Raw genomic sequence first — 55860 nt, 5'->3', positions numbered from 1 at the left:
GAGGCTGGGTCAGCGGTGTGCCAGACAGGGCGCAAACGCAGCCTCGCCAAGGCTCGACAGCTGCGGCGTGATAAAAATGTCGAGACCTGTATAAATCCCAGGCAAAAAAAAGCCAGCACACGGCTGGCTTCGGCTTTCAGTGGCGGATCAATTGGCTTCTGCGGCCGCCTCGACGTCGTGCGCGATAAGCGAGACGAGGGCATTTTGCTGGCGGTGGGAGAGCTGACGAAAACGCTGCAGCAGTTCGCGTTCGTGCAGCGACAGCTCAGGGCTGTCCAGGCGCATGCTCAGTTCGTCACCCAGCGCACCTTCCTGAATAAGGCTCTGCTCCAGGCGCGCGATGATTTCGGAGTTCATGCTGCGGTGATGATTGCGAGCCACCTCGGCAATGCGTTCCCGCATTCCGTCTGGCAGACGTACGACGAACTTGTCAGCCGTACGGCTGGAATAAATTGCCTGTTTCAATGGGCGCATATATTTAACCGGTTAGTTCAGGGGAGCGGTTATTGGAATTGGCCGCAAGATGAGTGTTAAGACAAGACTCACGACCAAAGTTCAACCCGAATTGCAAAGAGGCCGCATCATGCCTCAGATTTGCCAGTTCCTTGGCGTCAATTCTGTGACAAATATTGAACTGCCTAAAGGCTTTATGCCAGCACTCATTTGCATTTTTGCGGACTGGTTGGAAAACTTTTCCATGGGTGATTCCGCAACGGAACTTTCCGTAAGTCCAGGCCAGCACAGGGTTTGAGGCCGCACATCCTATAGCAAAGTGGCCTTTTGCCCTTAGTTTTAAGACTAGTGGCAATTTGCCGATTTACTAGGGTGAGGCGACATAAGGTAGGGGGAGGGCAGAGTAGAGAAGGGACGGGTCAGCGTAAAACCGGGTCAAATTTGATTCGGCGACCCACGACGAGCGTCAACAGAAGCAGGCTTGCGAAAACGCCGGCAGCGACGAATGCGCTGGTTTGCCCATCCTGGGAGCTTGCACTCAGTCCCATAAGGCCAGTGGCGATGGTGAGGCACAGAAACAGCCAGGCAAATTTGCTCATCATCAGTGTCCTTAAAAAACCCAGTGTTCAGATGCGGGCGCGGCCTGGGCGCCTTGAGTCAGGCGTACTGGCGCTTGTGCATTCGGTGTCATCACGGCCAGTTGCGGACGTTGTTGCAAGTGGTGGGGGACTGCCTGCTGGCTAATCTGAGCGGGGTCGTTGCTGCCCGTCGATTGAAAGTGGAACATCACCAGTGCAGCCAAGGCCACGGTGTTGAGAGCTAACAGAATGGCACTGTTCATGGTCGTGTTCTCCGTTTAATGCCTTGGCTGAATGGGGCTTGCAGGAGAACTGTTGCAGGTGTCGTGCCAAAATATAAATTCATTAAAATCAATGGCTTGAGTTTACTTTAGCAGGGTGCGGGGTTGCAATTTGCAATGCTGGCATTTTGGAGGAGTGCATTTTGCACGATCAGGCCAAGTGCCCGTATTTGCGGGGCGAAACCGCCATCGTTGCGGTAAGGCTCGGCCTACACTCAAAAAGCCCACGGACGACATGACAAAACCCAGTTCGGCCGTTAACATGCACGCCGTCTGTCGCAGTGCCCTTGGCCTGATGGCTGTCATTTGTCCCAGTAGCTCAATTGGATAGAGCATCCCCCTCCTAAGGGGAAGGTTGGCCGTTCGAACCGGCCCTGGGACACCAGATTCGAAGTCCGTCGAGAAAGCCCCGCACAGAACCTCCTGGCGGGGCTTTTTTGTGGGCGCTCGATCTTTTTACACGCAGGTCGAACCTTGTCGCCGATCAAGGTTCACAGCAGGTGCTGTGATGTATTTGTCGCAACCATGTACCTTGCGCCCCATCCGACAGCGTCTGAGCTGTAAGCAAAATAATCCCCGGAACAGCGCATGTTGCCTGTCCGGACCCTGTCACCCCGGACTATCATGCCGATAGCCCTGTCTCTCACCGCAAGGAGCCGCTCGGAACGCCGATGCGCCAGATCTGGAAATCTTTTCGAGCCCTTTATTTCGCCTCCTTGATGATGCTGATTGGCTCTGGCCTGCTCAGTACCTACCTGGCCTTGCGCCTGGCGGCCGACCACGTCGACAGCCTATGGGTGGGCGCGCTGATGGCGGCCAACTACTTTGGCCTGGTGCTGGGCGGCAAGATCGGGCATCGCCTGATTGCCCGGGTCGGGCATATTCGTGCCTACGCCACCTGTGCCGGGATTGTCGGTGCGGCGGTGCTGGGCCATGGCCTGGTCGATTGGCTGCCGGCCTGGATTGTGCTGCGGGTAATCGTGGGCCTGGGGATGATGTGCCAGTACATGGTCATCGAGAGCTGGCTCAATGAGCAGGCCGATGCCAAGCAGCGTGGCGTGGTGTTCAGCGGTTATATGATCGCTTCCTACCTGGGTCTGGTATTGGGCCAGTTGATACTGGTGATGCATCCCCAGCTTGGCCTGGAGTTGCTGATGCTGGTGGCGCTGTGCTTCGCCTTGTGCCTGGTGCCGGTGGCCATGACCCGACGCATTCACCCGGCGGCCTTGCATCCTGCGCCGATGGAGCCGCGTTTCTTTATCAAGCGTGTGCCGCAGTCGCTGAGTACGGTGTTGGGGGCGGGGTTGATCGTCGGTTCGTTCTACGGCCTGGCGCCGCTGTATGCCTCCCAGCAAGGGTTGAGTACTGAACAGGTGGGCCTGTTCATGGGTAGCTGCATTTTTGCCGGGTTGCTGGTGCAGTGGCCGTTGGGCTGGCTGTCGGATCGTTATGATCGCGCGCTGCTGATCCGCTGCTTCGCCTTGTGCCTGGCGGTGGCGGCACTGCCGTTGGCAATCATGACCCAAGTGCCGCTGGAAGTGCTGTTTGTGGCGGGCTTCCTGTGTTCTCTCGTGCAGTTTTGCCTGTATCCATTGGCGGTGGCGTTTTCCAACGACCATGTAGAGGGGGATCGCCGGGTCTCGCTGACGGCCATGCTGCTGGTGACCTACGGTATCGGCGCCAGTGTCGGGCCGTTGCTGGCGGGTGTGGTGATGAAGCTGTTCGGCAGCCAGATGCTGTATGCGTTTTTCAGTCTGTGCGCGCTGATCCTGGTGTGGCGAATCCGGCCTAAGGCGGTGACCAACCTGCACCAGGTGGAAGATGCCCCCCTGCATCACGTGGCAATGCCCGACAGTATGTCGAGTTCACCGCTGGTGGCAGCGCTGGACCCGCGGGTCGACGAGCAGGTGGTGCAGGAGCAGATGCAGACTGTCCCTGATCCCGAGCCGCAGGCCGATCCGGAGCCGCCGGTGGATGAGCCCGTCTTCGAAGGGCCACCTGAGCCCCTGGGGCCGGACGAGCATCCTCACGAATTGAGCAGGGCGCGCCCCTGAAAGCAAAAACGGGCAGATCCCAAAGGGTCTGCCCGTATTTTTTGCTGCGATGGTTAAGGATCAAAAATCGTCGTCTTTGTCGAACCGTCGTGCTTCACGCTGCAACTGGTACACAAAGCGCTCGACTTGGCGTTGCACCAAACCACTCATGTTGTGGAAGCGCACACCGGCAAAGGTCGTGTTGATCCTTTCCTCGAAGTGCAGGTATCGCAGTTCGACGGCGGTGGTCATGCTGCCAAACGGCAGGGCCGCGATAAAACGGTCGTAGACCTGGCCCAGTTGCAGGCGCTCGGAAATATCGCCTTCAAAACGCAACTTGCAGCCGGTGGCGGAAATATCCAGCAGTTTGCCGTTGATCGGCAGCTGAAGCTTCTCGCCGCCCAGCTCAATATTCACCAGTTGCGCCAGCTTCAACGCGGCGCGGAAGGCATTGCGGCGCTGATGGTAGACCACCTCGCCCGGCAGGCTGCCGGTGTAGATACGGTGGCCGTCTTTTTCGCTGATGGTCAAGGTGCCATTGCTTTCCCAGGCGACGCGTACGCCATCATGGAAACCTTCGATGCGAAAGGGTTCGCCGTTTTCGAGGTGGCGCTCGCCGTCGCGGGGGATCATTTCGTCCAGCGCCAGCGTGTTGCTGTCGCGGTTGACGTCCACCAGGTAGCTCTGGAAGCGCTGGCTGCGTTCGTGGAAAGTGATGATCAGCGGGTCATGGCTGTCTTGCAGCATCCGCAAGGTGCCGGCGATTTCCAGAGGCGTGGTGAGGACCTTGGGTGGCTGCGGGGCATCTTCCGCATTAAGGGCGTTGAACACGGTTCTTCCATCTCCAGACAAAATACGACTACACGCAAGAACCGGCATTTTGCCAGCATGTGGCGGGCCTTGGATAGGGCGCGCTGTAAACCGGTGTCAGGCTTGGCTGCGAGTGCTTGGCTTGACCAGGCGCGAGGTGGAGCCCTGGGCGTTATAGAGTGCCGGAGGCTCTCCGCCGTGGAGTATACGCAACTGGTTGGCGGTCGTAGCTTGCTGAAGCTGGATCGACTGACCGTTAAGCAGGTTGGCTTCCTGGCACTGGGCGAGCAATTGGTTGAGTTCTTTGCTCTGGCTCAGCAGTTGATCGCCGACCGAGGAGTGGCTGGCCAACTGCGCCAGGCCGTCGTGGTCTGCCGGCAGGCCGAGGCTGATGAGGATCTGGCTGCGTTTTTTGCCGTGCTGTTCCAGCAGGACGATCAACGACTGCTTGCGTGCCAGAATTTCTTCCAGCAGCGGCATGTCCCGGCCATAGAGGGCCAGTGATTCTTCTTTGAGCAGCTCGAGCAATTGTTGCGTCGGCGCTAGATCATCAATGATCAGTTGAAGCAAATGTTCGTCGTGATGCATGGCTGGCCTTGGGTTTTAAGCGTCCAAAAGCCCTGCGCAGGCCTTTGCCTAGCGCTCGGCTTCGAAGTTAAGCAGCTTGCTGGCTACACGGTTGCTGTCGACTTTATAGCTGCCATCGGCGATCGCCTGTTTCAATTCGGCCACGCGGGCTTTATTGACTACCGGTTGGTCGCGCAGCGAGTCAGTGACCTTCTGCAACTGTTGAGCCTCATTGCTCAGGTGTACGGATTCCCCGCTTTGGCTGGCACTGGCCTGTTCTGCCTTGGCGGGCAGTGCAGGGGCCTTGGCTTCTACGTTGTCCTTGGGACTGGTAGTGCGCGTAGTGCCTGACGTCGTCGGGGTGTTATTCAAACGGCTGAAATCGATGACCATGATAAAAAAACCTCTGGGTATTTGGACGCTTGCCATGTTTTCGGCCATACCCGGACAAACTTTAGGCGCGAATGACAATAAATCTCCGCACGGGGCCTCTCGTGCACAGTGTAGGAAAACCCAGCGTCCTGTACCAGTAATCTATAACGCGACCTCGACTTGCCCTGGGGCTGTCACCCGCGCCTTGATCACGCGGTTGGAGTTGAGGTTCTTGACGCGAATCTGTTCGCTCATGCCGCCGTTGGACAGCGCTTCGCCCGGCATTTTTACATTCAAGCCGCCGCTGCTCGCGGAAATCACCACCTGGTCGCCCTTGCGGATGACCTCCGCCTGTTCCAGGTGCACCAGGGTAATGACCTGATCGGTGACCACTGGTCGGGTTAATCTCTGCCCGATGGCCTGGTCCAGGGATGTCAGGTAGCCCTGGCTGATCTGGCTGATGTCGCGCTCACGCAGTACAACGTCTTCGAAATCGATGATGCCCGTTCGTTTCAGCGGGCGGGCAACCACCACCACATCACGGAACAATTTGACCTGGGCCGGTACGAACACGGTCCAGGGCGAGGCACCTTCGCAGCGTACCTTTACCGTTACGCGCCCGATCGGTTGGGCGGGACTTTCCAGGGTCGCTGTCAATTCCTTGTCGCACATCGGCATGCGCAGACGCGGGTCCAACTGGTTGACCTGGATTTCATAACGCCCCGGCGTCTGTGTGGTTGCCAGATAATCTTCTACAGTGAACTCAAGAAAGCCTTGGGTGACGCCGATAAGTAGATCAGGCAAGGTGACGTTCTCTGCACGGGCCGTGGTGCCCAGGCTGAAGGCAAGCAGCGCCAGCGGTACGCAGAGCAATCTGCAAAACCGTGTCAGGTGAAGGCGTCGGGAAACTGTCGTTTTAATGTCCATAATTCAACAAATAGCAAAGCTCGTGCCGTTTTAGTGTTGGGGGCGCGCCGCCCTTGTAGGTATAGCCAAAGGTTTTAGCGTAGGAGTCATGGCATGGCAGGAGTAATGGATTCAGTAAACCAGCGCACACAGCTGGTAGGGCAGAATCGCCTGGAGTTGCTGCTGTTTCGCCTGGATGGCAAGCAGCTGTATGGCATCAACGTATTCAAGGTGCGGGAAGTGCTGCAATGTCCCAAGCTGACGATCATGCCCAAGTCCAGTCCGGTGGTGTGCGGTGTGGCGAATATTCGTGGTGCGACTATCCCGATTCTTGACCTGGCCCTGGCCACCGGCTCGGCCGGCCTGCAGGATCGCGAGAACCCGTTCGTGATCATTACCGAGTACAACACCAAGACCCAGGGTTTCCTGGTGCGCTCGGTGGAGCGCATCGTCAACATGAACTGGGAAGAGATCCATCCGCCGCCCAAGGGCACCGGTCGCGATCACTACCTCACGGCGGTGACGCGGGTCGATAACCAGTTGGTGGAGATCATCGACGTGGAGAAGATCCTCGCCGAAGTGGCGCCCACCTCGGAGTCGATTTCCGTGGGTGTGGTCGACGCCGAGACGGCGCACAAGGCGGTCTCGCTGCGTGTACTGACGGTGGATGACTCCTCGGTGGCGCGTAAACAGGTGACTCGCTGCCTGCAAACCGTCGGCGTGGACGTTGTCGCCCTCAATGACGGGCGCCAGGCGTTGGATTACCTGCGCAAGCTGGTGGATGAAGGCAAGAAGCCGGAAGAAGAATTCTTGATGATGATCTCTGACATCGAGATGCCGGAAATGGACGGCTATACCCTCACCGCTGAGATACGCAGCGATCCACGCATGCAAAAACTGCATATCATCCTGCATACTTCGTTGTCGGGCGTATTCAATCAGGCGATGGTCAAGAAAGTCGGTGCCGATGACTTCCTGGCCAAATTCCGCCCTGATGACCTGGCATCCCGGGTAGTCGACCGGATCAAGGCAGCAGATCACGGCTAGGGTTTTCCCCTGGCGGTCATACGATTTTAGAGGCGGTATCAGTGTCTACGGGTAATTTGGATTTTGAACAGTTCCGGGTCTTCCTGGAAAAAGCCTGTGGCATATTGCTCGGTGAAAACAAGCAATACCTGGTATCCAGCCGTCTTAACAAACTGATGGAGCAGCAGGGCATCAAATCCCTGGGCGAGTTGGTTCAACGGATCCAGGGCCAGCCGCGCAGTGGCCTCAAGGAGATGGTGGTCGATGCCATGACCACCAACGAAACCCTGTGGTTTCGCGATACCTACCCCTTTGAAGTGCTCAAGAGCAAAGTGCTGCCGGAGGCCATCAAGGCCAGCCCGGGCCAGCGCCTGCGTATCTGGTCGGCCGCCTGCTCTTCGGGTCAGGAACCGTACTCGATTTCGATGTCCATCGATGAGTTCGAGCGGACCAACATGGGCCAACTGAAAGCCGGGGCGCAGATCGTCGCCACCGACCTGTCCGGCACCATGCTCACCAACTGCAAGACCGGCGAGTACGACAGCCTGGCCCTGGGCCGTGGCTTGTCCCAGGAACGTTTGCAACGCTACTTCGACCCGAAAGGGGCAGGGCGTTGGGCGGTCAAGGCGCCGATCAAGAACCGTGTGGAGTTTCGCTCGTTCAACCTGCTCGACAGCTACGCCAGCCTGGGCAAGTTCGACATGGTGTTCTGCCGCAACGTGCTGATCTACTTCTCGGCAGAGGTGAAGAAAGACATCCTGTTGCGCATCCACGGCACCCTCAAGCGTGGCGGCTACCTGTTCCTCGGTGCATCCGAGGCGCTCAATGGTTTGCCGGATCACTTCCAGATGGTGCAATGCAGCCCTGGGATCATCTACCAGGCCAAATAATCAGGCCAAATAATATGTGGGAGGGGGCTTGCTCCCGATAGCGGTGTATCAGTGATAGAGACATCAACTGATCAAACGCTATCGGGGCAAGCCCCCTCCCACATTTGTTTCTGCGGCAAAGTTGACGAAAGCGGCAACTCCCCATTGCCGCTTTACTGGCGCCACGCGGAAACCCGTTGCCGCTTTTCTGGCATTGCCGCCGGCAAGCTCCTCGCAACCCCTTGATTTACGGGGGTATCAGATATTGGCATGCGCCTTGCTATAACCCTGTTAACGAACAGCAGGTCAGCCTAAAGGTTTCCGCCATGAGCATCAGCTTCGATAAAGCGCTCGGTATCCACGAACAAGCCCTGGGCTTCCGCGCCCAGCGTGCCGAAGTCCTGGCCAACAACATTGCCAACGCCGACACCCCGAACTACAAGGCTCGGGACCTGGATTTCTCTGCCGTGCTCGCCGCACAGCAGGACAAGACCAAGAACGGCACCTTCGCCTTGAATATGACCAACAGCCGTCATATCGAAGCGCAAGGCCTGAGCAGTGGGGACGAGTCGCTGCTGTATCGCACGCCGATGCAGCCGTCGATCGACCAGAACACCGTCGACGCCCAGCTGGAGCAATCGGCCTATGCCGAGAACTCGGTGAACTTTCAGGCCAGCTTTACCCTGCTCAACAGTAAATTCAAAGGGCTGATGTCAGCCCTGCGTGGAGAGTAAGCCATGTCCCTGTCCAGTGTTTTCAATATTGCCGGCAGTGGCATGAGCGCGCAGACCACGCGCTTGAACACCGTCGCCAGTAACATCGCCAACGCCGAGACCGTGTCTTCGAGCATCGATCAGACCTACCGTGCCCGTCACCCGGTGTTCGCCACCATGTTCCAGGGTGGCCAGAGCGGTGGCAGCGATTCGCTGTTCCAGAACCAGGATGCTGCCGGCCAGGGCGTGCAGGTCCTCGGTGTGGTCGAAGACCAGAGCAATCTCGAGGCCCGTTACGAGCCGAACCATCCTGCCGCGAACGAAAAGGGTTATGTCTATTACCCCAACGTCAACGTGGTCGAGGAAATGGCAGACATGATCTCCGCCAGCCGCTCGTTCCAGACCAACGCGGAAATGATGAACACCGCCAAAACCATGATGCAGAAGGTCCTGACCCTGGGTCAGTGATAAGGGGCGCCAAATAATGGCCATCGTTGATACCACGACCAACACGGCAGTCCAGGACCTTTTCAACTCCAAGGTCAAGACCGCCACCGACAACACCACCGTCGCCGATGCTACCAAGACGGCGACGGGCAGCCAGTCACTGGGCAAGGACGCGTTCCTGCAACTGCTGGTGACCCAACTGAAAAACCAGAACCCGCTGTCGCCTCAGGACAACGGTGCGTTCGTGGCCCAGCTGGCGCAATTCAGCAGCCTGGAAGGCATCAACACCCTGAACGACTCGGTCAATGCGATCTCCAGCAACTTCAGTTCGTCGCAGGCGCTGCAGGCTTCGTCGCTGGTGGGGCGCTCGATCATCACCCAGACCAACAAGGCCTTGGTGGACACGAGCAAGAGCATGACCGGTTCGGTGGCGGTGACTGCGGCGACAGGCAACGTCTCGATCAAGATCTCCGATAAAGACGGCAACGTGGTGCGCACTATCGATATGGGTGCCCAAAGCGCGGGTTCGTCCGACTTCATCTGGGATGGCAAGAACGACAAGGGCGAGGTCGCCCCAGCCGGCACCTACACCTTCGCGGCGACGACCAAGAACGACAAGGGTGAATCGGTGGCCATGGCGACTTCGTTGCCGGCAACGGTGACCAGTGTGACGTTGAGCAAGACCGGCGGCGAAATGCTGCTGAACCTTGCAGGTGGCATGGGCAGCGTCAAGCTGTCGCAAATTCAGACTATCGGTACATAGAGCCGGCTAAATACGGCAGAGGGAGAGAAACATGTCTTTTAATATCGGCCTTAGCGGCCTCTATGCGGCCAACAAACAACTGGACGTAACCGGCAACAACATCGCCAACGTTGCGACCACTGGCTTCAAGTCGTCCCGTGCGGAATTCGCGGATATCTACGCCGCGTCCAAACTGGGCACCGGCCAGAACAGCATCGGCAACGGTGTGAACCTGGCAGCGGTGTCCCAGCAGTTCACCCAGGGTGACGTCAACAACAGCGGCGGCGTGCTGGACATGGCGATCCAGGGCGGTGGCTTCTTCGTGCAGAAGGGCAGCGATGGCTCGCTGGAGTACACCCGTAGCGGTGCCTTCCGTGCCGACAAAGACGGCTACATCACCAACAACACCGGTACTTCGCGCTTGCAGGGCTACGCAGCGGACGCGGACGGCAAGATCGTCAAGGGCGGCCTGACCGACCTGCAACTGAACCTGTCGTACCTGCCACCCAAAGCGTCCACTAAAGTCGACTCCACCAGTAACCTGAACTCGTCGGCGCCGGTGATCAATCAGACCACTAATCCGTTTGACCCAAGCGAATCCAGTTCCTTCACCACCCAGAACAGCACCACCTTGTTCGATGCCCAGGGCAACTCCCACGAGATGGTGCAGTACATGGTGAAAACAGACGCCAACGAGTGGAAGGCCTACACGTTGATCGATGGCCGTAACCTGGATGGCTCCAAGCCTACAACCACTGGCGCCACTGCGCCCGTGCCGGCAACCTTCAACTTTGACGGTGCCGGTAAGTTGCTGAGTATCGCCGGTGCGGGTGTGACCGGTACCACCCTGACGCTCACCGGCTGGATACCGGGTTCGGTGACCAACGGTGTATGGACGCCTAACGACGCGACAGCGCCGAATATTGCCGTCAACCTGGGCGACGTGACCCAATACAACTCGGCCAGCTACCGCAATCCGCCGACCACCGACGGTTACGCCACTGGCCAGATCACCGGCCTGAAAATCGACGGCAGCGGTGTAATGTTCGCCACGTTCAGCAACCAGCAGAGCAAGGCCATCGGCCAGATCTCCCTGGCCAGCTTCAACAACGAGCAAGGCTTGCAGCCATCGGGCGGCACCACCTGGAGAGAGACCTTCGCTTCGGGCCAGCCGGGTTATGACTCCCCGCAATCCGGTACCCTGGGTTCGATCGTGGCCAACTCCCTGGAGAACTCCAACGTCAACCTGACCAACGAGCTGGTGGACCTGATCAAGGCCCAGAGCAACTACCAGGCGAACGCCAAGACCATCTCGACCCAGAGTACTATCATGCAGACCATCATTCAGATGACCTGATGCCGTAGGCTCCACACCAAGCCCCTCGTAAGAGGGGCTTTTTTGTGGGTGTAAGAAAAAACCATAAAAAAATTAAGGTTACTTGTCGAAATGCTTGGGGAGGAACACTCCATTCCTGCCTTGCCACTGATTGGTCCAGAGCCTTGCGGGCTTACCAATCAATGGGAGCACCAAAGATGTGGAGTTCAGAAGTTTCTGCGTCAAGTACGGGTCGCATACCTTTTTTGTCGGGCGTTGCGCGAGGTGATTCGCCGCCTGTTGAACCTGCTGCTGAAGTATCTACGGTTAAGTCGTTGCTCAACCAGTTGCTCGATGCAGATAAAGATGGCAAGACCCAAACGGTTCAGGACCTGCGCAACAAGTTGAATGAGTTGCGCGAGAAATTGGGTGACGAGAAATTCAAGGAAATCCTTAAGAAACTGGCCGAAGAAGCTGATGGCAGGCTGCTTGAACTTCTCAAGCGGCTGCTTCGGGAGTGGTTTCCTGATAACGATGATGTAACGCCACCGGCTCCGCCACCGCGAGGAGGGGGCCGGGGGGGCGGTGCAGGGGTGAATCCGCAGGATTTTGGCCCCTCTGAATCAATGAGTAACAAGCCCTATACCAGCGGGCAAAACTATTTCAACTACAAGCCTGATAACAGTAACCCTGGGCAAAAGCCGGGAACTGGCCGAGAGCCGGGCAATATCTGGAGTGGTTTCAAGCAAGGACCCGACGGCAACTGTGTGACTGTTTCCGCAATAAAGGCTGCCATGATGCGGTATGGCAAGGAACCGACAGATGTGTTCAAGGAGGTAAAAGAGTCGGGTGATGGCTATGACGTAACGATGCGCGATGGATTCAAGCTTCACGTGTCCAAGGGCGAACTGAAAGAGGCGGCAAAGGAGGCCCGCTTCGAGGGGGATGACCCTTCGATGATAACGTCTGCAAACTTCATGTATGCCGCGAGCGCCAAGCGGGCGCAGATGGAAAACAACGATGGCACGGCAGGGTACAGTTTCAGGTCTGCCATGGAGAGCCTCAACAATGGAGAGTACTCCCGCGAAGGTCTGGATCGCTTGGGATTGAAGGGGCTTTACAGGCAGGCGACCGATGCCGACTTGAGAAGCAGCAGAGTCGGAACGGTGGAGTATGGCGGTCATTCGATGGCGGTGATTAACGGCCGTATTGAGTTATGGGGGCAGCGAGGCGGTGTACCTAAAATGGGTATAGCGACCGTGTTGATCTAGTCCTCTGCGCGGGTTTTTCCGGGCAAAAGAAAACCCCCGATACACCGTAGGCATATCGGGGGCTATTCAACCCGGGGGGTTACACCCAGGGTGGGCTCAGCTTACTGGCAAGCTTCGCAATCCGGCTCGTCGATTGCACAGGCCTTTGGCACTGGTGCCGGGCCGGCCGGGGCGGCGAGCACCGAATCATCACCGTGGTTACCGCTGGACACAGCGTTCAGCTTGCCGGTGTTGATGGTCGACTTTTCGGTGCTGGTCGCTGCCAGGGCACGGAGGTAGTAAGTGGTTTTCAGGCCACGGTACCAGGCCATGCGGTAGGTCACGTCGAGCTTCTTGCCCGATGCGCCGGCGATGTACAGGTTCAGGGACTGAGCCTGGTCGATCCACTTCTGGCGGCGGCTGGCGGCGTCGACGATCCACTTGGTGTCCACTTCGAAGGCCGTCGCGTAGAGCTCTTTGAGTTCCTGCGGGATGCGTTCGATCTGCTGCACGGAACCGTCGTAGTACTTCAGGTCGTTGATCATGACCGAGTCCCACAGGCCGCGGGCTTTCAGGTCGCGAACCAGGTACGGGTTGATCACGGTGAATTCGCCCGACAGGTTCGATTTCACATACAGGTTCTGGTAGGTCGGTTCGATCGACTGCGATACGCCAGTGATGTTGGCGATGGTCGCGGTCGGTGCGATGGCCATGATGTTGGAGTTACGAATACCTTTCTGCACACGGGCACGTACCGGTGCCCAGTCCAGGGTCTCGTTCAGGTCAACATCGATGTACTTCTGGCCACGGGCTTCGATCAGGATCTGTTGCGAATCCAGCGGCAGGATGCCCTTGGACCACAGCGAACCCTGGAACGTCTCGTAGGCGCCGCGCTCGTCGGCCAGGTCGCAGGAAGCCTGGATCGCGTAGTAGCTGACCGCTTCCATGGACTTGTCGGCGAACTCAACCGCAGCGTCCGAACCGTAGGGAATGTGCTGCAGGTACAGCGCGTCCTGGAAGCCCATGATGCCGAGGCCGACCGGACGGTGCTTGAAGTTGGAGTTCTGCGCCTGTGGCACCGAGTAGTAGTTGATGTCGATCACGTTATCGAGCATGCGTACGGCGGTGTTGACGGTGCGTTCCAGCTTGGCGGTGTCCAGCTTGCCGTTGACGATGTGGTTCGGCAGGTTGATCGAGCCCAGGTTGCAAACGGCGATCTCGTCCTTGTTGGTGTTCAAGGTGATCTCGGTGCACAGGTTCGAGCTGTGGACCACGCCCACGTGTTGCTGCGGGCTGCGCAGGTTGCATGGGTCCTTGAAGGTCAGCCATGGGTGGCCGGTTTCGAACAGCATCGACAGCATCTTGCGCCACAGGTCTTTGGCCTGGATGGTCTTGAACAGCTTGACCTTGCCTGGGTATTCGGTGAGGGCTTCGTAGTATTCGTAGCGCTCTTCGAAGGCCTTGCCGGTCAGGTCGTGCAGGTCCGGCACTTCGGAGGGCGAGAACAGGGTCCACTTGCCGTCATCGAAGACGCGCTTCATGAACAGGTCAGGGATCCAGTTGGCGGTGTTCATGTCGTGGGTACGACGACGGTCATCACCGGTGTTCTTGCGCAGCTCGATGAACTCTTCGATGTCCATGTGCCAGGTTTCCAGGTAGGCACACACGGCGCCTTTGCGCTTGCCGCCCTGGTTGACCGCTACGGCGGTGTCGTTCACCACTTTCAGGAACGGTACGACGCCCTGGGACTTGCCGTTGGTGCCCTTGATGTACGAACCCAGTGCGCGCACTGGTGTCCAGTCGTTGCCCAGGCCACCGGCGAATTTGGACAACATGGCGTTGTCGTGGATCGCGTGGTAGATGCCCGACAGGTCATCCGGCACGGTGGTCAGGTAGCAGCTCGACAGCTGTGGACGCAGGGTACCGGCGTTGAACAGGGTCGGAGTGGACGACATGTAGTCGAAGGACGACAGCAGGTTGTAGAACTCGATCGCACGGTCTTCCTTGTGCTTCTCTTCGATCGCCAGGCCCATGGCCACGCGCATGAAGAACACTTGCGGCAGTTCGAAGCGGATCCCGTCCTTGTGGATGAAGTAACGGTCGTACAGGGTTTGCAGGCCCAGGTAGGTGAACTGCTGGTCGCGCTCGTGGTTGATCGCCTTGCCGAGTTTTTCCAGGTCGAAGGTGGCCAGGACCGGGTTCAGCAGTTCGAATTCGATACCTTTGGCGATATAGGCAGGCAGCGCCTTGGCGTACAGGTCGGCCATTTCGTGGTGGGTGGCGCTGTCGGCCACGCCCAGGAAGCCCAGGCCTTCGGCACGCAGGGTGTCCATCAGCAGGCGTGCGGTCACGAACGAGTAGTTCGGCTCGCGTTCAACCAGGGTACGGGCGGTCATCACCAGGGCGGTGTTGACGTCGGTCAGGGCCACGCCGTCGTACAGGTTCTTCAGGGTTTCGCGCTGGATCAGGTCACCGTCGACTTCTTCCAGGCCTTCGCAGGCCTCGGTGATGATGGTATTCAGGCGGCCCAGGTCCAGCGGCGCGAAGCTGCCGTCGGCCAGGGTGATGCGGATCGACGGGTGCGCTTGCACGGCGGCTTCTTCGGCCGGGGTGCGGACGGCACGCTCCTTGGCGCGTGAATCGCGGTAGATCACGTAGTCGCGGGCCACTTTCTGCTCGCCGGCACGCATCAGGGCCAGTTCGACCTGGTCCTGGATTTCTTCGATGTGGATGGTGCCGCCCGACGGCATGCGACGCTTGAAGGTCGCGGTGACCTGTTCGGTCAGGCGGGCAACGGTGTCGTGGATGCGCGACGAGGCAGCAGCGGTGCCGCCTTCAACTGCAAGAAACGCTTTGGTGATGGCGACGGTGATTTTGTCATCGGTGTAAGGAACGACAGTCCCGTTACGCTTGATCACGCGCAATTGGCCAGGTGCAGTGGCGGACAGATCCATAGTCGAATCGGCGGCCTGCGGCACGGAGCCTTGCGGGTTCTCGCGAGTTGTGTCGGTTTGCATGGGGGGTTGTCTCCACATTTCTATATTTATTTGGGCACCATCACGGTGCCCACCGTTCCGTCCTGAAGCACTTACAGCAGGCCTGGGCCTGGCATAACAACTTCGGGACAGGAGGAAGGGAGCTGAACGCGCCGCTTCCATGCCGAAGTCTTCGGTTCGGGGCTCAAACGCCCTTGGCCGTATTCCTGGTGGGTGACAGTTGCCAGGTTCAAGCACTGCAACACCCGTACCGTTTTCCGCTGTTGGAGCTTGAAAACGGCTGCCATCCGCTTGAGCGGTTTGGGCTTTCAAAAAATGCTTGGATTAGACCCAGCAGGAGCAAGAAAGGGCTTGAGTTTCTTGTCTGATTTGTGTTGGGTCTTTTCGCTGAAAACCCTACATGTAGGGTTTTTTTTGCGCCGAGCTACAAGATAATGCGTTTTGGGGGGCTTAGCAACGCACTACCTGTGGATAACGTTGTGAGTAAAATGTGTATGAAACGTGGAACGCCCGTGTAGGCCGCAGCGCTGCTGGATTCGGCCGTTTGTCACTGAATATTCCAAGTTGAAAACAGCCGGTTGGATTTTTGAGGGCGCGAACCCTATCACAGAAAAGCGCGATCACCGAATGGATTTCCCGGCTTGTGCGAGAGGGCTTGGGCATGGCTACAATCGGCCTCTGTTATGCCCTCAAAACATTACAAATAAGGTGTGGCCTGCTCGGCCAACGCATCCCTTTATAACAACGAGGATCACCCGTGGAGCAAGAAGCCTGGCACATCCTGATCGTCGAGGACGACGAGCGACTCGCCGAGTTGACCCGCGATTACCTGGAGAGCAACGGCCTGCGGGTTTCTGTGGAAGGTGATGGCGCCCTGGCTGCGGCGCGGATTATCGCCGAGCAACCGGACCTGGTGATTCTCGACCTGATGCTGCCCGGCGAAGACGGTCTGAGCATTTGCCGCAAAGTGCGCGAACGCTACGACGGCGTGATCCTGATGCTCACCGCCCGCACCGACGACATGGACCAGGTGCTCGGCCTGGACATGGGCGCCGACGACTACGTGTGCAAACCCGTGCGCCCGCGCCTGTTGCTCGCGCGTATCCAGGCCCTGTTGCGCCGCAGTGAGCCGGCGGAACCCGCCAGCGTGGAAAGCCAGCGCCGCCTGCAATTCGGCCCGCTGCTGGTGGACAACGCCCTTCGCGAAGCCTGGCTGCAGGGTGAAGGTATCGAGTTGACCAGTGCCGAGTTCGACCTGCTGTGGCTGCTGGTGGCGAATGCCGGGCGCATCCTGTCCCGTGAAGAAATCTTTATCGCCCTGCGCGGCATCGGCTACGACGGCCAGGACCGCTCCATTGATGTACGCATCTCACGGATTCGCCCGAAAATCGGCGATGACCCGATCCACCCACGGCTGATCAAGACCATCCGCAGCAAAGGCTATCTGTTCGTCCCTGAAGCCGCTGCCGATATGCCGTTGTGAACTCGATCTTCCTGCGTATCTATGGCGGCATGTGCGCGGCGCTGATTCTGGTGGCGCTGCTCGGCGTGCTGGCCCTGCACCTGCTCAACGAGGTGCGCAGTGGCCAGTACCGCGAGCGCCTGGCCCACGGCACCTTTGCCTTGATGGGCGACAACCTGCAGCCCATGAGCACCATCGAGCGCCAGCGCGCCCTGGCCGTGTGGGAGCGTTTGCTCGGTATTCCCCTGGAATTACGCAGCCTCACCGATGCCCAGTTGGACCTCAGCCAGCGCACCCGCCTGCAACGCGGCCAGGTGCTGGTGGAGCAGACCGGCCCCCATGCCGCCCGGGTGCTGCGCCTGGTCAGCGATAAGGAACAGTGGGTGCTGACGGGCGAGGTGCAGCAGATCAGCGAGCAACTGGCCCGCGCGACCATTTACCTGCTGGCCGACGAACTGGTGCGCTTCCCCGTGGCCGAGCAGCCGCAACGGCTGGCGGATATAAAGGAAGCCAAGGACTTTGGTTTCGAAATGCACCTGATGACCCTGGATCAGGCCGACATGGACGACGACCAACGCCGCCGCGTATCGGAGGGCGATACGGTCATGGCCCTGGGCAAGGGCGGCGATTCGATCCGCGTGTTTGCCGGCATGGTCGGCACGCCCTGGGTGCTGGAGCTTGGCCCGCTGTACCAGATGAGCCCGTACCCGGCGCAATGGCTGGTCCTGATCGCGTTGATCGGCCTGACCCTGATCGGCCTGATTGTCTATCTATTGGTGCGTCAGCTTGAGCGCCGGCTCCGAGGCCTGGAAGCCGCCGCCACGCGCATCGCCAAAGGCAATCTCGAGGTGCGTGTGCCGGCGCGGGGTGCCGACTCGGTGGGGCGCCTGGCGGCGGCCTTTAATGGCATGGCCGAGCACCTGCAGCAACTGCTGGCAATCCAGCGCGAACTGGTGCGCGCGGTGTCCCATGAACTGCGCACGCCGGTGGCACGCCTGCGCTTCGGCCTGGAGATGATCGGCGACGCCGCCACGCCTGAAGCGCGGCGCAAGTACCTGGAAGGCATGGACAGTGATATCCAGGACCTCGACGGCCTGGTGGATGAAATGCTCACTTACGCAAGGCTTGAGCAGGGTGCGCCGGCGTTGATTTTCCAACGGGTCGACCTCGATGCGCTGCTTGACCAGGTAATCGGCGAATTATCGCCACTGCGCCCGCAGGTGAGCGTGGCCAGGGGGATTTGCCTGTCGTCGGCACATTGGGACGACGCTTGGGTCGATGCCGAGCCGCGCTACTTGCACCGCGCCCTGCAAAACCTGGTGAGCAACGCAATGCGCCACGCCCAGGGCCAGGTGCTGATCAGTTATCAAGTGGGCCAGGTGCGCTGTCGCATAGATGTGGAAGACGACGGGCCCGGCGTACCGGAAAGTGCCTGGGAGCGTATCTTCACGCCGTTCCTGCGCCTGGATGACAGCCGCACCCGTGCCTCGGGCGGGCATGGCCTGGGGTTGTCGATTGTGCGGCGCATCATTTATTGGCACGGCGGCAGGGCGTTGATCAGCAAAAGCAATAATTTGGGCGGAGCGTGTTTCAGCTTGAGTTGGCCCAGGGATCAAGATAAACCCTGATGTCGGTCTATCAAGCGGCGATGGCAACCAGGCTCAACAACTGCCCCTCATTCAACGCAAACTGCGCGGTAAGTTCCTTGCCGTGGCACCACTCGCTGGACAGGTCTGTGAGCAAGCGCAAGCGCACATGCCCGGCCTCTGACCACTCCACCACCTCGGCATGTTCAAAATAGAAGCGCTTCTGCACGATCGGGTAGAGTGCCTTGAACAAACTCTCCTTGACCGAAAACGTCAGCGTCACCAGCAAGGCGATCTGCGCTCGCGGCACATCAGCCATACGCTGCAGCTCTTGCACCGTCAGAATTTCCCCGGCCAGGCGCTCCGCCCGTTCCAGGCTCAGCAGGTTCTCCAGGTCCATCCCCAACCCGCGCCATTGCGCCTTGTGCCCGACAATCGCGGCGGCATGCCCGGTGCTGTGGGTAATGGAACCGCTGATATGGGCGGGCCACACCGGTGCGCGGTCTTCGCCGATCGCCGGGATGCAGTTGATCTGATCGAGCTGTTGCAGGGCTGCGCGCGCGCACAGGCGGCCGGCGAGAAACTCGGCCTGTCGCTTGGCCACCGAGCGCTGGATGCTCGCCGGCGGCGGCACGGCGCAGTGCTGGAAGTCGCCAGGTGCCAGCAATGCGGGATCGAACCGGGTGCTGAGAAACACCGTGCCCGGCAAGGGGGCGGGTAGCGGCCAATGGGCGTCGAGTGGGGTGCAGCAAGCGGGTAGGGGCGTCATGGGCGGTATTTTGCCGAGTTGATGGGCAAGAGGATAGCCCGCCGTGATTCAGGCGAGGTTCAGAGCCTGTTCAGGGGGAGTTCAGGGGCGCCTGCGTAGTCTGGCCTCACAGCCAAACGCGCAATGAGGTAACACCATGACTGCGATCAAGAAGCTGATGTTGGCCTTAACCATGCTCAGTGCCACTGTCGGGGTTCAGGCCTCCGATGGTGCCTTTGCCGCATTCGGCCGTGAGAAAACCAAGAAATCCAGCATCCTGATGCAGCGCGTCAGCATCGAAGATGCTGGCAGTCAGCCCACGCCCTGGGGCCAGTCCCTGGGCCAGGCCACCCCGCAGCCGAGCTATCGCGCCGGCTATGAACACCTGACCGGCCGGTTCAACGGCATTAAACTGCGCCCGCAAGACCTGCAGGGCCGCTATGATATCCCTCTGTCGGACAGTTGATTTGCTTTGGAGAGCCTTATGAAATTGCTGGTGGTGGAAGATGAGGCGCTGCTGCGTCATCACCTGTTTACCCGCCTGACCGACAGCGGCCACGTGGTCGAGGCCGTGCCCAATGCCGAAGAGGCCCTGTACCAGACCGGTCAATTCAACCATGACCTGGCGATCATCGACCTGGGCCTGCCCGGCATGGGCGGCCTGGACCTGATCCGCCAACTGCGCAGCCAGGCCAAGACCTTTCCGATCCTGATCCTCACTGCGCGTGGCAACTGGCAGGACAAGGTCGAAGGCCTGGCCGCCGGCGCCGACGACTATGTGGTCAAGCCGTTCCAGTTCGAAGAGCTGGAGGCGCGGATGAACGCCTTGCTGCGCCGCTCCAGCGGGTTTACCCAGTCGACCATCGTTGCCGGGCCCTTGCTGCTGGACCTCAATCGCAAGCAGGCGTCCCTCGATGAACAGCCCCTGGCATTGACCGCCTATGAATATCGCATCCTCGAATACCTGATGCGCCATCACCAGCAGGTCGTCGCCAAGGACCGCCTGATGGAGCAGCTCTACCCCGACGACGATGAACGCGATCCGAATGTGATTGAAGTGCTGGTCGGCCGCCTGCGCCGCAAGCTGGAAGGCCCGGCGGGGTTCAAGCCGATCGACACCGTGCGTGGCCTGGGCTACCTGTTCAATGAGCGCTGCCGTTGATTCGCTCGCTTCGTGTGCGCTTGATGCTGGCGGCCGCCACCCTGGCCGTGCTGTTTATGCTGGGCCTGTTGCCCGCCATGCAGGGCGCGTTCAGCCTGGCATTGCAGGATTCCATCGAGCAGCGCCTGGCGTCGGACGTCACCACACTGATCTCTGCCGCGCGGGTGGAAAACAATCGCCTGCTGATGCCGGCGCAGTTGCCGGATGAACGCTTCAACCTCACCGATAGCCGGTTGCTCGGCTATATCTATGACCGCGAAGGCCACCTGGTGTGGCGTTCGCGGGCCACCCGGGACGAAAACATCAACTACAAGCCGCGCTATGACGGGCGCGGCAATGAGTTCGCGCGGATTCGCGAGGCCGACGGGCAGGAATTCTTCGTCTATGACGTCGAGGTCAGGCTGCTCGGCGGCAAGAGTGCGGCGTTCAGTATCGTGGCCCTGCAACCGGTGCGCGAATACCAATTGACCCTCGAAGGCCTGCGCGAAAACCTCTACCTGGGCTTTGGCGCGGCACTCCTGGTGCTGCTGACCTTGCTGTGGCTGGGCCTGACCTGGGGCCTGCAGGCCCTGCGGCGATTGAGCCAGGAGCTTGACCAGATCGAGGGCGGCACCCGCGAAAGCCTCTCCGAACAACACCCGCGCGAATTGCTGCGTCTCACCGGTTCCCTTAACCGTCTGCTGCACAGCGAGCGCGAACAACGGGCACGTTACCGCGACTCCCTCGATGACCTGGCCCATAGCCTGAAAACGCCGCTCGCCGTGTTGCAAAGCGTGAGCGAAGACATGGCGCAACGTCCGGAAGATCGCGACCAGGCCTGGGTGCTGCAATCCCAGATCGAACGCATGAGCCAGCAGATCGGCTACCAGTTGCAGCGTGCCAGCCTGCGCAAAAGCGGCCTGGTGCGCCATCAGGTGCGCCTGGAGCCGGTAGTGCAAAGCCTCTGCGATACCCTGGGCAAGGTCTACCGCGACAAGGGCGTCACGGTGTCCTTTGAACTGCCGGACGAATGCGATGTACCGATCGAGAAGGGCGCCCTGCTTGAATTGCTCGGCAACCTGCTGGAAAACGCCTATCGGTTGTGCCTGAGTGAAGTGCGCGTCAGCCTGGTGGAAAATTCCGAAGGGCTCGAGTTGTGCATCGAGGACGACGGCCCCGGAGTGCCACCGGACCAGCGTGCACGGATCCTGCAACGGGGCGAGCGCCTGGACCGTCAGCATCCGGGGCAGGGGATCGGGTTGGCGGTGGTCAAGGACATCATAGAAAGCTACGGCGCGCGATTGACCCTGGGGGATTCGCCGCTGGGTGGTGCGGCGTTCAAGATTCACTTTCCGGCCTTGTGAACGGTAGTGGCTGGGCTGGCCCCCGATGAGGCCCTCACACACGACGCAGCGCTAACTCTCCTGCGCCCGATAGGCCCCCGGTGTCAGCCCCGTCCACTTCTTGAACGCCCGATGAAACGCCGACGGTTCTGAGAACCCCAGCTGCTCGGCGATCGCCTGCAAGGACAAATCCGCCCGCCCCAGGTGGTAGATGGCGATGTCCCGCCGCAATTCATCCTTGAGCGCCTGAAAGCTGGTGCCTTCTTCGCGCAAGTGTCGGCGCAGGGTTTGCGGGCTGACGTGCAAGTGCTGGGCGACGGCTTCCAGGTCTGGCCAGGGCGTACGGTCGCGGCTCAACAAGCGCCGCAACTGGCTGCTCAAACTGTCGCCTTCATCCGGGCGTGACAGGAGGTCGGCGGGGGAGCGTTCGAGGAAATGCTTGAGGGTGCGCTCGTCCTGCAACAGCGGCAGGCTCAGGTAGCGGGCGGGAAACACCAGGCTGCTGTGCGGGGCACCGAACACCTGGGCGCAGGGGAACAGTAGGTCATATTCAGCGGCGTGGGTCGGCATCGGGTAGCTGAACGTAGCCTGGTGCAAACGAATGCGCTGGCCGATCAGCCAACTGCCCAGGCGGTGCCAGATCACCAGCGGGCATTCGCTGAGGAAGTGATCCGGGTCCCACAGGTGAGAATCATCCAGGCTCAGGCGGGCCATTTCGCCTTCTCGTGTCAGCTGCCAGCGCGGGCCTTGTGGGAATAGGCTATAAAATAATAAGCCGCGTTCCAGAGCCTTCTCCAGGGTGCGGCAGTGGATCAGCGCATGGCACATCATGGCGAAGGTGCCGCGTTTGCTCGGCCCGTCGGCGAACCCCAGGTACTCATCGTCCAGCGCCACCCAGAGCATTTGCAGCAGCCGGGTAAATTGCTCGGGTGCAATGCGGGCGCGGGGTTCGGTCAACAGTTCCGGGGTGATGCCCAGCTGTTGCAACAGCCCCGAATAGTCGTAACCGGCTCGACGCGCACCGCCCAGGGCTGCCCGGGCGTAATGGCTGGCGATGGTACGTTCACGCATGTGGGGCCCTCGTCCATGGAATGGCGGATGGTAGTCATCACCTGGCAGGGCGACAAGGCGGATATCCGCCAAATTGTAGGACGGGATTGGGCGGCGTGGCGGAAATCCGCCAGCCGATTCGGCACATTGGTGGCGGCTTTGAAATCCGCAGCCCTGATGTCTTAAGGCTCCCAGGGGTTTTCAGCAAAGTGGCACGGCGTTTGCGATAAGGATTACAGCGCAGGCCTGGTCCTACAGGCTTCGCAAACAACAAATCCCTCCAGTGCAGGAGGGTTCGCAATTCAAGTGTCGTGGGCAATGGCGGATATTTGCCACACGGGACGATTGAGGAATTTTGCAATGACGACTCGTCAGCCAATCTACAAATCCCTGTATTTCCAGGTGATCGTTGCAATCGTTATCGGTATTTTGCTCGGTCACTTCTACCCGCAGACCGGCGTGGCGCTCAAGCCACTGGGTGACGGCTTCATCAAGCTGATCAAAATGGTCATCGCCCCGATCATCTTCTGCACCGTTGTCAGCGGCATCGCCGGCATGCAAAGCATGAAATCGGTCGGCAAAACCGGCGGCTACGCGCTGCTGTACTTCGAAATCGTTTCTACCATCGCACTGCTGATCGGCCTGATCGTGGTGAACGTTGTGCAACCGGGCGCCGGCATGCACATCGACGTGGCAACCCTGGACGCCTCCAAAGTGGCGGCCTACGTCACTGCCGGTAAAGACCAGAGCATCGTTGGCTTTATCCTCAATGTGATCCCGAACACCATCGTCGGCGCCTTCGCCAACGGCGACATCCTGCAAGTGCTGATGTTCTCGGTGATCTTCGGTTTCGCCCTGCATCGCCTGGGTGCCTACGGCAAGCCGGTGCTGGACTTCATCGATCGCTTCGCCCACGTGATGTTCAACATCATCAACATGATCATGAAGCTCGCGCCAATCGGTGCCCTGGGCGCCATGGCGTTCACCATCGGTGCCTACGGTGTAGGTTCCCTGGTGCAGTTGGGCCAGTTGATGATCTGCTTCTACATCACCTGCCTGCTGTTCGTGCTGGTGGTGCTGGGTGGTATCTGCCGCGCTCACGGTTTCAGCGTGATCAAACTGATCCGTTACATCCGTGAAGAGCTGTTGATCGTACTGGGTACTTCTTCCTCCGAATCCGCACTGCCACGCATGCTGATCAAGATGGAGCGTCTGGGCGCGAAGAAATCCGTAGTCGGCCTGGTGATCCCGACCGGCTACTCGTTCAACCTCGACGGTACCTCGATCTACCTGACCATGGCGGCCGTGTTCATCGCCCAGGCGACTGACACACACATGGACATCACCCACCAGATCACCCTGCTGCTGGTGCTGCTGCTGTCCTCCAAAGGTGCTGCTGGCGTGACCGGCAGCGGCTTTATCGTACTGGCTGCCACCCTGTCGGCTGTCGGCCACCTGCCGGTTGCCGGCCTGGCGCTGATCCTGGGTATCGACCGCTTCATGTCTGAAGCCCGTGCACTGACCAACCTGGTGGGTAACGCCGTTGCTACCCTCGTTGTGGCCAAGTGGGTCAAGGAACTGGACACCGACAAGCTGCAAAGCGAGCTGGCATCCGGCGGTACCGGTATCTCTGAAACCCGCGAAGTCGATGACCTGGGCGTGGCCGAAGGCCCAGCCCCTGTGATCAAGTAAACCGCTGATGGCGTGAAATCCGCGCCGACCGCTATCCGCAAACGCCCCGACTGGTTCGGGGCGTTTGCGTTTGTGCGGGATTACTTTTTTGCAATATTTTCACTTAGAGTCAGCGACTGATGAAATTCGCGCTACGCGGCATGTTCCAAACGCAGACTGGCAGGAGGATATATGGACAGTGTTGATTTGAATGTCCTGCGCAGCGTGCTCGAATGGCGCCGCGCCGGGCAGCAGGTGGTGTTGTATAGCGTTGTCCAGACCTGGGGCAGCGCGCCGCGTCCACCGGGCGCCATGTTGGCGTTGCGGGGGGATGGCGTGGTGATCGGCTCGGTGTCCGGCGGTTGCATCGAGGACGACTTGATCGCCCGCTTGCAGGATGGTCGCCTGAGGCACGACGGGCCGGCGGTGCAGTTGGTGACCTACGGCGTGACGCGCGACGAGGCGGCGCGTTTCGGCCTGCCATGCGGCGGCACCTTGCGCTTGACCGAGGAGCGGGTGCAAGACTGGGCCTGGGTCGCGCAGTTGCTGGAGCGTTGCGAGGCGCATGAAATTGTCGCGCGGGAACTGGACCTGGTCTCCGGCGAAGTCACGTTGAGCAGTGCGAACAAGACCGATGTAGTCACCTTCGATGGCGAACGCCTGCGGGCTATCTATGGCCCGCGCTGGCGCCTGCTGTTGATCGGTGCCGGGCAACTGTCGCGCTACGTGGCGGAAATGGCGCGTCTGCTGGATTTCGAAGTACTGATATGCGATCCGCGTAGTGAGTTTGTCTACGGCTGGGAAGAGCAGCACGGTCGCTTCGTGCCGGGTATGCCTGATGAGGCGGTGCTGAACATCCAGACCGACGAGCGCACGGCCATTGTCTGTCTGACCCATGACCCGCGCCTTGACGATATGGCGTTGCTGACGGCGCTGAACTCCAGTGCCTTCTACATCGGTGCGCTGGGTTCGCGGGTCAATAGCCAGACGCGTCGCGAGAACCTGGCGGCGCTGGGATTGTCGACTGACGCGATTGCGCGTTTACATGGGCCGATTGGCCTGCATATCGGCAGCCATACGCCGGCGGAGATCGCCTTGTCGTTGATGGCGGAAATTGTCGCGATCAAGAACGGCGTGACGCCGATGCAGAAAAAGCCCCTGCCGGTGGTTGCTGAGTAATGGTGACGGCGATTGTCTTGGCGGCGGGGCAGGGCAGCCGGTTCCGAGCCGAGGCGGGGGCTGACCAGGATAAGTTGCTCGCCGATTGCGTGGGCCGTGATGGCGTGATGCGGCCGGTGATCGAGCAGGTATTGGTGAATTTGCCGGATCGCCTGGTGGCGCGCTGGCTGGTGACCACGCCGGATCGAACGGAGGTCATTCGGTTGGCCGAAGCGTATGGCTGCCAGGTCTTGCTGTTGCAGTCAGCCGGCATGGGCGAGAGCATCGCCGCAGCCGTCGCGGCCAGTGTCTCGGCGGATGGCTGGCTGGTGGTCTTGGGGGATATGCCGTTTATCCAATCATCGAGCATTGAACGGGTGATTGACGTGCTGGAGGAGGATGGCATCAGCGTGCCGGTGCAGGCGGGTGACTATGGGCATCCGGTGGCCTTTGGTCGTGCTTTTGGTCCGGACTTGATGGCGCTGACCGGGGATCGTGGAGGCAAGCCATTGTTCGCACGTGCCAGGGTGCGGGAAGTGCAGGTGGAAGATGCGGGTGTTCTGTGGGATGTGGATCTGCCGAAACGGTTAATTTTTAACCCAGACTAAATTTGATCTTCGTTGTTTTCGAGATGATCTATAAAAAAGCCCCGCCTGATCACTCAGGCGGGGCTTTTTAGTGGCTGATGGAATCAGGCGAGGGGTTTAGGCTCGTGTTCTTCTTCCAGGGCCTTGTGCTCTACCACTGCTTCAGCAGCAGCGTGCTCAACCACGGTTTCAGCAACCGGGGCCGGTGCCTCGACAGCTTCGACTACGGCTGGAGCGGCAGCAGCAGCGGCAGCAGCTGCCTCAGCTTCCTTGCGACGACGACGCACTTCACGTGGGTCGTTCGGCGCACGGCCGTTTTCGGTCAGGGCGCTGGCTGGTGCGGCTTCTACCACGGGTGCTTCGGCAATCACCGGTGCTTCAACAACCACGGGCGCAGGCTCGACAGCTGGCGCAGGCTCGGCGACCACTGCTTCGGCAACCGGCGCAGGCGCTTCTTCTACCACCGGTGCAGGCGCTGGTGCTTCAACCGGGGCGGCAGGTTCGGCAGTCCACTGGAACGCGGTCTGTTCTTCGCGAACTTCACGCACCGCCGGGGTCGCTTCTTCGATTACCGGGGCTTCAGCAGCCGCTTCAACCACTGGCTGAGGCTCAACCACCGGAGCGGCTTCAACGGCAACCACTTCGGTTTCTGGCTGGGCGTCGCGGGTCGGTGCCACTTCCACTTCCGGAACCACTGGGGCTTCGACAGGGGTAGTTGCTTCAACGACCGGTGCTTCAACCGCTGGGGTCTCGGCAACTGGCGCTTCAACGGCAACGGTTTCTTCGACAGCGGCAGTCGCGCGTTCAGCCTGTTCGTGAGCCTGGGCTTCAGCAGGTGCGCTGATCACCGAGCTGGCAACCGCTGCGGTAACGGCCAGGCCGGCAGCCAGTTCGGCACCGGTCGGTTCGTGGGTGGCGGCTTCTGCGTTCTCGCCGGCCTCTTCCGAGCCTTCGATCACATTGCCGTTGGCATCACGCTGACGCTCACGGCGGTTGCTGCGACGACGCTGGCCACGGGAGCGGCGGCGTGGACGATCGCCTTCGGCGTTGTCCTGGCCGTCTTCCTGCAATTGCTCTTCGCCGGTCAGTACTTCTTCTTCGCTGGCGGCAGCGGCTTGCTCGGCACGTGGTTGACGCTCTTCACGCGGTGGGCGCGGCTGGCGCTCTTCACGTGGTGCACGCTCTTCACGCGGCTGGCGAACTGGACGCTCTTCAGCGGCAGCGGCTGCAACACCTGCAACGGCAGGGGCGGCATCCAATGGCTCGCGCAGTTCACGCACGCGTTCTTCACGCTCGCCACGCGGCTTGCGATCTTCACGCGGCGCACGTGGGGTGCGTGGTGCGCGCTCTTCACGCGGTGCACGTTCTTCACGGGCTACGGCCGGGGTTTCTTCACGCGCTTCGCGAGGTGCGCGCTCTTCACGTGGTGCGCGTTCTTCGCGAGGCGCACGTTCTTCACGCGGCTTGCGCTCTTCGTCACGGCGACCGTTGCGGTTACGGCTCTGCTGGCGACCGTTGCGACGCTCTTCGTTGCGCGCTGGGCGTTCGGTCGCAGGTTTTTCAACCACAACCGGTGCTGCAGGCTCTTCCTTGGTGGCGAACAGGCTGACCAGCGACTTCACCAGGCCCTTGAACAGGCTCGGCTCAGGCAGGGCGGCCGGTGCGGCAACCGGGGCAGCGGCTTCAACCGGCACCGGTGCGTTGGCACGGGCTGGCGCGGTCTTCACGGCGGCTTCCTGGCGCACCAGAGTACGGGTCGCGGCGGCTGGCTGGACTTCTTCCACTTCGGCAGCGGCAGCAGCGATTTCGTAGCTGGACTGGCCGCTGTGGGCTTCCGGGCTGTCGTCACGCAGGCGCTGTACTTCGAAGTGCGGCGTCTCGAGGTGATCGTTCGGCAGGATCACGATACGAGCACGGGTGCGCAGTTCGATCTTGGTGATCGAGTTGCGTTTTTCGTTGAGCAGGAAGGCTGCGACCGGGATCGGCACTTGCGCGCGGACTTCGGCGGTGCGGTCTTTCAGGGCTTCTTCTTCGATCAGGCGCAGGATCGCCAGGGACAGCGATTCAACGTCACGGATGATGCCGGTGCCGTTGCAACGCGGGCAGACGATGCCGCTGCTCTCGCCCAGGGATGGACGCAGGCGCTGACGGGACATTTCCAGCAGGCCGAAGCGCGAGATACGGCCGACCTGTACGCGGGCGCGGTCGGCTTCCAGGCATTCGCGGACTTTCTCTTCCACGGCGCGCTGGTTCTTGGCGGGGGTCATGTCGATGAAGTCGATCACGATCAGGCCGCCGATGTCGCGCAGGCGCAGCTGGCGGGCGATTTCTTCAGCCGCTTCCAGGTTGGTCTGCAGGGCGGTTTCTTCGATGTCGCTACCCTTCGTGGCGCGCGCCGAGTTGATGTCGATGGACACCAGGGCTTCGGTCGGGTCGATCACGATGGAGCCGCCGGAAGGCAGTTCGACCACACGCTGGAAAGCGGTCTCGATCTGGCTTTCGATCTGGAAACGGTTGAACAGCGGCACGCTGTCTTCGTACAGCTTGATCTTGCTGGCGTACTGCGGCATCACCTGGCGGATGAAGGTCAGGGCTTCGTCCTGGGCTTCGACGCTGTCGATCAGCACTTCGCCGATGTCCTGGCGCAGGTAATCGCGGATGGCGCGGATGATCACGTTGCTTTCCTGGTAGATCAGGAACGGCGCGGAACGATCCAGGGAGGCTTCTTTGATGGCGGTCCACAGTTGCAGCAGGTAGTCGAGGTCCCACTGCATTTCTTCGCTGCTGCGGCCCAGGCCGGCAGTGCGCACGATCAGGCCCATGTCGGCCGGTGCGATCAGGCCGTTCAACGCTTCACGCAGTTCGTTGCGCTCTTCGCCTTCGATGCGACGGGAGATGCCGCCGGCACGCGGGTTGTTCGGCATCAGCACGAGGTAACGGCCGGCCAGGCTGATGAAGGTGGTCAGGGCGGCGCCCTTGTTGCCACGTTCTTCTTTTTCGACCTGAACGATGACTTCCTGGCCTTCGCTCAGGACGTCCTTGATGTTTACGCGGCCTTCGGGGGATTTCTTGAAGTATTCGCGGGAGATTTCTTTGAGGGGCAGGAAGCCGTGGCGCTCGGAGCCGAAATCGACAAAGGCAGCCTCAAGGCTTGGTTCGATGCGAGTAATACGGCCTTTATAGATGTTGGCCTTCTTTTGCTCGCGTGCACCGGATTCGATGTCCAGGTCGTAGAGGCGTTGGCCATCTACCAGTGCAACACGCAACTCTTCGGGTTGAGTTGCGTTAATCAGCATTCTTTTCATGTTGTACCGTCGGTTTCCGGGCTGCCGGAAACGGCGTTCGGCACACACGACTTCTCACGGTCGGTGTCAGGTGCGTCAAGAGTGGTTGGCCACTCCAGTGTCCAGCAAAATCGGCCAATTGGGCCGGTATCGCGACGGACGCGTCCTGCTTGTTAGCGGTGGTGACAAAGGCACCACTTCAACAAAAGCTAAGGTCAGGAGGAGGAATCAACCGGCGACTGTGGACGAGATGAAGCGTCTAAATATAAGCCTAGTGCTACACGGTCCGACGGTTGTGCATCTCCACCCTACACGTATCCCTGATAATTCGGGTGCTGCCGCGCGCAGAATCCGCAGCGGGTTGGCATTTACCGTGTTCTCCAATGGGGAGTCCACGCTCATGGCTAAACAAGACTGAATGTGGGCGACTGCGCTCACACTCAGCTCTTAACAGGCGTTGTTTCCGAAGCATTCGCCGTGGTCCGGCTCAAGACTGACTGCACTTTGTGAACTGGCCGTAAATATCGGCGCAGAACGCGAGTATTCACTCTGCTTTCTGCACTCGCTTCAGGCCTCATGTCACCTGCGCTTGTTACAATCTCGAGCCTTCCAGGGTGGCGAAAGCCCCGTAGGACGGCCTCGCGTCCTGATGAATTGCGATGGTCAGGGCCGGCAGTTTGCCGCTAGTCCTCTGCCCAGGCCGCTTTTGGCGGCGTTCGCGACTATAGCAGCAATGATTAAGTGCTTCAATTCCATAAAAAATTGTTATCATCGCCGCCATGACGACTACCGCCCCCCAGACCCCCAGCGTCCAGCTGCTCGAGGTCTCGCCGGAATATGCCGGCCAACGCATCGATAATTTTCTCCTGGCCAGGCTCAAGGGTGTGCCCAAGACCTTGATCTACCGCATTTTGCGCAAAGGCGAAGTGCGCGTGAACAAGGGCCGTATCAAGCCTGAGTACAAGTTGCAGGCGGGCGATATTGTCCGTGTGCCGCCCGTGCGCGTGCCTGAACGCGATGAGCCCGTGCCATTGGCCCAGGGCCTGTTGCAGCGCCTTGAGGCATCGATTGTCTTCGAAGACAACAAACTGATCGTGATCAACAAGCCCTGCGGCATTGCGGTTCACGGTGGTAGCGGCCTGAATTTCGGCGTGATCGAAGCCTTCCGTCAGCTGCGCCCGGATTGCAAGGAGCTGGAACTGGTTCACCGCCTGGACCGGGACACCTCCGGCCTGTTGATGATCGCCAAGAAACGCAGCATGTTGCGCCACCTGCACACCGCCCTGCGCGGCGATGGTGTGGACAAGCGCTACATGGCGCTGGTGCGCGGTAACTGGGCCAGCTCGATCAAGAGCGTCCGCGCGCCGTTGCAGAAGAGCAACCTGCGCTCCGGCGAGCGCATGGTCGAAGTGGACGAGGAGGGCAAAGAAGCCCTGACTCTGTTCAAGGTGCTGCGTCGTTTCGGTGACTTCGCCACCATGGTCGAGGCCAAGCCGGTGACGGGGCGCACCCACCAGATTCGTGTGCACACCCTGCATGCAGGCCATTGCATCGCCGGCGATACCAAGTATGGCGACGAGGATTTTTCCAAGGAAATCCGTGACCTGGGCGGCAAGCGCCTGTTCCTGCACGCCTACATGCTCACCGTGCCGCTGCCTGACGGCGGCGAGCTGAAGCTGCAGGCGCCGGTGGATGAGATGTGGGCCAAGACCGTGGAGCGTTTGAGTGTCGCACCTTGACTACAAGCTACTGATTTTCGATTGGGACGGCACCCTGTGTAACTCCATCGGTCGGATTGTCGAGTCGATGCACGCAGCTTCGACCCGCTCGGGCTTCGACTTGTGCACTGACCTGGCGGTCAAAGGCATTATCGGCCTGGGCTTGCCTGAGGCGATCCGCACCTTGTACCCCGAGATCAGCGACGCTGAACTGGTGACGTTCCGCGAGCATTACGCGGATCACTACATTGCGCTGGAAGCCACACCTTCGCCGTTGTTCGAGGGTGTGTTGCCATCGCTGGAGGCTTTCCGCGCCCAGGGCTATCACCTGGCCGTCGCCACCGGCAAGGCCCGTCGCGGCCTGGATCGGGTGCTCAGCGCCCATGGCTGGGAAGATTATTTCGACATCACCCGTGCCGCAGATGAAACCGCGAGCAAACCTCACCCTCTGATGCTGGAGCAGATCCTTGCCCATTGCGGCGTGTCGCCGCGTGAGGCGCTGATGGTAGGAGATGCTTCCTTCGACCTGATGATGGCGCGCAACGCCGGCATGGACAGCGTGGCAGTCAGCTATGGCGCCCAGTCCGCCGAGGCGTTGCAGCAATACGAGCCGAGGATCACGATTGATCATTTTTCTGAATTGCAGGCCTGGCTCAGTCGGGCCCAATAAGTCTTTGCTGGGGTTGATGGCATGAGTGACGAGTGGAAAGCGCCTGAAAAGGCTGAAAGCGGTGACGACAAGAGCTGGAAGCTGCTGGAGAAGACGCTCCTGGCCAGCGTCCAGGAGCAACGCCGTGCACGGCGCTGGGGGATTTTTTTCAAGCTGCTGACCTTCACTTACCTGTTGCTGATGCTGGCGCTGTTCAGTCCGCTGATGGACATGGAAAAAAGCGCGACCCGTGGCGCCAACTACACCGCGTTGATCGAAGTGCGGGGAGTGATCGCCGACAAGGAGCCTGCCAGCGCCGACAATATCGTCAGCAGTCTGCGTGCTGCGTTTGAAGACCCCAAGGTCAAGGGCGTGATCCTGCGCATCAACAGCCCAGGCGGCAGCCCGGTGCAATCGGGCTATGTGTATGACGAGATTCGCCGCCTGCGCGGCCTGCACCCGGATATCAAGCTGTACGCGGTGATTTCCGACCTGGGGGCCTCGGGCGCGTATTACATTGCCAGTGCCGCCGACCAGATCTACGCCGACAAGGCCAGTCTTGTCGGCTCCATTGGTGTGACGGCGGCCGGCTACGGCTTTGTCGGTGCCATGGAGAAGCTGGGGGTTGAGCGTCGTACCTACAACTCGGGCGAGCACAAGTCGTTCCTTGATCCGTTCCAGCCGCAAAAGGCCGATGAAACCCAGTTCTGGCAGGGGGTGCTCGATACCACCCATCGCCAGTTCATCGCCAGCGTGAAGCAGGGGCGTGGGGATCGCCTGAAGGACAAAGACCATCCGGAGCTGTTCTCCGGGTTGGTGTGGTCGGGGGAGCAAGCATTGCCGCTGGGGCTGATCGATGGTTTGGGCAGTGCCAGTTCGGTGGCGCGGGATGTGGTCGGCGAGAAAGAACTGGTGGACTTCACCGTTGAAGAATCGCCGTTTGATCGTTTCTCCAAGAAGCTCGGCGCCAGCGTGGCTGAGAAGCTGACGCTGTACATGGGCTTCCAGGGTCCGGCACTGCGTTAATATCTCAAGTCTGTCGTAGATCAAAATGTGGGAGGGGGCTTGCCCCCGATAGCGGTGGATCAATCAATCCAAGGTTGGCTGACACACTGCTATCGGGGGTAAGCCCTCCCTTCCCATATTTGGTTTAGCAGTGTTCTTAAGGGATTTGCACGCCTTCGCTGAGCAGCATGTCCACCAGCCGAATCAGCGGTAAGCCGACCAGGCTGGTCGCGTCCGGCCCTTCGGTGGCTTGGAACAAACTCACACCCAACCCTTCCGCCTTGAAGCTGCCCGCGCAGTCATACGGCTGCTCGATCCGCAGGTAGCGCTCGACGCGCGCTGCATCCAGCTCGCGCATGTGCACGGTAAAGGGCACGCAGTCGACCTGGCAGTGCCCCGTCTCACTGTTCAACAGGGCCAGGCCGGTGAGGAAGCTGACACGCTTGCCACTGGCGGCCAATAACTGCTCGCGCGCATTTTCGAAGGTGTGAGGCTTGCCGATGATGCGGCCTTCCAGCGCGGCGACCTGGTCTGAGCCGATGATCAGGTGTCCCGGGTGGCTGGCGGCGAGGGCGCGGGCCTTTGCTTCGGCCAGGCGCTTGACCAGCTCGATGGCGGACTCATGTGCAGCATGGCTTTCGTCGATATCCGGCGAGCTGCAGATGAATGGCAGGTGCAGGCGGCTGAGCAATTCCCGGCGATAAACCGAGCTGGAAGCGAGTAATAAAGGCAGCATATACGTCTCCTCAAGGCAGCCGCCGATTCTAGCGGGGCGACCGGCCGACGCACAGGGCTGAATTTCCTTTGACATGGCTGGGTGCATCCCTATAATGCTGCGCCTATGTTGAATGACCCGATTCCACCTCACGTTGACCCGCGCAAATTGGCTGATCGTGGCACTTCCCTTCAAGGTGAGTTGCTGCTGGCCGATTTGGAGAGACTCTGCGACCCGCTTTCCGACACTGTCGGTACGGTGCAGGCCAAATTCGTTTTTGAACGAGATGAACGTAAATCTGTGGTAATTCACAGTTTTATCGACACCGAGGTCAAAATGGTTTGCCAGCGTTGTCTTGAGCTGGTCACCCTGCCGATTCACAGCGAGTGCAGTTATGCTGTGGTAAAGGAGGGTGCGAATACCCAGTCGTTGCCGAAAGGTTATGACGTGCTGGAACTGGGCGAAGATCCTTTGGATCTGCATGCACTGATCGAGGAGGAGCTTCTGCTCGCCTTGCCCATTGTGCCTGCTCATCATCCGGAAGAATGCCAGCAGCCGGCGGGTCTCGATGACGAGTCCGAACCGAGCGAGGACGAGGTAACGCGGTCCAACCCGTTCAGTGTATTGGCGCAGTTAAAGCGTGACCCAAACGTTTAGGAGTTAATCAATTATGGCTGTTCAGCAGAACAAAAAATCCCGCTCTGCCCGTGACATGCGTCGTTCCCACGATGCCCTGACGGCAAGCACTCTGTCTGTAGAAAAAACCACCGGTGAAATTCACCTGCGTCACCACGTATCGCCAGAAGGCGTATACCGTGGCCGTAAAGTGATCGACAAGGGCGCTGACGAGTAATCACTTGTCTGCTCAAGTCATCGCGATTGACGCAATGGGCGGGGACTTCGGTCCCCGCAGCATTGTTCAGGCCTGCATTGCCAGCCTGTCTGCCACGCCCTCGCTGCACCTGACCCTCGTCGGTCAATCCTCCCTCCTTGAAGAATTGATTGCCAGCCATCCGGCGGTGGATCGCGCGCGCCTGACGATTACGCCAGCCAGCGAAACCATCACCATGGATGAGAAGCCGGCGACGGCCCTGCGTGGCAAGCCTGACTCGTCGATGCGGGTGGCCTTGGAGCTGCTGCGTGATGGCAAGGTGCAAGCCTGTGTCAGCGCCGGCAACACTGGGGCGTTGATGGCGTTGTCGCGGCATGTGCTCAAGACGCTGCCTGGCATTGATCGGCCGGCAATGGTGGCGGCGATTCCGACGCAGAAGGGCTATTGCCAGTTGCTGGACCTGGGGGCGAACGTCGATTGCAGTGCCGAGCACCTGTTCCAGTTTGCCGTGATGGGCTCGGTGGCCGCCGAAGCGCTGGGCGTGGCCCGGCCGCGGGTGGCCTTGCTGAATATCGGCACCGAAGACATCAAGGGCAACCAGCAGGTCAAGCTTGCCGCCACCTTGCTGCAAGGTGCGCGAGGCCTGAACTACATCGGCTTTGTCGAGGGTGATGGGCTGTACCGGGGCGAGGCGGATGTGGTGGTGTGCGATGGGTTTGTCGGCAATATCCTGCTCAAGTCCAGCGAAGGCCTGGCGACCATGATCGCCTCGCGTATCGAGGCCTTGTTCAGGCGTAACCTGGTATCGCGCCTGGTGGGCGCCCTGGCGCTGCCGTTGATGCGTCGCCTGCAGGCCGACCTGGCCCCGGCGCGGCATAATGGTGCGAGCTTCCTGGGGTTGCAGGGCATCGTGGTGAAAAGCCACGGTTCGGCCGGGGTCGAAGGCTTCCAGAGTGCGATTGCGCGGGCGGTGATCGAGATCCAGGAAAACCTGCCGCAACGCTTGCACGGCCGTCTCGAGGACCTGTTGCCTTAGGCGAATCGGCCGGGGAATGCTTAAATGTGACCGGCCAGTTCAATTGACCATCCAATCTGTCAGTTTCGTGCGCTCCCACCGAGGAGCGACCATTTCCGACGACCAGATCATTAGGGGCTTGTTACATGTCTACATCCCTCGCATTCGTCTTTCCAGGGCAGGGTTCGCAGTCCCTCGGCATGTTGGCCGAGCTGGGCGCGCAATACCCGCTGATCCTGGACACGTTCAAGGAAGCTTCCGAGGCCCTGGGTTACGACCTGTGGGCGCTGACCCAACAAGGGCCGGAAGAGCAGCTCAATCAAACCGATAAAACCCAGCCAGCCATCCTGACCGCCTCGATCGCCCTGTGGCGCTCGTGGTTGGCCGAAGGCGGTGCGCGCCCGGCGTTCGTGGCCGGTCATAGCCTGGGCGAATACAGCGCCCTGGTGGCGGCGGGCAGCCTGACCCTTGCTGAAGCGGTCAAGCTGGTGGAGCGTCGTGGCCAGCTGATGCAGGAAGCCGTTCCGGCCGGGCAGGGCGGCATGGCCGCTATCCTGGGGCTGGACGATGCCGTCGTGATCGAAGCCTGCGCCGAAGCGGCCCAGGGCGAAGTGGTCAGCGCGGTAAACTTCAACTCCCCAGGCCAGGTGGTAATCGCCGGTGCCAGGGCGGCCGTCGAGCGTGCCATCGAAGGCTGCAAGGCGCGCGGTGCCAAGCGTGCATTGCCGTTGCCGGTGAGCGTGCCGTCGCACTGCGAGCTGATGCGCCCGGCTGCCGAGCGCTTTGCCGAGTCCATCGCTGCCATCAACTGGCAGGCGCCACAGATCCCGCTGGTGCAGAACGTCAGCGCGGCCGTGGCCGCCGACCTCGACACCCTCAAGCGCGACCTGCTGGAGCAACTCTACAAGCCTGTGCGCTGGGTCGAGTCGGTCCAGACCCTGGCCGCCAATGGCGCCACCGAGCTGGTCGAGTGCGGCCCGGGCAAAGTCCTGGCTGGCCTGAACAAGCGCTGCGCCGACGGCGTGTCGACTGCCAACCTCAATACCCCGGATGCCTTCGCTGCCGCTCGTGCGGCGCTGGCCTGATCCCCGAACTTAGGAGAAGCCTGCATGAGTCTGCAAGGTAAAGTTGCACTGGTTACCGGCGCGAGCCGTGGCATTGGCCAGGCCATCGCCCTGGAACTGGGCCGTCAGGGCGCCGTCGTGATCGGCACCGCCACTTCCGCTTCGGGCGCCGAGCGTATCGCCGCGACCCTGAAGGAAAACGGCGTTCAAGGCACCGGCCTTGAGCTGAACGTGACCAGCGATGAGTCCGTGGCTGCCGTACTGGCCGAGATCACCGCACAGTTCGGTGCGCCGGCGATTCTGGTGAACAACGCCGGTATCACCCGCGACAACCTGATGATGCGCATGAAAGACGACGAATGGTACGACGTGGTCGATACCAACCTGAACAGTCTGTTTCGCCTGTCCAAGGGTGTTTTGCGCGGCATGACCAAGGCGCGTTGGGGGCGAATTATCAATATTGGCTCCGTAGTGGGTGCCATGGGCAACGCAGGCCAAGTAAACTATGCAGCCGCCAAGGCCGGCCTGGAAGGTTTCAGCCGTGCATTGGCGCGAGAAGTCGGTTCGCGGTCGATTACGGTCAACTCGGTGGCCCCAGGGTTCATCGACACCGATATGACCCGCGAACTGCCGGAAGCACAGCGTGAAGGCTTGCTGACGCAGATTCCGCTGGGCCGTCTGGGCCAGGCCCAAGAGATCGCGAATGTGGTCGCTTTCCTGGCATCCGACGGTGCGGCATACGTGACTGGGGCTACAATCCCGGTGAACGGCGGGATGTACATGAGCTAAATTGTGACGGATCGCTTCAAAAAAATGTCATACGAGCTGTCTAAAATCCGTTATAAAGCTGCAACTTAATTTATAGGCAGGTGGTAAACCGGGTACAGGGTGAAGCTTTCAGTTGAAAAGCTGAAAAGGCTTTCTATACACTTACCCACTGGCCAGCTGCCTGAATTTGTCCATTAGGAGTTAAACAAGGTATGAGCACCATCGAAGAGCGCGTCAAGAAAATCGTTGCCGAGCAACTGGGCGTCAAAGAAGAAGAAGTGGTCAACACTGCTTCCTTCGTAGAAGACCTGGGTGCCGATTCCCTTGACACCGTTGAGCTGGTGATGGCTCTGGAAGAGGAATTCGAGACCGAAATCCCGGACGAAGAAGCTGAAAAAATCACTACTGTTCAAGCTGCTATCGACTACGTTACGAACCACCAGGCGTAATAGTTTGTAGTCGTCGCCTGCTGTTAGGGAAAAACCGCACTGCTGTAACGGCGTGCGGTTTTTTCTTTAGCGCTGATGAAAAGTAAGCTCTGAAGCAAAGTGTCGTCATTAGAAAAAGGAGAGTGCTGTGTCGCGTAGACGCGTCGTAGTCACCGGTATGGGTATGTTGTCGCCACTGGGTACGGATGTGCCGAGCAGTTGGCAGGGCATTCTGGCTGGCCGCAGTGGTATTGGTCTGATCGAACACACGGACCTTTCTGCCTATTCCACCCGTTTTGGCGGCTCGGTAAAGGGGTTCAATGTCGAGGAATATCTCTCGATCAAAGAGTCCCGCAAGCTCGACCTGTTCATTCAATACGGCCTGGCAGCCGGTTTCCAGGCAGTGCGTAACGCTGGCCTGGAAGTGACCGACGCCAACCGTGAGCGCATCGGCGTGGCCATGGGGTCGGGTATTGGCGGTTTGACCAATATCGAAGAAACCAGCCGCACGCTGCATGATTCCGGCCCTCGTCGAATTTCACCGTTCTTCGTGCCTGGCTCGATCATCAATATGATTTCCGGTTTCCTGTCCATCCACTTGGGCGCGCAGGGGCCTAACTACGCGATTGCCACCGCGTGCACCACGGGTACCCACTGCATCGGCATGGCGGCGCGTAACATCGCCTATGACGAAGCCGACGTGATGATCGCCGGTGGTGCTGAAATGGCCGCCTGTGGCCTGGGAATGGGCGGCTTTGGCGCCTCCCGTGCCCTGTCGACCCGCAATGACGAGCCGACCCGTGCCAGCCGTCCGTGGGACAAGGGCCGTGACGGCTTTGTACTGTCCGACGGCGCCGGTGCCCTGGTACTCGAAGAGTTGGAGCACGCCAAGGCGCGCGGTGCCACCATCTATGCCGAGTTGATCGGGTTTGGCATGAGCGGCGACGCCTATCACATGACCTCGCCACCGTCCGACGGTGCCGGCGCTGCAAGGTGCATCACCAATGCCTTGCGCGATGCCAGGGTCAATGCCGACCAGGTGCAATACATCAATGCCCATGGCACCTCGACCCCGACGGGCGACCTGGCGGAAGCCGAAGCCATCAAGTCGGTGTTCGGCGAGCACGCCTACAAGCTGGCGGTCAGCTCCACCAAGTCCATGACCGGCCACCTCTTGGGTGCGGCGGGCGCGGTAGAAGCGATCTTCAGCGTGATGGCCATCAAGGACCAGGTCGCTCCGCCGACCATCAACCTCGATGAGCCGGACGAAGGCTGCGACCTGAACTTCGTGCCGCATGAGCCGCAACAGATGCCGATCGACGTTGCGATCTCCAATTCGTTCGGCTTCGGTGGCACCAACGGTTCCCTGGTGTTCCGCCGGTTCGCCGAGTGATGCACAGCTGGGTCGACGGTCAGCCAGCGGACAGTGTCCCCCTGAAAGATCGCGGCCTGGCGTACGGTGATGGCCTGTTCGAGACCATCGCCGTCAAGGCCGGGCAGCCCGTGCTGCTTGACCGTCACCTGCAGCGCCTGGATGAGGGCTGCAGGCGTCTCGCTTTCGTTGTGGATCAGACGTTGGTCCGCAGCGAAGTGCAGGCCTATGCCGCCGCTCTCGGCGACGGTGTCCTCAAGCTGATCCTCACCCGCGGCGACAGCCTGCGCGGTTATGGCATCAACCCCGAGGCCCCGGTGCGTCGTATCTTGCAGGGCAATCCGCCTGCTACCTATCCCCAGGCCCATGGAACCGACGGTGTTCGTCTGTTTGCATGCGCCACCCGCCTGGCCGAGCAGCCGTTGCTGGCCGGTCTCAAGCACCTCAATCGCCTCGAGCAGGTGATCGCCCGTGCGGAATGGCAGGATGCCGAACATGCCGAAGGGTTGATGCTGGATATGTCCGGGCGTGTCATCGAAGGCGTATTCAGCAACCTGTTCCTGGTAAGTAATGGCTTGTTACTAACCGCCGATCTGAATCGTTGCGGCGTTGCAGGCGTCATGCGCGCCGAGATTCTGGCTCAGGCGAGCGCCCTGGGCATCCCGGTAGCCGTGGCTGACATCAGCCTCGAGCAATTGCGGGAGGCTGACGAAGTCTTTGTGTGCAACAGCGTTTATGGCATTTGGCCGGTGCGTGGGTGCGCTGCGATGAGCTGGTCGGTTGGGCCGCTCACCCGTAAACTGCAGGGCATTGTTCGCGCGCTATTGGATATTTGAGTTGATACGAAAACTGGTTGTACTGCTGCTGATCGGTCTGTTCTCGGCGGCTTTGCTGTTGGGGTTTTCCGCGTGGAAATATGACGCTGCCTTGAAGCAGCCGTTGAATCTGACCCAGGAGCAATTGCTCGATGTGCCGGCAGGGGCGACGCCCACCGGGACCTTCAATCGCCTGGAAGCCGATGGCGTGCTCGACGGCGCGTTCTGGCTGCGCCTGTATTGGCGCTTCAACCTCGACGGCCAACCGCTGCACAGCGGTGAATACCGCATGACCCCGGGCATGACCGCCGAAGGCCTGATCGGCCTGTGGCAGCGCGGCGAGGTGGTGCAATACAGCCTGACGCTGGTGGAGGGCTGGAATTTCCGCCAGGTGCGTTCGGCCCTGGCCAAGCATGAAAAGATCGTGCAGACCCTGGCGGGCCTGAGTGACAGCGAAGTGATGGACAAGCTCGGCCATCCTGGCGTGTTCCCCGAAGGTCGGTTCTTCCCGGATACCTACCGCTTCGTGCGCGGCATGACCGATGTCGAGTTCCTGAAGAAAGCCTATAACCGCCTGGATGATGTCCTCGCCCAGGAGTGGAGCAAGCGGGCCGCCGACGTGCCCTATACCGACCCCTATCAAGCCTTGATCATGGCCTCCCTGGTGGAGAAAGAGACCGGTGTGCCGGAAGAGCGCGGGCAGATTGCCGGGGTATTCGTACGCCGCCTGAAGATCGGCATGCTGCTGCAGACCGACCCCACCGTGATCTACGGCCTGGGCGAGCGCTACAACGGCAAGTTGACCCGTGCGCACCTCAAGGAAGCCAACCCTTATAACACCTACATGGTGGCCGGCCTGCCGCCGACTCCCATCGCCATGGTCGGCCGCGAGGCGATCCATGCCGCGTTGAACCCGGTGCCGGGCAGCAGCCTGTATTTCGTCGCTCGTGGCGACGGCAGCCATATTTTCTCCGATGACCTGGGTGCGCATAATGCCGCTGTGCGTGAGTTCCAGCTCAAGCGCCGTGCCGATTACCGCTCAAGCCCGGCACCGCTGGTAAAACCGCCGGAAGACCTGGCGCCGCCTGCTGATGCACCCGCCGAGCCCGCGCCGGATGACGCCGCGCCGCAAAGCCCGCAATGACTCTGACTAAGGACTGCCTGTGACTGGCTTGTTTATTACCCTGGAAGGCCCCGAAGGCGCCGGCAAAAGCACCAACCGCGATTACCTGGCCGGCCGCTTGCGCGCTGAAGGTGTCGAGGTGGTGTTGACCCGTGAGCCCGGCGGTACGCCACTGGCCGAGCGCATCCGTGACGTGTTGCTGGCCCCAGGCGAAGAACAGATGAACCCGGACACCGAGCTGTTGCTGGTGTTCGCTGCCCGTGCCCAACACCTGGCCGAGGTGATTCGTCCGGCCCTGGCCCGCGGTGCCGTGGTGATCTGCGACCGTTTTACCGATTCCACGTATGCCTACCAGGGCGGTGGCCGGGGTTTGTCCCTGGCGCGTATCGCCACCTTGGAAACCTTTGTGCAGGGTGATCTACGTCCCGACCTGACCCTGTTGTTCGACCTGCCGGTGGCAGTGGGCATGGCCCGCGCCAGCGCCCGTGGGCGTCTCGACCGTTTCGAACTGGAAGGCCAGGGGTTTTTCGATGCTGTGCGCAGCGCGTTTCTCAAGCGCGCCCAGGCTGAACCGGCGCGCTACCACCTGCTGGACGCGGCCCAGCCGTTGACGCAGGTGCAGCAGGCCATCGACGCCCTGTTACCCAAGCTGTTGGAGCGCGCCCGTGGCTGAAGCCTACCCATGGCAGGACGGTCTTTGGCAGCAGTTGGCCGGCCGTGCCCAGCACGCCCACGCCTATCTGCTGCACGGGCCGATCGGTATTGGTAAGCGCGATCTGGCTGAGCGACTCATGGCCAGCCTGCTGTGCCAGCGCCCGGTCAACCTTGAAGCTTGCGGCGCGTGCAAATCCTGCCTGTTGCTCAAGGCCGGCAGCCACCCGGACAACTACCTGCTCGAACCCGAGGAAGCCGATAAGGCGATCAAGGTCGACCAGGTGCGTGACCTCGTCAGTTTCGTGGTGCAGACCGCGCAGATGGGGGGGCGCAAGGTGGTGTTGATCGAGCCGGTGGAGGCGATGAACATCAACGCCGCCAATGCCTTGCTCAAGAGCCTGGAAGAACCCTCCGGCGACACGGTGCTGTTGCTGGTGAGCCACCAGTCCAGCCGCTTGTTGCCGACCATTCGCAGCCGTTGCGTACAGCAGGCCTGCCCGTTGCCCAGCGAAGCCATGAGCCTGCAATGGCTGGCGAAGGCGCTGCCGGATTGCTCCGCAGAGGAGCGGATCGAGTTGCTGACCCTGGCGGCCGGTTCCCCGCTGGCGGCCGTCAAGCTGCAAGCCCAAGGTGTGCGTGAGCAACGCGCCCTGGTTGTGGATGGGGTGAAAAAACTGCTCAAGCAAGAGCTGTCCGCCACCCAGTTGGCTGAAAGCGCCTGGAAGGACATTCCCTTGCTGCTGCTGTTCGACTGGTTCTGTGACTGGTCGAGCCTGATCCTGCGCTACCAGTTGACCCAGGATGAAAACGGCCTGGGCCTGCCGGACATGCGCAAGGTGGTGCAATACCTCGCGCAGAAAAGTGCCCAGGACAAGGTGCTGACTATCCAGGACTGGATCCTCGCCCAGCGCCAGAAGGTGCTCGGCAAGGCCAACCTCAACCGCGTGCTGTTGCTTGAAGCGCTGCTGGTGCAGTGGGTCGGCTTGCTCGGCCGGCGTTAATTTCCGTGGCCGACGGGTGTATCGTTGGCCAGACACTTTCCGTGACCTAAGTCGTAATTTCCTATGCTTGTAGATTCCCATTGCCACCTTGATCGCCTTGACCTCGCCCAGCACGGCGGCTCCCTGGATGCTGCCCTCGACGCTGCACGCCAGCGTGGGGTAGGGCATTTCCTGTGCATTGGCGTCAGCGCCGACAATGCTGCCGACGTCAAAGCCCTGGCCGAGCGTTATGCCGATGTGGATTGCTCGGTGGGTATCCACCCACTGGACCTAAAGCCCGGCGAAGCCCCGGCCCTCGACTGGCTGCTGGGCGAGCTCAATCACCCGCGGGTGGTGGCCATTGGCGAAACCGGCCTGGACTACCATTACGAGCCGGAAGCCGCCGAGTTGCAGCAGGCCTCGTTTCGCCTGCATTTACAGGCCGCCGGGCAAACCGGCAAGCCGGTGATCGTCCACACCCGTGGTGCCCGTGCCGACACCCTGGCCCTGCTGCGCGAAGCCGCGTTGCCCCAGGCCGGCGTGTTGCATTGCTTTACCGAGGATTGGGACATGGCCAGGGCCGCACTCGACCTGGGGTTCTATATTTCCCTGTCGGGCATTGTCACTTTCCGCAATGCCGATGCCCTGCGCGACGTGGCGCGCCAAGTGCCAGCCGACCGCCTGCTGGTGGAAACCGATTCGCCGTACCTGGCGCCGATTCCCCATCGTGGCAAACCGAACCTGCCCGAATATGTACGGGATGTGGCGGACTACCTGGCGATGCTGCGCGGTGAGTCCTATGAGCGCTTTGCCGAGCAGACCACCGAGAACTTCAAGCGCCTGTTCCCGCTGGCCCACGTTGCTGCATGACACGACTGAATCGCAGGCAAAAAAAACCCGGGTTCTGGGGGGTGAATCCGGGTTAAGACCATTAGGAGTAAAACAAGGGCACACAGTCCGTCGGTACCCAGGTCGGCGCTTCACTTGGGGGAGATGTCACGCCGACAGTTCAAGTATTGATCAGTATCTGATTCAGTCCAGTCGCGACTGATCGTTTTTTAAACAGATTTGGAATACATGCGCTTCGCTTGAGTTCTCATTGGGCGGGTGCACGGGTGCAGTTGTTGCGTATTATTTCTGACTGATAGGCATGAAAACGTTGGCGCCTTGAAAGTAAAGTGCAGGGCGGGTTCACATAGACGTTGCCCAACGACCGTTCAGTCGGGATAATCCCTCGCACTGGGTAAATCGTATCGCCATGTATTCGTGGCCCTGCGCAGCCCTCCCTATTCCGACCTTTGCAGACCTCTTCCTCATGCACAAAGAACCCCGTAAGGTCCGTGAGTTTCGCCGCCGTGAGCAGGAAATTCTCGACACCGCACTCAAGTTGTTCCTCGAACAAGGCGAAGACAGCGTCACCGTCGAGATGATCGCGGATGCCGTGGGTATCGGCAAAGGCACGATCTACAAACACTTCAAGTCCAAGGCCGAGATCTACCTGCGCCTGATGCTCGACTATGAGCGCGACTTGAACGAGCTGCTGCATTCGGCCGATGTCGACAAGGACAAGGAGGCCCTGTCCCGCGCCTACTTCGAGTTCCGCATGCGCGACCCGCAGCGCTACCGCCTGTTCGACCGCCTGGAAGAGAAGGTGGTCAAGGGCCATCAAGTGCCGGAAATGGTCGAGGAACTGCACAAGATCCGCGCCTCGAACTTCGAGCGCCTGACCCTGCTGATCAAGGGCCGCATCAGCGAAGGCAAGCTTGAAGACGTACCGCCGTACTTCCACTACTGCGCCGCCTGGGCCTTGGTGCACGGCGCCGTGGCGCTGTACCACTCGCCGTTCTGGAGCAATGTGCTGGAAGACCAGGAAGGTTTCTTCCAGTTCCTGATGGATATCGGTGTGCGCATGGGCAACAAGCGCAAGCACAGCAGTGAGCCGGCACTGGTTGAAGCGGCCCCCGTCGAAACCCCGGCCACGTAATGATTTACTGCCAGGCGCAGTAACCCAGGAATATACTCAGGCAAGGATCTTGCTAAAAGCTGATTTATCAGTCAGTTTTTAGCGCGCCCGAATCATCCTCTGCCGGAGTGATCCATGATCGTTGATCGTCAAGGCAGGCGTTTTCGCAATTTGCGGATCAGCCTGACCTCAGCCTGCAATTACGCGTGTACCTACTGCGTGCCGAACGGCAAGCGGCTGGTGGCTGCCCAGGACGAACTCTCGGCCGAGGCCATGGCCCGTGGCGTGGCCTACCTGATCGAGGCCGCGGGCATCGACCGCTTGCGCATCACCGGTGGCGAGCCGCTGGTCAGCCCCAAGCTGGAAGCCTTCATGGGCGCGGTGGGGGGCATGGGCCTCAGCGATATCAGCCTGACCACCAACGGCCAGTTGCTGGCGCGCAAACTGCCGCTGCTGGTGGATGCCGGGATTCGGCGTATCAATGTTTCCCTCGACACCCTGGATGCCGACGCCTTCCGCAGCATCGCCCGTGGCGGCGACTTGGCCACCGTGCTCGATGGCATGGACCAGGCACGTGCTGCCGGGATCAAGATCAAGGTCAACATGGTGCCGTTGCGCGGCCAGAACCTCGACCAGGTGATGCCGCTGCTCGACTACTGCCTGGAGCGTGGCTACGAGCTGCGTTTTATCGAGTTGATGCGCATGGGCCACCTGGCCAAGGACTCCAATGCCTTCCTGCAGCAGTTCGTCAGCCTGCAACAATTGCTCGGCCTGATCGGCGAACACCACGAATACCTGCAAGCCAACGCTCCCGTGGATGCCACGGCGGTACGCTACGAAGTGCCGGGCAAAGGCTTCTTTGGCGTGATCGCCAACGAAAGCGTGCCGTTCTGCCGCACTTGTTCACGGCTGCGCTTGTCGTCGACCGGCTGGCTGCATGGCTGCCTGTCGTCGAGCAACCGTCACTATGTCGGCGACCTGTTGGACAAGCCTCGCCACCAGGCGCTGCCGGCCCTGCAAGGCCTGCTGATGAAGGCCTTGGGGGACAAGCAGGAAGTGGCTTTCTCCGGCGGCGCGACGGTCATGAAGATCATCGGCGGATAATGCTTTCCCAAGATTAAACATCATCCAATGTGGGAGGTCGCAAGCCCCCTCCCACATTTAGTTCTGCGTTGTTTCCAAATGGCGCGGATTCTGCATCTCGTGTCCATTCGCCGGTTTTCCGTCACCGGCTTCTGGAGGATTAGGATGCGTAGTCTGGTTTTGTTGCTGGCGTCGTTGACGCTGAGTGGTTGCATGACCGTCAGCGATATGGCCGAAGGCACCCGTTATCAGATGAGCGACGCCGGGTTGCTGGACCACAGCGATACTCGTCGGACTGCCTCGGTGCGCATACAGCCGGATTCCTTTGTCTTTATCGCCCAGGGTGCATTTGTACCGCCCGGCAGCGCCTACCCGCGGCCGAATGTGGTGGCCGAGGAAGCCTTCAACGGTTTCGTCGAATACTTTCCCATGGTGCGCCGCGCTCGTCAGCCGGAAGGCCTGGAGCAGGCGATGGCCGAGGCCCGTGCGGCGGGTGCCCACTACCTGCTGTACTGCCGTTTCGCCAAGGCCGATGACCGTATCGGCAACGCCGACGAATGGGCTGATCAAGAGGCGCTGGACCGGCTTGGCCTGGACAACGGGGTAATCCAGATCATGTTGATCGAGACCAGCACCCAGTATTTGATTGATACTGCACGTATACGCAGTCGTGGCGGTTTACTGACGTTCCACGACAACAAGCCAGAAGACCTGATTGCCCGCCCCTTGGCGCAGTACGCCCGAGGCCTGCTGGGCATGGGCGATCAGTAACACCAAGGAGAACACCATGACCGATTCCGCCAAGGCCAACGATCTGTTGGCTCAATTGCCCAAGGGCAAGGGACCGGCGCCGGTGCATCTGTGGAACCCGGATTTCTGCGGCAACATCGACATGCGCATCGCCCGTGACGGCACCTGGTTCTACCAGGGCACGCCGATCGGGCGTAAGCCGATGGTCAAGTTGTTCTCTACTATCATCCGCCGCGATGGCGATGATTACTTCCTGATCACCCCGGTGGAAAAAGTCGGTATCACCGTCGATGATGCGCCCTTTGTCGCGGTTACCCTCGACGTCGAAGGGCAGGGCGAAAGCCAGGTGCTACGTTTCACCACCAACGTCGACGAGCAGGTGGCAGCCGATATCGAGCATCCACTGCGGGTGGTGATCGACCCCGTCACCCAGGAACCGTCCCCCTATCTGCGGGTGCGTACCAACCTCGAAGCCCTGGTGCATCGCAATGTGTTCTACCAATTGGTGGAGTTGGCAGTGAGCCGCCCGATCAATGGTCAGAACTGGCTTGGCGTATGGAGCGGCGGCGAGTTTTTCCGTATTGGCCTGGAGCCGTGAAGCCGGTTTTTTCATCTCCCTGAAATAATTCCCTTGCTGCAAATGGCCGCTTTCGGTTATCAATTTGTACATGATTAGACATGTCCGATTTGATAAGAAAAAACGCGTCGTCGACGAGCTCATCCGCCGTATCGAGGGAGGGGTGATGGCCGACGGTTTCCTGTTGCCGGGCGAGCATCAACTGGCTGAAGAGTTTGCGGTCAGCCGGGGCACGCTGCGTGAAGCCCTCGCCGAACTCAAAAGGCGCAATTACATCGCGACCCAGAGCGGCGTGGGCTCCATCGTCACATTTGATGGCATGGCGCTGGATCAAACCAGCGGTTGGGCCCAGGCCCTGGCGGACACCGGGGCCTTGGTGACCACCGATATTCTGCGCCTGGAAGCAGTGACGCGCGCCGATCTGTTCAGTCGCTTCGGCACCGACCAATTCATCGCCCTCGACCGCCGTCGCCGCACGACTGATGGCACGGCCGTTTCCCTTGAGCGCTCGCTGATGCCCGCGTCCGGTGGCCTGGAAAGCCTGCCGCGCGTTGGGCTGATCGACAATTCCCTGACCATCACCCTGGCAGCCTACGGTTACGTCGGTGCCGAAGGTGACCAATGGATCGGCGCCGAGCCCCTCAGCGATGAAGACGCCGAGCTGCTTGGCCGCCCGGTGGGCACGGTGTTCCTCAAGGCCTCGCGCACCACCTACGATCGTCGTGAGCGCTTCATGGAGTACGTCGAAAGCCTGCTCGACCCTCTGCACTTTCGCCTGCACCTGCAGTTTGGATCTTCGAAATGACCCCCAATACCCGCGCCCTCGGCGCTTTCTACGGCCTGGCGTTGGGCGATGCCCTGGGCATGCCCACCCAATCCCTGAGCCGTGAGCACGTGCAACAGCGCTTTGGTGCCATTACCGGCCTGGAAGATGCCGACGCCGACCAACCCATCGCGCCCAATATGCCGGCGGGCTCCATCACCGATGACACCGAGCAAGCGATCCTGGTGGGTGAGCTGCTGGTCGAGGGCCGAGGCAAGATCGACCCCGCCGTGCTCGCCCGGCGCCTGATCGATTGGGAAGCGGTGATGCGCGCCAAGGGCTCCCAGGATCTGCTCGGCCCGTCGACCAAGCGTGCAATCGACATGATCCTCAACGGCCATACCCCGGAAGAATCCGGGCGCTACGGCACCACCAATGGCGCCGCCATGCGCATCACTCCCGTCGGGATCGCCGCCAATGTCAGCGACCCGGCGCGATTTATCCAGGCGGTGATCCAGGCCTGCCAGGTCACCCACAACACCACCCTGGGCATCTCCAGCGCAGCGGCAGTGGCGGCGGTGGTGTCCGCGGGCATCAACGGTGTGGACTTGGGTGAAGCCTTGAATATCGGCACCCAGGTGGCTCAACAGGCGGAAGGCCATGGCCATTGGATTGCCGGCGGGCGCATCTCCACCCGCATCAGTTGGGCGCGCACCCTGAGCGTCGGCAGCGGCGACACAGCCCTGTTCGCCGACCTGCTGTATGAATTGATCGGCACCTCCGTCGCCTCCCAGGAGTCGGTGGTGGTGTCGTTTGCCCTCGCCCAGCAAGTGGCGGTGGGGGCCATGAACGCGTTCGAAGCCCTGTGCCTGGCTGCCAGCCTGGGCGGCGATACCGACACGATTGCCGCGATGCTCGGCGCGATGCTCGGTGCCTGCCTCGGCCTGCAGTGCTGGCCCGAATCGATGATCGAACAGGTCAAGCAGGTCAACGGCCTCGATCTGCAGCCGTTGGTTCAAGGCTTGCTCGCATTGCGCTGAGTCAGGAAGACCGCGTATCCGCCACAACCACAACAATACAGGCACCAGGAGCACCACTCATGAGCAGCACTTCTTCCGGCCAAAGCGCCGGGCAATTGGAAACCCGCGGTATCGAACCGGTCCCTGAAGGCGAGTGCAACGGCCATCCACTGCAACTGTTCTGGGTGTGGTTCGCCGCCAATATCAGCATCCTCGGCCTGCCCCTCGGCGCCACCCTCGTGGCGTTTCGCGGCCTGGCCATCTGGCAGGCGATCATCGTCGCGATCCTCGGCGCTGCCGGCTCGTTCGCCGTGGTGGGCATCATCTCTATCGCCGGCCGTCGCGGCCGTGCCCCCAGCCTGACCTTGTCCCGCGCCATCTTCGGCGTGCGCGGCAATATTGGCCCGACGCTGGTGTCGTTGATGTCGCGCCTGGGTTGGGAAACCGTCAACACCACCACGGCGGCCTTCGTGTTGCTGTCGTTGTGTTCGATTCTGTTCGGCTCTGCGGTGGAAGCGAAAAGCGCACCGGTCCTCACCCTGATCTTCATCGGCATTTTCGTGTTGCTGACCTTGGCCGTATCGGGCCTGGGCCACGCCACCTTGCTGGTGATCCAGAAGTGGGCCACCTACGTGTTCGGCGCGTTGAATATCCTGGTGGGCGGTTTCCTCTGCGCCACCATCGACTGGAGCGCGGTGTTCAACGCCACCCCGGCTCCTCTGAGCGCGATGATCATCGGCGTCGGTACCATGGCCGCCGGTACCGGTATCGGCTGGGCCAACGCCGGTGCCGACATGTCGCGCTACCAGCACCGCAGCGTCACGGCCGTGCGCCTGGTGGCGTCGGCGGCATTTGGTGCAGGCATTCCGCTGGTGTTGCTGATTACCCTTGGCGGCCTGCTGTCGGTCGGCAACAACGACCTGGCCGCGGCCACTGACCCGATCATCGCGATCCGCGACATGCTGCCCACCTGGATGGCGGTGCCGTACCTGATCACCGCGTTTGGCGGGCTGCTGCTGTCGAACAACCTGTCGGTGTATTCGGCCGGCCTGACCACCTTGACCCTCGGCCTGAAGGTCAAGCGCGTGCATGCGGTGATCGTCGACATCGTGGCGATCTTCGCCGGTTCCATCTACTTCATGCTGATCGCCGACAGTTTCTACGGCCCGTTCATCACCTTCATCTCGTTGCTGGCGGTGCCGATCACCGCGTGGGTGGGGATCTTCGTGGTTGACCTGATCCATCGTCACTACTACAGCCCCAAGGACCTGCTGGACGTGAGCCCGAGCAGCGCCTACTGGTATCGCGGCGGTGTGGAATGGCGTGCCTTCGGCGCCTGGGCCGTGGCCATCGTGCTGGGTTTCAGCTTCACCACCATCGGCACCACCGCCGAGAATATCTGGTTCGCCGGGCCGTTGTCCGACTCCTGGCTGGGCCACAATGGCCTGGGCTGGATCGTCACTTTCCTGGTCGCCGGTGGGATTTATGCGGTACTGGGCGGCGCGGCTGACCGTCGTCCGGCGTTGGTAGAGAGCCCTAATGTCTAGATTGCTGCACACCGGCCAGGTCATCGTCGACCTGGTCATGGCCCTCGACACCTTGCCTGCGACCGGCGGCGACGTGCTGGCCAAGTCCGCCAGCTTCGAAGCCGGCGGGGGCTTCAATGTGATGGCGGCGGCGCGGCGCAATGGCTTGCCGGTGGTCTATCTGGGCCGTCACGGCACTGGCCGCTTCGGAGACCTGGCCCGCGCGGCGATGCAGGCCGAGGGCATTGAAATGGCCCTGGCAGCCAGCAGCGCAAAGGACACTGGCTTGTGTGTGTCCCTGACCGAAGCCACGACCGAGCGCACGTTCATTTCCCATATCGGCGTCGAGGGTGAACTCAGCCAGGAGGATTTGACCGCCGTCGCAGCGCGCGCCGACGACTACGTCTACGTCAGTGGCTACAGCCTGCTCCTGGAAGGCAAGGCCCAGGCGCTGATCGATTGGCTGCTGGCACTGCCCCGGGAAGTCGTGGTGGTATTCGATCCGGGGCCACTGGTCAAAGCGCCGGATTCGGCCTTGATGGGTGCGCTGTTGCCACGTATCGATATCTGGACCAGTAATGGTCCTGAGGCCTTGGCGTTTACCGGCGCGGCGACCATCGCTGCCGCATTGCCCGCGCTTAATCAGTACCTGCCCGCCGAGACGCTGCTGGTGGTGCGGGACGGGCCGAATGGCTGCTGGGTGGGGCGTGCGGGTCAGATCGAGCATGTACCCGGCTTCAAGGTGCAGGCGGTGGACAGCAATGGCGCGGGGGATGCGCATGCAGGAGTGTTTATTGCGGGGTTGGCGGCGGGTTTGAAACCAGCGGCGGCAGCACGGCGGGCGAATGCAGCGGCAGCCTTGGCGGTGACGCGTTGGGGGCCGGCAACTTCCCCAGGCAGCGCCGAAGTCGACGTATTACTCACCGAATAAGCGCGGAAAAAATGTGGGAGGGGGCCTCCCACATTGGGTTTTGCATGAGGGCTACTGGCGCGTCTCACCTTCAAGCTTGCGCGCTTCATCTACACCTGACGCCGTCAACTTGATCGGCAGATTCAGCGAGTATTCACCGGCGTCGTCGGTGGTCACATGCCCATCCTTGATCAACCCGCGGTCCTGCAGAAATGCCAACGCACTGGCGACCACTTTCTCTCCGCGGTAGTTATCCAGCACCTCCTTGCCCAGCCCCTGGGGATGAGCGTGCAGCAGGCGGGTGAGGACTTCTTTTTCAAGGTCTTTATCGACGTTCATGCGTACCTCTTCATTGGGGAATGATCGGGTGTTGCGATTGTGTGTGAAGCGTTAAGGCGCAGGCTGTTTCGGCGCGCCCGGCAGGTTCGAGTCATCGCCTTTATTGATCTTCGGCTCATTCACCGAAGGACCCATTTTGCCGTTGCCGACGGCAGCGGGAGCCTGGCGTTGGGTATCGTGGCCCTGGGTATGCGGGTCGGCACCATTGGTGTTATCGATGACCGCGCCGCCGTTGGTGTCCAGGCCGGTGCCCATGGATTTCTGCGATTCCGTGGTGGCGTCCGGGTTGGTAGGACCGGTGGACGACGTGGCAGCGAAACCACTCAGCGAAACCGAAGACAACAGGCCGGCAAATGCGAGGGCGGCAAACTTGGAATGCTTCATGAGGGTGTCTCCATATGATTGATGTCCTTACCCTCTATTGGTCAGTTGTGCCTTGATGATCGTGCCTGGGTGGCGACGAACGGTGCCGTGGCACCTGTAAGATTTTGTGTGTCGGCTGCCGGGTTCCCCATAAATTGCACTGCAATCAGTCATCAAAGCGCCTTAGTATGTGTGCTTTGAAATTGCCAAGGCTCGCCCATGACCATCGAGATTCGCCCCGCCGTGCCCAGCGATGCTGCGCAGATCCTGACTTTCATCACCGAACTCGCCGAGTACGAGAAAGCCCGGCATGAAGTGATCGCCAGCGTGGTGGATATCCAGCGCAGCCTGTTCAGCGAGGGCGCCACGGCCCATGGCCTTATCTGCTCGCGGGATGGTTTGCCGATTGGGTTTGCGGTGTTCTTTTTCAGCTATTCCACGTGGCTGGGCAGCAACTGCCTTTACCTCGAAGACCTGTACATCAACCCGGAACAACGTGGCGGCGGGGCGGGCAAGAAGCTGTTGCGCCACTTGGCGAAGATTGCCTTTGATAACGGGTGCGCGCGCTTCGAGTGGAGCGTACTGGACTGGAACGAGCCGGCGATTGCCTTCTACAAATCCATCGGTGCCCAGCCGCAGGAGGAGTGGGTGCGTTATCGCATGGAAGGTGATGCGCTGCGGGACTTCGCCCTCGGCTGAAGCCACCTTCTTGAACACACTGTAGATCAAATGTGGGAGGGGGCTTGCTCCCGATAGCGGTGAATCAGTCAGCCTTTCTGTAGCTGACGTGCCGCTATCGGGAGCAAGCCCCCTCCCACATTATTTTTTGATTTTGCTCACTATATGGGATGCAAATTTATATATTGAGATATTTCAAATGATGGGTTTATAGTCGTCTGCATCAGCACTCACTGCCAAAAATAAAACAGGTGAAGCGATGCAGCCCCAACCGTTGTCATTACCCGCCGTGCCCGAGCCAACCTACGGCGAGCGCCTGAAGAACAAGGTGGTGATCATCACCGGCGCCGCTCAGGGCATTGGTGAGGCGATCGTCGCGTGTTTCCAGGCCCAGCAGGCGCGCCTGGTGATCGCCGATATCCAGGGCGACAAGGTCGAGAAAGTCGCTGCCCACTGGCGCGAACGCGGCGCCGAGATCTACGCCCAACCCGTCGATATCACCTGCAAAGCGCAATGGCTGGCGCTGGTCAATGTGGCCATTGAGCGCTTCGGCCGGGTGGATGTGCTGGTCAACTGCGCCGGGGTCAACGTGTTCCGCGACCCGTTGGAGATGAGCGACGAAGACTGGCGCCGTTGCTTCGCCATCGACCTCGACGGCGCCTGGTACGGCTGCCGCACGGTGTTGCCGCACATGATCGAGCAGGGCATCGGCAACATCATCAATATCGCCTCCACCCATTCCAGTCACATCATTCCCGGTTGTTTCCCTTACCCGGTGGCCAAGCATGGCCTGCTCGGCCTTACCCGCGCCCTGGGTATCGAATACGCGCCCAAGGGCATCCGCGTGAATGCCATCGCTCCTGGCTATATCGAGACCCAGCTCAACGTCGACTACTGGAACGGTTTCCCCGACCCCCACGCCGAACGCCAGCGCGCGTTCGACCTGCACCCGCCCAAGCGCATCGGCCAGCCCGTCGAGGTGGCGATGACGGCGCTGTTCCTGGCGACCGACGAGGCGCCCTTTATCAATGCCACCTGCCTGATGATCGATGGCGGGCGGTCGGTGATGTACCACGACTAGAACTTGCCACTCCCAATAACAACAAGAGGTGCCGTTCATGAAAAAAGCAATACGCGTACTGGCAGCTGCCGCCGTGCTCAGTGGCCTCAGTACTTTCGCATTTGCCGAGGAAGTGAAGATCGGTTTCCTGGTCAAGCAGGCCGAGGAACCGTGGTTCCAGACCGAATGGGCCTTCGCCGAAAAAGCCGGCAAGGAACATGGCTTTACCGTGATCAAGATCGCCGTGCCCGATGGCGAGAAAACCCTCTCGGCCATCGACAGCCTGGCCGCCAACGGCGCCAAGGGCTTTGTGATCTGCCCGCCGGACGTGTCCCTGGGCCCGGCCATCGTCGCCAAGGCCAAGGCCAACGGCTTGAAAGTGATTGCCGTGGATGACCGTTTTGTCGACGCCAAGGGCAACTTCATGGAGGACGTGCCGTACCTGGGCATGGCCGCGTTTGAAGTGGGCCAGAAGCAAGGCGCCGCCATGGCCGCCGAAGCGAAAAAACGTGGTTGGGTCTGGAAGGACACCTACGCGGTGATCAACACCTTCAATGAACTCGACACCGGCAAGAAACGCACCGACGGCTCGATCAAATCCCTCGAAGAAGCCGGTATTCCCAAGGACCACATCCTGACGGCTGCACTGAAAACCCTCGACGTCCCCGGCAGTATGGACGCCACCAACTCGGCCCTGGTCAAGCTGCCCAGCGGTGCGAAAAACCTGATCATCGGCGGCATGAACGACAACACCGTGCTCGGCGGCGTGCGCGCCACCGAAAGCGCCGGCTTCGCTGCGGCCAATGTGATCGGTATCGGCATCAATGGTACCGACGCCATCGGCGAACTGAAGAAGGCCAACAGCGGCTTCTTCGGCTCGATGCTGCCGAGCCCGCACATCGAGGGCTACAACACTGCGTTGATGATGTACGAGTGGGTTACCAAGGGCACCGAGCCGCCTAAATACACGGCCATGGATGAAGTGACCCTGATCACCCGTGCCAACTTCCAGGAAGAACTGACCAAGATCGGGCTGTGGAAATGACGGCGGCGGCCCTGCGTTTCGACGCTATCGGCAAAACCTTTCCCGGGGTCAAGGCGCTGGACGGCATCAGCTTCACCGCCCACCCGGGGCAGGTGCACGCCTTGATGGGCGAGAACGGTGCCGGTAAGTCGACGCTGCTGAAGATCCTCGGCGGCGCCTATATTCCCAGCAGCGGCAGCGTGCAGATCGGCGCGCAGACCATGGCGTTCAAATGCGCCGCCGACAGCATCGCTAGTGGCGTGGCGGTGATCCACCAGGAACTGCATCTGGTGCCGGAAATGACCGTCGCCGAAAACCTGTTCCTCGGGCATTTGCCCGCGCGCTTCGGCGTGGTCAACCGGGGCCTGCTGCGCAAGCAGGCCCTGGCCTGTCTCAAGGGCCTGGCGGATGAAATCGACCCCGAGGAAAAACTCGGGCGCCTGTCCCTGGGCCAGCGCCAACTGGTGGAAATCGCCAAGGCGCTGTCCCGTGGCGCCCATGTGATTGCCTTCGACGAACCCACCAGCAGCCTGTCGGCGCGGGAGATCGACCGCTTGATGGCGATCATCGCGCGCCTGCGGGACGAGGGCAAAGTGGTGCTCTATGTGTCGCACCGCATGGAAGAAGTGTTCCGCATCTGCAACGCGGTGACGGTGTTCAAGGACGGCCGCTACGTGCGCACTTTCGATGACATGAGCGCGCTGACCCACGACCAGTTGGTGACCTGCATGGTCGGTCGCGACATCCAGGACATCTACGACTACCGCCCGCGCGAGCACGGCGAGGTGGCGCTCAAGGTCGACGGTTTGTTGGGGCCGGGTTTGCGTGAGCCGATCAGTTTTGAGGTGCGCAAAGGCGAAATCCTTGGGTTGTTCGGCTTGGTCGGGGCAGGGCGCACGGAGCTGTTCCGTTTGCTCAGCGGCTTGGAACGCGCCAGCGCCGGCAGCCTTGAGTTATGCGGGGAGGCCCTGCAACTGCGCTCACCGCGTGATGCCATCGCCGCCGGTGTACTGCTGTGCCCGGAAGATCGCAAGAAGGAAGGCATCATTCCGCTGTCCAGCGTCGCCGAGAACATCAATATCAGCGCCCGTGGAGCCCACTCTTCGTTTGGCTGGTTGCTGCGCGACGGTTGGGAAAAGGGCAATGCCGACCAGCAGATCAAGGCAATGAAGGTCAAAACCCCGACCGCCGCGCAAAAGATCATGTACCTGTCCGGCGGCAACCAGCAGAAAGCCATTCTCGGCCGCTGGCTGTCGATGCCGATGAAGGTGCTGCTGCT

58 protein-coding genes and 1 tRNA gene are annotated in these 55860 nt (G+C 60.6%); 45 read left to right on the top strand and 14 right to left on the bottom strand.

The window, feature by feature from the left end:
* Positions 1-147 precede the first annotated feature (147 nt).
* The 3 genes from BB029_RS09990 to BB029_RS09980 form a co-directional block, all read right to left on the bottom strand.
* Entirely contained in the window at positions 148-474 is a 327-nt protein-coding gene (locus tag BB029_RS09990) for an Arc family DNA-binding protein (RefSeq protein WP_003175643.1), read from the bottom strand.
* Positions 475-872: 398 nt separating this feature from the next.
* Complete coding sequence (locus tag BB029_RS09985; protein ID WP_065939101.1) at positions 873-1052, bottom strand: PA3371 family protein; 180 nt, start codon at positions 1050-1052, stop codon at positions 873-875.
* An 11-nt stretch (positions 1053-1063) separates the two neighbouring features.
* Positions 1064-1294 (bottom strand): hypothetical protein, encoded by a 231-nt coding sequence (locus tag BB029_RS09980; RefSeq protein WP_065939085.1) that lies wholly within the window; start codon positions 1292-1294, stop codon positions 1064-1066.
* Positions 1295-1620: 326 nt separating this feature from the next.
* On the opposite strand from BB029_RS09980, the gene BB029_RS09975 reads away from it, so the two are divergent.
* A tRNA-Arg gene (locus BB029_RS09975) sits at positions 1621-1697 on the top strand.
* 286 nt (positions 1698-1983) lie between these two features.
* Positions 1984-3366, top strand: a complete 1383-nt coding sequence (locus BB029_RS09970) for an MFS transporter (RefSeq protein WP_065939084.1) — start codon at positions 1984-1986, stop codon at positions 3364-3366.
* Between the two features lie 60 nt (positions 3367-3426).
* On the opposite strand, the gene BB029_RS09965 is transcribed toward BB029_RS09970, so the two are convergent.
* From BB029_RS09965 to flgA, 4 genes are all read right to left on the bottom strand, one after another.
* A complete protein-coding gene (locus BB029_RS09965; RefSeq protein WP_065939083.1) occupies positions 3427-4176 on the bottom strand; it encodes a flagellar brake protein in 750 nt (249 codons plus the stop codon).
* A 96-nt stretch (positions 4177-4272) separates the two neighbouring features.
* Positions 4273-4743: a flagella synthesis protein FlgN gene (locus BB029_RS09960; RefSeq protein ID WP_065939082.1), complete on the bottom strand. Its 471-nt coding sequence runs from the start codon at positions 4741-4743 to the stop codon at positions 4273-4275.
* A 48-nt stretch (positions 4744-4791) separates the two neighbouring features.
* The gene (flgM, locus tag BB029_RS09955; protein ID WP_065939081.1) at positions 4792-5115 is read right to left on the bottom strand and encodes a flagellar biosynthesis anti-sigma factor FlgM; all 324 of its coding nucleotides are present in this window, start codon (positions 5113-5115) and stop codon (positions 4792-4794) included.
* A 141-nt stretch (positions 5116-5256) separates the two neighbouring features.
* Complete coding sequence (gene flgA, locus BB029_RS09950; protein WP_065926183.1) at positions 5257-6021, bottom strand: flagellar basal body P-ring formation chaperone FlgA; 765 nt, start codon at positions 6019-6021, stop codon at positions 5257-5259.
* 93 nt (positions 6022-6114) lie between these two features.
* On the opposite strand from flgA, the gene BB029_RS09945 reads away from it, so the two are divergent.
* From BB029_RS09945 to BB029_RS09915, 7 genes are all read left to right on the top strand, one after another.
* Positions 6115-7047, top strand: coding sequence for a chemotaxis protein CheV (locus tag BB029_RS09945; RefSeq protein ID WP_027607784.1), 933 nt, complete (start codon positions 6115-6117; stop codon positions 7045-7047).
* Between the two features lie 41 nt (positions 7048-7088).
* The gene (gene cheR, locus BB029_RS09940) at positions 7089-7916 is read left to right on the top strand and encodes a protein-glutamate O-methyltransferase CheR (RefSeq protein WP_027607785.1); all 828 of its coding nucleotides are present in this window, start codon (positions 7089-7091) and stop codon (positions 7914-7916) included.
* A gap of 305 nt (positions 7917-8221) precedes the next feature.
* Positions 8222-8629, top strand: a complete 408-nt coding sequence (gene flgB, locus BB029_RS09935; protein ID WP_003175633.1) for a flagellar basal body rod protein FlgB — start codon at positions 8222-8224, stop codon at positions 8627-8629.
* A 3-nt stretch (positions 8630-8632) separates the two neighbouring features.
* The gene (gene flgC / locus BB029_RS09930; RefSeq protein WP_024076985.1) at positions 8633-9076 is read left to right on the top strand and encodes a flagellar basal body rod protein FlgC; all 444 of its coding nucleotides are present in this window, start codon (positions 8633-8635) and stop codon (positions 9074-9076) included.
* 16 nt (positions 9077-9092) lie between these two features.
* A complete protein-coding gene (gene flgD / locus BB029_RS09925; RefSeq protein WP_065939080.1) occupies positions 9093-9818 on the top strand; it encodes a flagellar hook assembly protein FlgD in 726 nt (241 codons plus the stop codon).
* A 31-nt stretch (positions 9819-9849) separates the two neighbouring features.
* Complete coding sequence (gene flgE / locus BB029_RS09920) at positions 9850-11154, top strand: flagellar hook protein FlgE (protein WP_065939079.1); 1305 nt, start codon at positions 9850-9852, stop codon at positions 11152-11154.
* Positions 11155-11330: 176 nt separating this feature from the next.
* Positions 11331-12383: a hypothetical protein gene (locus BB029_RS09915; RefSeq protein WP_256558179.1), complete on the top strand. Its 1053-nt coding sequence runs from the start codon at positions 11331-11333 to the stop codon at positions 12381-12383.
* A gap of 101 nt (positions 12384-12484) precedes the next feature.
* Here BB029_RS09915 and BB029_RS09910 read toward each other — a convergent pair whose 3' ends face one another.
* Positions 12485-15379 carry a ribonucleoside-diphosphate reductase subunit alpha gene (locus BB029_RS09910; protein ID WP_065939077.1) on the bottom strand — a complete coding sequence of 965 codons (2895 nt, stop codon included), beginning with the start codon at positions 15377-15379 and terminating at the stop codon, positions 12485-12487.
* Positions 15380-16115: 736 nt separating this feature from the next.
* Between BB029_RS09910 and BB029_RS09905 the strand changes: the two genes are divergently transcribed.
* Positions 16116-16841 (top strand): response regulator, encoded by a 726-nt coding sequence (locus BB029_RS09905; RefSeq protein WP_065939076.1) that lies wholly within the window; start codon positions 16116-16118, stop codon positions 16839-16841.
* Positions 16838-18448: an ATP-binding protein gene (locus BB029_RS09900; RefSeq protein ID WP_065939075.1), complete on the top strand. Its 1611-nt coding sequence runs from the start codon at positions 16838-16840 to the stop codon at positions 18446-18448. The genes BB029_RS09905 and BB029_RS09900 overlap by 4 nt, the downstream gene beginning before the upstream one ends.
* 10 nt (positions 18449-18458) lie before the next feature.
* On the opposite strand, the gene BB029_RS09895 is transcribed toward BB029_RS09900, so the two are convergent.
* Entirely contained in the window at positions 18459-19175 is a 717-nt protein-coding gene (locus BB029_RS09895; protein WP_065939074.1) for a 4'-phosphopantetheinyl transferase, read from the bottom strand.
* A 136-nt stretch (positions 19176-19311) separates the two neighbouring features.
* On the opposite strand from BB029_RS09895, the gene BB029_RS09890 reads away from it, so the two are divergent.
* The 3 genes from BB029_RS09890 to BB029_RS09880 are packed head-to-tail and all read left to right on the top strand — an operon-like array spanning position 19312 to position 21659.
* Positions 19312-19620, top strand: coding sequence for a hypothetical protein (locus BB029_RS09890; RefSeq protein WP_065939073.1), 309 nt, complete (start codon positions 19312-19314; stop codon positions 19618-19620).
* An 18-nt stretch (positions 19621-19638) separates the two neighbouring features.
* A complete protein-coding gene (locus tag BB029_RS09885; protein WP_065939072.1) occupies positions 19639-20316 on the top strand; it encodes a response regulator in 678 nt (225 codons plus the stop codon).
* Positions 20313-21659, top strand: a complete 1347-nt coding sequence (locus tag BB029_RS09880; protein WP_065939071.1) for an ATP-binding protein — start codon at positions 20313-20315, stop codon at positions 21657-21659. The genes BB029_RS09885 and BB029_RS09880 overlap by 4 nt, the downstream gene beginning before the upstream one ends.
* 51 nt (positions 21660-21710) lie before the next feature.
* Here the strand turns inward: BB029_RS09880 and BB029_RS09875 are convergent, their stop codons facing one another.
* Positions 21711-22709 carry an AraC family transcriptional regulator gene (locus tag BB029_RS09875; protein WP_065939070.1) on the bottom strand — a complete coding sequence of 333 codons (999 nt, stop codon included), beginning with the start codon at positions 22707-22709 and terminating at the stop codon, positions 21711-21713.
* Between the two features lie 27 nt (positions 22710-22736).
* On the opposite strand from BB029_RS09875, the gene BB029_RS33180 reads away from it, so the two are divergent.
* The 4 genes from BB029_RS33180 to BB029_RS09860 all read left to right on the top strand — a co-directional run bounded on the left by BB029_RS33180 (position 22737) and on the right by BB029_RS09860 (position 26125).
* Positions 22737-22874, top strand: coding sequence for a hypothetical protein (locus BB029_RS33180; RefSeq protein WP_168166802.1), 138 nt, complete (start codon positions 22737-22739; stop codon positions 22872-22874).
* Between the two features lie 174 nt (positions 22875-23048).
* Positions 23049-24380 (top strand): dicarboxylate/amino acid:cation symporter, encoded by a 1332-nt coding sequence (locus BB029_RS09870; protein ID WP_065939069.1) that lies wholly within the window; start codon positions 23049-23051, stop codon positions 24378-24380.
* Positions 24381-24551: 171 nt separating this feature from the next.
* Positions 24552-25538, top strand: a complete 987-nt coding sequence (locus tag BB029_RS09865; RefSeq protein ID WP_065939068.1) for an XdhC family protein — start codon at positions 24552-24554, stop codon at positions 25536-25538.
* Positions 25538-26125: an NTP transferase domain-containing protein gene (locus BB029_RS09860; protein WP_065939067.1), complete on the top strand. Its 588-nt coding sequence runs from the start codon at positions 25538-25540 to the stop codon at positions 26123-26125. The genes BB029_RS09865 and BB029_RS09860 overlap by 1 nt, the downstream gene beginning before the upstream one ends.
* An 83-nt stretch (positions 26126-26208) precedes the next feature.
* On the opposite strand, the gene rne is transcribed toward BB029_RS09860, so the two are convergent.
* Positions 26209-29400 (bottom strand): ribonuclease E, encoded by a 3192-nt coding sequence (gene rne, locus BB029_RS09855; protein WP_083236363.1) that lies wholly within the window; start codon positions 29398-29400, stop codon positions 26209-26211.
* A gap of 767 nt (positions 29401-30167) precedes the next feature.
* On the opposite strand from rne, the gene rluC reads away from it, so the two are divergent.
* From rluC to BB029_RS09840, 3 genes are read left to right on the top strand one after another with little or no spacing between them, the layout of a single operon-like run.
* Positions 30168-31127, top strand: a complete 960-nt coding sequence (gene rluC / locus BB029_RS09850; protein ID WP_065939065.1) for a 23S rRNA pseudouridine(955/2504/2580) synthase RluC — start codon at positions 30168-30170, stop codon at positions 31125-31127.
* Complete coding sequence (locus tag BB029_RS09845) at positions 31114-31776, top strand: HAD-IA family hydrolase (protein WP_065939064.1); 663 nt, start codon at positions 31114-31116, stop codon at positions 31774-31776. Before rluC ends, BB029_RS09845 begins: the two co-directional genes overlap by 14 nt.
* Positions 31777-31797: 21 nt before the next feature.
* Positions 31798-32781 (top strand): S49 family peptidase, encoded by a 984-nt coding sequence (locus BB029_RS09840; protein WP_065939063.1) that lies wholly within the window; start codon positions 31798-31800, stop codon positions 32779-32781.
* Positions 32782-32917: 136 nt separating this feature from the next.
* On the opposite strand, the gene BB029_RS09835 is transcribed toward BB029_RS09840, so the two are convergent.
* Positions 32918-33496 carry a nucleoside triphosphate pyrophosphatase gene (locus BB029_RS09835; RefSeq protein ID WP_065939062.1) on the bottom strand — a complete coding sequence of 193 codons (579 nt, stop codon included), beginning with the start codon at positions 33494-33496 and terminating at the stop codon, positions 32918-32920.
* 105 nt (positions 33497-33601) lie between these two features.
* On the opposite strand from BB029_RS09835, the gene BB029_RS09830 reads away from it, so the two are divergent.
* From BB029_RS09830 to BB029_RS09735, 20 genes are all read left to right on the top strand, one after another.
* Positions 33602-34132, top strand: a complete 531-nt coding sequence (locus BB029_RS09830) for a YceD family protein (protein WP_027607804.1) — start codon at positions 33602-33604, stop codon at positions 34130-34132.
* Between the two features lie 13 nt (positions 34133-34145).
* The gene (gene rpmF / locus BB029_RS09825; RefSeq protein ID WP_008152339.1) at positions 34146-34328 is read left to right on the top strand and encodes a 50S ribosomal protein L32; all 183 of its coding nucleotides are present in this window, start codon (positions 34146-34148) and stop codon (positions 34326-34328) included.
* 4 nt (positions 34329-34332) lie between these two features.
* Positions 34333-35343, top strand: coding sequence for a phosphate acyltransferase PlsX (gene plsX / locus BB029_RS09820; RefSeq protein WP_083236362.1), 1011 nt, complete (start codon positions 34333-34335; stop codon positions 35341-35343).
* Between the two features lie 125 nt (positions 35344-35468).
* Positions 35469-36407: an ACP S-malonyltransferase gene (gene fabD, locus BB029_RS09815; RefSeq protein WP_065939060.1), complete on the top strand. Its 939-nt coding sequence runs from the start codon at positions 35469-35471 to the stop codon at positions 36405-36407.
* Positions 36408-36431: 24 nt separating this feature from the next.
* A complete protein-coding gene (gene fabG, locus BB029_RS09810) occupies positions 36432-37175 on the top strand; it encodes a 3-oxoacyl-ACP reductase FabG (protein WP_065926164.1) in 744 nt (247 codons plus the stop codon).
* A gap of 191 nt (positions 37176-37366) precedes the next feature.
* Positions 37367-37603 (top strand): acyl carrier protein, encoded by a 237-nt coding sequence (acpP, locus tag BB029_RS09805; protein WP_003442511.1) that lies wholly within the window; start codon positions 37367-37369, stop codon positions 37601-37603.
* Between the two features lie 127 nt (positions 37604-37730).
* On the top strand, positions 37731-38975 hold the full coding sequence (fabF, locus tag BB029_RS09800) for a beta-ketoacyl-ACP synthase II (protein WP_065939059.1): 1245 nt from the start codon (positions 37731-37733) through the stop codon (positions 38973-38975).
* On the top strand, positions 38975-39790 hold the full coding sequence (gene pabC, locus BB029_RS09795; protein ID WP_065939058.1) for an aminodeoxychorismate lyase: 816 nt from the start codon (positions 38975-38977) through the stop codon (positions 39788-39790). Before fabF ends, pabC begins: the two co-directional genes overlap by 1 nt.
* A gap of 1 nt (position 39791) precedes the next feature.
* Positions 39792-40913 (top strand): endolytic transglycosylase MltG, encoded by a 1122-nt coding sequence (mltG, locus tag BB029_RS09790; RefSeq protein WP_065939057.1) that lies wholly within the window; start codon positions 39792-39794, stop codon positions 40911-40913.
* Positions 40914-40932: 19 nt separating this feature from the next.
* A complete protein-coding gene (gene tmk / locus BB029_RS09785; RefSeq protein ID WP_027607811.1) occupies positions 40933-41565 on the top strand; it encodes a dTMP kinase in 633 nt (210 codons plus the stop codon).
* Positions 41558-42547 (top strand): DNA polymerase III subunit delta', encoded by a 990-nt coding sequence (locus BB029_RS09780; protein WP_065939056.1) that lies wholly within the window; start codon positions 41558-41560, stop codon positions 42545-42547. Before tmk ends, BB029_RS09780 begins: the two co-directional genes overlap by 8 nt.
* A gap of 63 nt (positions 42548-42610) precedes the next feature.
* Positions 42611-43396 (top strand): TatD family hydrolase, encoded by a 786-nt coding sequence (locus tag BB029_RS09775; protein WP_065939055.1) that lies wholly within the window; start codon positions 42611-42613, stop codon positions 43394-43396.
* A gap of 445 nt (positions 43397-43841) precedes the next feature.
* Positions 43842-44510: a TetR/AcrR family transcriptional regulator gene (locus BB029_RS09770; protein WP_027607814.1), complete on the top strand. Its 669-nt coding sequence runs from the start codon at positions 43842-43844 to the stop codon at positions 44508-44510.
* Between the two features lie 114 nt (positions 44511-44624).
* The gene (locus BB029_RS09765) at positions 44625-45593 is read left to right on the top strand and encodes a GTP 3',8-cyclase MoaA (protein WP_027607815.1); all 969 of its coding nucleotides are present in this window, start codon (positions 44625-44627) and stop codon (positions 45591-45593) included.
* Between the two features lie 144 nt (positions 45594-45737).
* Positions 45738-46343, top strand: coding sequence for a DUF4823 domain-containing protein (locus BB029_RS09760; protein WP_027607816.1), 606 nt, complete (start codon positions 45738-45740; stop codon positions 46341-46343).
* 16 nt (positions 46344-46359) lie between these two features.
* Positions 46360-46920, top strand: coding sequence for a DUF1285 domain-containing protein (locus tag BB029_RS09755; RefSeq protein WP_065939054.1), 561 nt, complete (start codon positions 46360-46362; stop codon positions 46918-46920).
* A 70-nt stretch (positions 46921-46990) separates the two neighbouring features.
* A complete protein-coding gene (locus BB029_RS09750; RefSeq protein ID WP_051429403.1) occupies positions 46991-47704 on the top strand; it encodes a GntR family transcriptional regulator in 714 nt (237 codons plus the stop codon).
* Positions 47701-48702, top strand: coding sequence for an ADP-ribosylglycohydrolase family protein (locus BB029_RS09745; protein ID WP_065939053.1), 1002 nt, complete (start codon positions 47701-47703; stop codon positions 48700-48702). The genes BB029_RS09750 and BB029_RS09745 overlap by 4 nt, the downstream gene beginning before the upstream one ends.
* Before the next feature lie 59 nt (positions 48703-48761).
* The gene (locus BB029_RS09740; protein WP_065939052.1) at positions 48762-50228 is read left to right on the top strand and encodes a cytosine permease; all 1467 of its coding nucleotides are present in this window, start codon (positions 48762-48764) and stop codon (positions 50226-50228) included.
* Entirely contained in the window at positions 50221-51138 is a 918-nt protein-coding gene (locus BB029_RS09735) for a PfkB family carbohydrate kinase (RefSeq protein ID WP_065939051.1), read from the top strand. The genes BB029_RS09740 and BB029_RS09735 overlap by 8 nt, the downstream gene beginning before the upstream one ends.
* 51 nt (positions 51139-51189) lie before the next feature.
* Here the strand turns inward: BB029_RS09735 and BB029_RS09730 are convergent, their stop codons facing one another.
* Both BB029_RS09730 and BB029_RS09725 read right to left on the bottom strand, forming a co-directional pair.
* Positions 51190-51456: a hypothetical protein gene (locus tag BB029_RS09730; protein WP_027607822.1), complete on the bottom strand. Its 267-nt coding sequence runs from the start codon at positions 51454-51456 to the stop codon at positions 51190-51192.
* A 51-nt stretch (positions 51457-51507) separates the two neighbouring features.
* A complete protein-coding gene (locus BB029_RS09725; RefSeq protein ID WP_027607823.1) occupies positions 51508-51840 on the bottom strand; it encodes a hypothetical protein in 333 nt (110 codons plus the stop codon).
* A gap of 198 nt (positions 51841-52038) precedes the next feature.
* On the opposite strand from BB029_RS09725, the gene BB029_RS09720 reads away from it, so the two are divergent.
* The 4 genes from BB029_RS09720 to BB029_RS09705 form a co-directional block, all read left to right on the top strand.
* Positions 52039-52518 (top strand): GNAT family N-acetyltransferase, encoded by a 480-nt coding sequence (locus BB029_RS09720; protein WP_027607824.1) that lies wholly within the window; start codon positions 52039-52041, stop codon positions 52516-52518.
* A 238-nt stretch (positions 52519-52756) separates the two neighbouring features.
* Complete coding sequence (locus BB029_RS09715; RefSeq protein WP_065939050.1) at positions 52757-53578, top strand: SDR family oxidoreductase; 822 nt, start codon at positions 52757-52759, stop codon at positions 53576-53578.
* Positions 53579-53615: 37 nt separating this feature from the next.
* Positions 53616-54602 (top strand): substrate-binding domain-containing protein, encoded by a 987-nt coding sequence (locus BB029_RS09710; RefSeq protein ID WP_065939049.1) that lies wholly within the window; start codon positions 53616-53618, stop codon positions 54600-54602.
* On the top strand, positions 54599-55860 hold a 1262-nt coding region (locus tag BB029_RS09705), incomplete at its 3' end, for an ATP-binding cassette domain-containing protein (protein WP_065939048.1). The genes BB029_RS09710 and BB029_RS09705, both read left to right, overlap by 4 nt.

Origin of the sequence: Pseudomonas sp. S3E12 (assembly GCF_001702295.1) — a bacterium.
Lineage (GTDB): Bacteria > Pseudomonadota > Gammaproteobacteria > Pseudomonadales > Pseudomonadaceae > Aquipseudomonas > Aquipseudomonas marginalis.
This window is presented reverse-complemented; position numbering and strand designations above follow the sequence as displayed.

Bases quoted from the DNA above. Each gene is read 5' to 3' on its own strand.
- BB029_RS09990 (WP_003175643.1), bottom strand. From the start codon at position 474: ATGCGCCCATTGAAACAGGCAATTTATTCCAGCCGTACGGCTGACAAG.
- BB029_RS09985 (WP_065939101.1), bottom strand. From the start codon at position 1,052: ATGAGCAAATTTGCCTGGCTGTTTCTGTGCCTCACCATCGCCACTGGC.
- BB029_RS09980 (WP_065939085.1), bottom strand. From the start codon at position 1,294: ATGAACAGTGCCATTCTGTTAGCTCTCAACACCGTGGCCTTGGCTGCA.
- BB029_RS09970 (WP_065939084.1), top strand. From the start codon at position 1,984: ATGCGCCAGATCTGGAAATCTTTTCGAGCCCTTTATTTCGCCTCCTTG.
- BB029_RS09960 (WP_065939082.1), bottom strand. From the start codon at position 4,743: ATGCATCACGACGAACATTTGCTTCAACTGATCATTGATGATCTAGCG.
- flgM (WP_065939081.1), bottom strand. From the start codon at position 5,115: ATGGTCATCGATTTCAGCCGTTTGAATAACACCCCGACGACGTCAGGC.
- flgA (WP_065926183.1), bottom strand. From the start codon at position 6,021: ATGGACATTAAAACGACAGTTTCCCGACGCCTTCACCTGACACGGTTT.
- BB029_RS09945 (WP_027607784.1), top strand. From the start codon at position 6,115: ATGGCAGGAGTAATGGATTCAGTAAACCAGCGCACACAGCTGGTAGGG.
- flgB (WP_003175633.1), top strand. From the start codon at position 8,222: ATGAGCATCAGCTTCGATAAAGCGCTCGGTATCCACGAACAAGCCCTG.
- flgC (WP_024076985.1), top strand. From the start codon at position 8,633: ATGTCCCTGTCCAGTGTTTTCAATATTGCCGGCAGTGGCATGAGCGCG.
- flgD (WP_065939080.1), top strand. From the start codon at position 9,093: ATGGCCATCGTTGATACCACGACCAACACGGCAGTCCAGGACCTTTTC.
- flgE (WP_065939079.1), top strand. From the start codon at position 9,850: ATGTCTTTTAATATCGGCCTTAGCGGCCTCTATGCGGCCAACAAACAA.
- BB029_RS09915 (WP_256558179.1), top strand. From the start codon at position 11,331: ATGTGGAGTTCAGAAGTTTCTGCGTCAAGTACGGGTCGCATACCTTTT.
- BB029_RS09910 (WP_065939077.1), bottom strand. From the start codon at position 15,379: ATGCAAACCGACACAACTCGCGAGAACCCGCAAGGCTCCGTGCCGCAG.
- BB029_RS09895 (WP_065939074.1), bottom strand. From the start codon at position 19,175: ATGACGCCCCTACCCGCTTGCTGCACCCCACTCGACGCCCATTGGCCG.
- BB029_RS09890 (WP_065939073.1), top strand. From the start codon at position 19,312: ATGACTGCGATCAAGAAGCTGATGTTGGCCTTAACCATGCTCAGTGCC.
- BB029_RS09885 (WP_065939072.1), top strand. From the start codon at position 19,639: ATGAAATTGCTGGTGGTGGAAGATGAGGCGCTGCTGCGTCATCACCTG.
- BB029_RS09875 (WP_065939070.1), bottom strand. From the start codon at position 22,709: ATGCGTGAACGTACCATCGCCAGCCATTACGCCCGGGCAGCCCTGGGC.
- BB029_RS33180 (WP_168166802.1), top strand. From the start codon at position 22,737: ATGGTAGTCATCACCTGGCAGGGCGACAAGGCGGATATCCGCCAAATT.
- BB029_RS09870 (WP_065939069.1), top strand. From the start codon at position 23,049: ATGACGACTCGTCAGCCAATCTACAAATCCCTGTATTTCCAGGTGATC.
- BB029_RS09865 (WP_065939068.1), top strand. From the start codon at position 24,552: ATGGACAGTGTTGATTTGAATGTCCTGCGCAGCGTGCTCGAATGGCGC.
- BB029_RS09860 (WP_065939067.1), top strand. From the start codon at position 25,538: ATGGTGACGGCGATTGTCTTGGCGGCGGGGCAGGGCAGCCGGTTCCGA.
- rne (WP_083236363.1), bottom strand. From the start codon at position 29,400: ATGCTGATTAACGCAACTCAACCCGAAGAGTTGCGTGTTGCACTGGTA.
- rluC (WP_065939065.1), top strand. From the start codon at position 30,168: ATGACGACTACCGCCCCCCAGACCCCCAGCGTCCAGCTGCTCGAGGTC.
- BB029_RS09840 (WP_065939063.1), top strand. From the start codon at position 31,798: ATGAGTGACGAGTGGAAAGCGCCTGAAAAGGCTGAAAGCGGTGACGAC.
- BB029_RS09835 (WP_065939062.1), bottom strand. From the start codon at position 33,496: ATGCTGCCTTTATTACTCGCTTCCAGCTCGGTTTATCGCCGGGAATTG.
- BB029_RS09830 (WP_027607804.1), top strand. From the start codon at position 33,602: ATGTTGAATGACCCGATTCCACCTCACGTTGACCCGCGCAAATTGGCT.
- rpmF (WP_008152339.1), top strand. From the start codon at position 34,146: ATGGCTGTTCAGCAGAACAAAAAATCCCGCTCTGCCCGTGACATGCGT.
- fabD (WP_065939060.1), top strand. From the start codon at position 35,469: ATGTCTACATCCCTCGCATTCGTCTTTCCAGGGCAGGGTTCGCAGTCC.
- fabG (WP_065926164.1), top strand. From the start codon at position 36,432: ATGAGTCTGCAAGGTAAAGTTGCACTGGTTACCGGCGCGAGCCGTGGC.
- acpP (WP_003442511.1), top strand. From the start codon at position 37,367: ATGAGCACCATCGAAGAGCGCGTCAAGAAAATCGTTGCCGAGCAACTG.
- pabC (WP_065939058.1), top strand. From the start codon at position 38,975: ATGCACAGCTGGGTCGACGGTCAGCCAGCGGACAGTGTCCCCCTGAAA.
- BB029_RS09775 (WP_065939055.1), top strand. From the start codon at position 42,611: ATGCTTGTAGATTCCCATTGCCACCTTGATCGCCTTGACCTCGCCCAG.
- BB029_RS09770 (WP_027607814.1), top strand. From the start codon at position 43,842: ATGCACAAAGAACCCCGTAAGGTCCGTGAGTTTCGCCGCCGTGAGCAG.
- BB029_RS09765 (WP_027607815.1), top strand. From the start codon at position 44,625: ATGATCGTTGATCGTCAAGGCAGGCGTTTTCGCAATTTGCGGATCAGC.
- BB029_RS09760 (WP_027607816.1), top strand. From the start codon at position 45,738: ATGCGTAGTCTGGTTTTGTTGCTGGCGTCGTTGACGCTGAGTGGTTGC.
- BB029_RS09755 (WP_065939054.1), top strand. From the start codon at position 46,360: ATGACCGATTCCGCCAAGGCCAACGATCTGTTGGCTCAATTGCCCAAG.
- BB029_RS09750 (WP_051429403.1), top strand. From the start codon at position 46,991: ATGATTAGACATGTCCGATTTGATAAGAAAAAACGCGTCGTCGACGAG.
- BB029_RS09745 (WP_065939053.1), top strand. From the start codon at position 47,701: ATGACCCCCAATACCCGCGCCCTCGGCGCTTTCTACGGCCTGGCGTTG.
- BB029_RS09740 (WP_065939052.1), top strand. From the start codon at position 48,762: ATGAGCAGCACTTCTTCCGGCCAAAGCGCCGGGCAATTGGAAACCCGC.
- BB029_RS09735 (WP_065939051.1), top strand. From the start codon at position 50,221: ATGTCTAGATTGCTGCACACCGGCCAGGTCATCGTCGACCTGGTCATG.
- BB029_RS09730 (WP_027607822.1), bottom strand. From the start codon at position 51,456: ATGAACGTCGATAAAGACCTTGAAAAAGAAGTCCTCACCCGCCTGCTG.
- BB029_RS09725 (WP_027607823.1), bottom strand. From the start codon at position 51,840: ATGAAGCATTCCAAGTTTGCCGCCCTCGCATTTGCCGGCCTGTTGTCT.
- BB029_RS09720 (WP_027607824.1), top strand. From the start codon at position 52,039: ATGACCATCGAGATTCGCCCCGCCGTGCCCAGCGATGCTGCGCAGATC.
- BB029_RS09715 (WP_065939050.1), top strand. From the start codon at position 52,757: ATGCAGCCCCAACCGTTGTCATTACCCGCCGTGCCCGAGCCAACCTAC.
- BB029_RS09710 (WP_065939049.1), top strand. From the start codon at position 53,616: ATGAAAAAAGCAATACGCGTACTGGCAGCTGCCGCCGTGCTCAGTGGC.